This is a genomic window from Actinomadura kijaniata (genome assembly GCF_014138665.1).
GTDB lineage: Bacteria > Actinomycetota > Actinomycetes > Streptosporangiales > Streptosporangiaceae > Spirillospora > Spirillospora kijaniata.
The window spans coordinates 227,661-283,951 of record NZ_JACJIA010000001.1; the positions used below are offsets into that span (position 1 = coordinate 227,661).

52 protein-coding genes and 1 riboswitch (2 of these 53 cut by a window edge) are annotated in these 56,291 nt (G+C 73.3%); of the genes, 23 read left to right on the forward strand and 29 right to left on the reverse strand.

What is annotated here, in order from left to right; genetic code table 11:
- Positions 1-903, reverse strand: partial view of an ornithine--oxo-acid transaminase gene (rocD, locus tag HNR61_RS01055; protein ID WP_312897704.1) — the 5' portion only. 291 nt of this gene lie to the left of the window's left edge; only the first 903 of its 1,194 coding nucleotides appear in the window; the start codon lies at positions 901-903; its stop codon lies beyond the left edge, outside the window.
- A gap of 185 nt (positions 904-1,088) precedes the next feature.
- On the opposite strand from rocD, the gene HNR61_RS01060 reads away from it, so the two are divergent.
- Positions 1,089-1,568, forward strand: a complete 480-nt coding sequence (locus HNR61_RS01060) for an Lrp/AsnC family transcriptional regulator (protein WP_182841227.1) — start codon at positions 1,089-1,091, stop codon at positions 1,566-1,568.
- Positions 1,569-1,572: 4 nt separating this feature from the next.
- Here HNR61_RS01060 and HNR61_RS01065 read toward each other — a convergent pair whose 3' ends face one another.
- The gene (locus HNR61_RS01065) at positions 1,573-3,015 is read right to left on the reverse strand and encodes a protein kinase family protein (RefSeq protein ID WP_182841228.1); all 1,443 of its coding nucleotides are present in this window, start codon (positions 3,013-3,015) and stop codon (positions 1,573-1,575) included.
- Between the two features lie 93 nt (positions 3,016-3,108).
- Here HNR61_RS01065 and rraA point away from each other — a divergent pair, with 93 nt between their 5' ends.
- On the forward strand, positions 3,109-3,594 hold the full coding sequence (rraA, locus tag HNR61_RS01070; RefSeq protein ID WP_182841229.1) for a ribonuclease E activity regulator RraA: 486 nt from the start codon (positions 3,109-3,111) through the stop codon (positions 3,592-3,594).
- 137 nt (positions 3,595-3,731) lie between these two features.
- Here rraA and HNR61_RS01075 read toward each other — a convergent pair whose 3' ends face one another.
- From HNR61_RS01075 to HNR61_RS01095, 5 genes are all read right to left on the reverse strand, one after another.
- Positions 3,732-4,169, reverse strand: a complete 438-nt coding sequence (locus HNR61_RS01075; RefSeq protein WP_182841230.1) for an SRPBCC family protein — start codon at positions 4,167-4,169, stop codon at positions 3,732-3,734.
- A 39-nt stretch (positions 4,170-4,208) separates the two neighbouring features.
- A complete protein-coding gene (locus tag HNR61_RS01080; protein ID WP_246441909.1) occupies positions 4,209-5,594 on the reverse strand; it encodes a carotenoid oxygenase family protein in 1,386 nt (461 codons plus the stop codon).
- On the reverse strand, positions 5,591-6,916 hold the full coding sequence (locus HNR61_RS01085; protein ID WP_182841231.1) for an MFS transporter: 1,326 nt from the start codon (positions 6,914-6,916) through the stop codon (positions 5,591-5,593). The genes HNR61_RS01080 and HNR61_RS01085 overlap by 4 nt, the downstream gene beginning before the upstream one ends.
- Positions 6,917-7,015: 99 nt before the next feature.
- The gene (locus HNR61_RS01090) at positions 7,016-7,582 is read right to left on the reverse strand and encodes a TetR/AcrR family transcriptional regulator (protein WP_182841232.1); all 567 of its coding nucleotides are present in this window, start codon (positions 7,580-7,582) and stop codon (positions 7,016-7,018) included.
- A 62-nt stretch (positions 7,583-7,644) separates the two neighbouring features.
- The gene (locus tag HNR61_RS01095) at positions 7,645-8,046 is read right to left on the reverse strand and encodes a hypothetical protein (RefSeq protein WP_182841233.1); all 402 of its coding nucleotides are present in this window, start codon (positions 8,044-8,046) and stop codon (positions 7,645-7,647) included.
- A gap of 216 nt (positions 8,047-8,262) precedes the next feature.
- On the opposite strand from HNR61_RS01095, the gene HNR61_RS01100 reads away from it, so the two are divergent.
- A complete protein-coding gene (locus HNR61_RS01100; protein WP_182841234.1) occupies positions 8,263-10,323 on the forward strand; it encodes a M6 family metalloprotease domain-containing protein in 2,061 nt (686 codons plus the stop codon).
- A gap of 91 nt (positions 10,324-10,414) precedes the next feature.
- Here HNR61_RS01100 and HNR61_RS01105 read toward each other — a convergent pair whose 3' ends face one another.
- The 7 genes from HNR61_RS01105 to HNR61_RS01135 all read right to left on the reverse strand — a co-directional run bounded on the left by HNR61_RS01105 (position 10,415) and on the right by HNR61_RS01135 (position 23,421).
- The gene (locus tag HNR61_RS01105; RefSeq protein WP_182841235.1) at positions 10,415-11,602 is read right to left on the reverse strand and encodes a Cmx/CmrA family chloramphenicol efflux MFS transporter; all 1,188 of its coding nucleotides are present in this window, start codon (positions 11,600-11,602) and stop codon (positions 10,415-10,417) included.
- A gap of 3 nt (positions 11,603-11,605) precedes the next feature.
- Positions 11,606-12,784, reverse strand: a complete 1,179-nt coding sequence (locus HNR61_RS01110) for a Cmx/CmrA family chloramphenicol efflux MFS transporter (RefSeq protein WP_182841236.1) — start codon at positions 12,782-12,784, stop codon at positions 11,606-11,608.
- Between the two features lie 101 nt (positions 12,785-12,885).
- Complete coding sequence (locus HNR61_RS01115; RefSeq protein ID WP_182841237.1) at positions 12,886-13,458, reverse strand: TetR/AcrR family transcriptional regulator; 573 nt, start codon at positions 13,456-13,458, stop codon at positions 12,886-12,888.
- A gap of 46 nt (positions 13,459-13,504) precedes the next feature.
- Complete coding sequence (locus HNR61_RS01120) at positions 13,505-20,422, reverse strand: SAV_2336 N-terminal domain-related protein (RefSeq protein ID WP_182841238.1); 6,918 nt, start codon at positions 20,420-20,422, stop codon at positions 13,505-13,507.
- On the reverse strand, positions 20,412-21,380 hold the full coding sequence (locus HNR61_RS01125) for an AAA family ATPase (RefSeq protein WP_182841239.1): 969 nt from the start codon (positions 21,378-21,380) through the stop codon (positions 20,412-20,414). The genes HNR61_RS01120 and HNR61_RS01125 overlap by 11 nt, the downstream gene beginning before the upstream one ends.
- Positions 21,381-21,384: 4 nt before the next feature.
- Complete coding sequence (locus HNR61_RS01130; RefSeq protein WP_182841240.1) at positions 21,385-23,031, reverse strand: VMAP-C domain-containing protein; 1,647 nt, start codon at positions 23,029-23,031, stop codon at positions 21,385-21,387.
- 6 nt (positions 23,032-23,037) lie between these two features.
- Positions 23,038-23,421, reverse strand: a complete 384-nt coding sequence (locus tag HNR61_RS01135) for a CU044_2847 family protein (protein WP_182841241.1) — start codon at positions 23,419-23,421, stop codon at positions 23,038-23,040.
- A gap of 161 nt (positions 23,422-23,582) precedes the next feature.
- Here HNR61_RS01135 and HNR61_RS01140 point away from each other — a divergent pair, with 161 nt between their 5' ends.
- On the forward strand, positions 23,583-24,296 hold the full coding sequence (locus tag HNR61_RS01140) for a J domain-containing protein (protein WP_182841242.1): 714 nt from the start codon (positions 23,583-23,585) through the stop codon (positions 24,294-24,296).
- Between the two features lie 33 nt (positions 24,297-24,329).
- On the opposite strand, the gene HNR61_RS01145 is transcribed toward HNR61_RS01140, so the two are convergent.
- Positions 24,330-25,097, reverse strand: a complete 768-nt coding sequence (locus tag HNR61_RS01145; RefSeq protein WP_182842208.1) for a MerR family transcriptional regulator — start codon at positions 25,095-25,097, stop codon at positions 24,330-24,332.
- A gap of 75 nt (positions 25,098-25,172) precedes the next feature.
- Positions 25,173-25,664 (reverse strand): ribonuclease HI, encoded by a 492-nt coding sequence (gene rnhA, locus HNR61_RS01150; RefSeq protein ID WP_182841243.1) that lies wholly within the window; start codon positions 25,662-25,664, stop codon positions 25,173-25,175.
- Between the two features lie 405 nt (positions 25,665-26,069).
- Between rnhA and HNR61_RS49790 the strand changes: the two genes are divergently transcribed.
- From HNR61_RS49790 to HNR61_RS01165, 3 genes are all read left to right on the forward strand, one after another.
- Positions 26,070-26,996: a helix-turn-helix transcriptional regulator gene (locus HNR61_RS49790; RefSeq protein WP_182841244.1), complete on the forward strand. Its 927-nt coding sequence runs from the start codon at positions 26,070-26,072 to the stop codon at positions 26,994-26,996.
- Positions 26,997-27,190: 194 nt separating this feature from the next.
- A complete protein-coding gene (locus tag HNR61_RS01160) occupies positions 27,191-28,570 on the forward strand; it encodes a cytochrome ubiquinol oxidase subunit I (protein WP_182841245.1) in 1,380 nt (459 codons plus the stop codon).
- A gap of 3 nt (positions 28,571-28,573) precedes the next feature.
- Entirely contained in the window at positions 28,574-29,587 is a 1,014-nt protein-coding gene (locus HNR61_RS01165; RefSeq protein WP_312897705.1) for a cytochrome d ubiquinol oxidase subunit II, read from the forward strand.
- On the opposite strand, the gene HNR61_RS01170 is transcribed toward HNR61_RS01165, so the two are convergent.
- Positions 29,560-30,363: a maleylpyruvate isomerase family mycothiol-dependent enzyme gene (locus HNR61_RS01170; protein WP_182841246.1), complete on the reverse strand. Its 804-nt coding sequence runs from the start codon at positions 30,361-30,363 to the stop codon at positions 29,560-29,562. The genes HNR61_RS01165 and HNR61_RS01170 overlap by 28 nt on opposite strands.
- Positions 30,364-30,483: 120 nt before the next feature.
- On the opposite strand from HNR61_RS01170, the gene HNR61_RS01175 reads away from it, so the two are divergent.
- On the forward strand, positions 30,484-31,257 hold the full coding sequence (locus tag HNR61_RS01175; protein WP_182841247.1) for a DUF899 domain-containing protein: 774 nt from the start codon (positions 30,484-30,486) through the stop codon (positions 31,255-31,257).
- 3 nt (positions 31,258-31,260) lie between these two features.
- Here HNR61_RS01175 and HNR61_RS01180 read toward each other — a convergent pair whose 3' ends face one another.
- Positions 31,261-31,740 (reverse strand): MarR family winged helix-turn-helix transcriptional regulator, encoded by a 480-nt coding sequence (locus HNR61_RS01180; protein WP_182841248.1) that lies wholly within the window; start codon positions 31,738-31,740, stop codon positions 31,261-31,263.
- 110 nt (positions 31,741-31,850) lie between these two features.
- Here HNR61_RS01180 and HNR61_RS01185 point away from each other — a divergent pair, with 110 nt between their 5' ends.
- Both HNR61_RS01185 and HNR61_RS01190 read left to right on the forward strand, forming a co-directional pair.
- On the forward strand, positions 31,851-33,062 hold the full coding sequence (locus tag HNR61_RS01185) for an FAD-dependent oxidoreductase (protein WP_182841249.1): 1,212 nt from the start codon (positions 31,851-31,853) through the stop codon (positions 33,060-33,062).
- A gap of 244 nt (positions 33,063-33,306) precedes the next feature.
- Positions 33,307-34,467 (forward strand): polysaccharide deacetylase family protein, encoded by a 1,161-nt coding sequence (locus HNR61_RS01190; RefSeq protein WP_182841250.1) that lies wholly within the window; start codon positions 33,307-33,309, stop codon positions 34,465-34,467.
- A gap of 13 nt (positions 34,468-34,480) precedes the next feature.
- Here HNR61_RS01190 and HNR61_RS01195 read toward each other — a convergent pair whose 3' ends face one another.
- Positions 34,481-35,173: a DUF5710 domain-containing protein gene (locus tag HNR61_RS01195; protein WP_182841251.1), complete on the reverse strand. Its 693-nt coding sequence runs from the start codon at positions 35,171-35,173 to the stop codon at positions 34,481-34,483.
- 71 nt (positions 35,174-35,244) lie between these two features.
- Between HNR61_RS01195 and HNR61_RS01200 the strand changes: the two genes are divergently transcribed.
- The 3 genes from HNR61_RS01200 (at position 35,245) to HNR61_RS01210 (ending at position 37,243) form a co-directional block, all read left to right on the forward strand.
- Positions 35,245-35,655 (forward strand): VOC family protein, encoded by a 411-nt coding sequence (locus tag HNR61_RS01200; RefSeq protein WP_182841252.1) that lies wholly within the window; start codon positions 35,245-35,247, stop codon positions 35,653-35,655.
- 400 nt (positions 35,656-36,055) lie between these two features.
- Positions 36,056-36,391, forward strand: a complete 336-nt coding sequence (locus HNR61_RS01205; protein ID WP_182841253.1) for an STAS domain-containing protein — start codon at positions 36,056-36,058, stop codon at positions 36,389-36,391.
- 312 nt (positions 36,392-36,703) lie between these two features.
- On the forward strand, positions 36,704-37,243 hold the full coding sequence (locus HNR61_RS01210; RefSeq protein WP_182841254.1) for a DUF4232 domain-containing protein: 540 nt from the start codon (positions 36,704-36,706) through the stop codon (positions 37,241-37,243).
- Positions 37,244-37,255: 12 nt separating this feature from the next.
- Here HNR61_RS01210 and HNR61_RS01215 read toward each other — a convergent pair whose 3' ends face one another.
- A complete protein-coding gene (locus tag HNR61_RS01215; protein ID WP_312897706.1) occupies positions 37,256-38,008 on the reverse strand; it encodes an ABC transporter permease in 753 nt (250 codons plus the stop codon).
- The gene (locus HNR61_RS01220; protein ID WP_182841256.1) at positions 38,001-38,963 is read right to left on the reverse strand and encodes an ABC transporter ATP-binding protein; all 963 of its coding nucleotides are present in this window, start codon (positions 38,961-38,963) and stop codon (positions 38,001-38,003) included. The genes HNR61_RS01215 and HNR61_RS01220 overlap by 8 nt, the downstream gene beginning before the upstream one ends.
- Positions 38,964-39,061: 98 nt before the next feature.
- Here HNR61_RS01220 and HNR61_RS01225 point away from each other — a divergent pair, with 98 nt between their 5' ends.
- A complete protein-coding gene (locus HNR61_RS01225; protein ID WP_182841257.1) occupies positions 39,062-39,739 on the forward strand; it encodes a TetR/AcrR family transcriptional regulator in 678 nt (225 codons plus the stop codon).
- A gap of 315 nt (positions 39,740-40,054) precedes the next feature.
- Here HNR61_RS01225 and HNR61_RS01230 read toward each other — a convergent pair whose 3' ends face one another.
- The 5 genes from HNR61_RS01230 to HNR61_RS01250 form a co-directional block, all read right to left on the reverse strand.
- Entirely contained in the window at positions 40,055-41,785 is a 1,731-nt protein-coding gene (locus HNR61_RS01230; RefSeq protein WP_182841258.1) for a serine/threonine-protein kinase, read from the reverse strand.
- Complete coding sequence (locus HNR61_RS01235; RefSeq protein ID WP_182841259.1) at positions 41,782-42,348, reverse strand: sensor domain-containing protein; 567 nt, start codon at positions 42,346-42,348, stop codon at positions 41,782-41,784. The genes HNR61_RS01230 and HNR61_RS01235 overlap by 4 nt, the downstream gene beginning before the upstream one ends.
- A gap of 185 nt (positions 42,349-42,533) precedes the next feature.
- Positions 42,534-43,217, reverse strand: a complete 684-nt coding sequence (locus HNR61_RS01240) for a hypothetical protein (RefSeq protein ID WP_182841260.1) — start codon at positions 43,215-43,217, stop codon at positions 42,534-42,536.
- A gap of 98 nt (positions 43,218-43,315) precedes the next feature.
- Complete coding sequence (locus tag HNR61_RS01245; protein WP_182841261.1) at positions 43,316-43,957, reverse strand: hypothetical protein; 642 nt, start codon at positions 43,955-43,957, stop codon at positions 43,316-43,318.
- Between the two features lie 181 nt (positions 43,958-44,138).
- The gene (locus HNR61_RS01250; RefSeq protein ID WP_182841262.1) at positions 44,139-44,471 is read right to left on the reverse strand and encodes a YnfA family protein; all 333 of its coding nucleotides are present in this window, start codon (positions 44,469-44,471) and stop codon (positions 44,139-44,141) included.
- Between the two features lie 100 nt (positions 44,472-44,571).
- On the opposite strand from HNR61_RS01250, the gene HNR61_RS01255 reads away from it, so the two are divergent.
- The 8 genes from HNR61_RS01255 (at position 44,572) to HNR61_RS01285 (ending at position 53,609) form a co-directional block, all read left to right on the forward strand.
- Positions 44,572-45,513: a zinc-binding dehydrogenase gene (locus HNR61_RS01255; protein ID WP_182841263.1), complete on the forward strand. Its 942-nt coding sequence runs from the start codon at positions 44,572-44,574 to the stop codon at positions 45,511-45,513.
- Positions 45,514-45,584: 71 nt separating this feature from the next.
- Positions 45,585-46,595, forward strand: a complete 1,011-nt coding sequence (locus HNR61_RS01260; protein ID WP_182841264.1) for an SDR family oxidoreductase — start codon at positions 45,585-45,587, stop codon at positions 46,593-46,595.
- Positions 46,596-46,752: 157 nt separating this feature from the next.
- A complete protein-coding gene (locus HNR61_RS01265) occupies positions 46,753-48,549 on the forward strand; it encodes a thiamine pyrophosphate-requiring protein (protein ID WP_182841265.1) in 1,797 nt (598 codons plus the stop codon).
- Positions 48,546-49,652, forward strand: coding sequence for an enolase C-terminal domain-like protein (locus HNR61_RS01270; protein ID WP_182841266.1), 1,107 nt, complete (start codon positions 48,546-48,548; stop codon positions 49,650-49,652). The genes HNR61_RS01265 and HNR61_RS01270 overlap by 4 nt, the downstream gene beginning before the upstream one ends.
- A gap of 257 nt (positions 49,653-49,909) precedes the next feature.
- A riboswitch (cobalamin riboswitch) is annotated at positions 49,910-50,105 on the forward strand.
- 57 nt (positions 50,106-50,162) lie between these two features.
- On the forward strand, positions 50,163-51,146 hold the full coding sequence (locus HNR61_RS46590) for an ABC transporter substrate-binding protein (RefSeq protein ID WP_220508845.1): 984 nt from the start codon (positions 50,163-50,165) through the stop codon (positions 51,144-51,146).
- Positions 51,143-52,180, forward strand: coding sequence for a FecCD family ABC transporter permease (locus tag HNR61_RS46595; protein WP_312897707.1), 1,038 nt, complete (start codon positions 51,143-51,145; stop codon positions 52,178-52,180). Before HNR61_RS46590 ends, HNR61_RS46595 begins: the two co-directional genes overlap by 4 nt.
- Positions 52,177-52,953 (forward strand): ABC transporter ATP-binding protein, encoded by a 777-nt coding sequence (locus HNR61_RS01280; RefSeq protein WP_182841267.1) that lies wholly within the window; start codon positions 52,177-52,179, stop codon positions 52,951-52,953. The genes HNR61_RS46595 and HNR61_RS01280 overlap by 4 nt, the downstream gene beginning before the upstream one ends.
- Positions 52,950-53,609 (forward strand): (2Fe-2S)-binding protein, encoded by a 660-nt coding sequence (locus tag HNR61_RS01285; protein ID WP_182841268.1) that lies wholly within the window; start codon positions 52,950-52,952, stop codon positions 53,607-53,609. Before HNR61_RS01280 ends, HNR61_RS01285 begins: the two co-directional genes overlap by 4 nt.
- Here the strand turns inward: HNR61_RS01285 and HNR61_RS01290 are convergent.
- The 3 genes from HNR61_RS01290 to ybiA form a co-directional block, all read right to left on the reverse strand.
- Positions 53,558-54,109 (reverse strand): GNAT family N-acetyltransferase, encoded by a 552-nt coding sequence (locus HNR61_RS01290; RefSeq protein WP_182841269.1) that lies wholly within the window; start codon positions 54,107-54,109, stop codon positions 53,558-53,560. The genes HNR61_RS01285 and HNR61_RS01290 overlap by 52 nt on opposite strands.
- A gap of 80 nt (positions 54,110-54,189) precedes the next feature.
- Positions 54,190-55,356, reverse strand: a complete 1,167-nt coding sequence (locus HNR61_RS49795) for an alpha/beta hydrolase family protein (protein ID WP_182841270.1) — start codon at positions 55,354-55,356, stop codon at positions 54,190-54,192.
- A 47-nt stretch (positions 55,357-55,403) separates the two neighbouring features.
- Positions 55,404-55,928, reverse strand: a complete 525-nt coding sequence (gene ybiA / locus HNR61_RS01300; RefSeq protein ID WP_182841271.1) for a riboflavin biosynthesis intermediates N-glycosidase — start codon at positions 55,926-55,928, stop codon at positions 55,404-55,406.
- 172 nt (positions 55,929-56,100) lie between these two features.
- Between ybiA and HNR61_RS46600 the strand changes: the two genes are divergently transcribed.
- A protein-coding gene (locus tag HNR61_RS46600) for a glycohydrolase toxin TNT-related protein (protein WP_220508846.1) crosses the window boundary here: on the forward strand, positions 56,101-56,291 show its start. 2,242 nt of this gene lie beyond the right edge of the window; the window shows 191 of its 2,433 coding nt (coding positions 1-191); its start codon is at positions 56,101-56,103; its stop codon lies beyond the right edge, outside the window.

The following is a 56,291-nucleotide window of genomic DNA, read 5'->3' on the forward strand; positions in this document are numbered from 1 at the left end:
CGCGACGACCTCGCGCCCGATGGCGCAGGCCAGCGGGTTGCCGCCGAACGTGGAACCGTGCTGGCCGGGCTTGAAGACCCCGAGCACGTCGGTGTTCGCGACGACGGCGGAGACGGGCATCAGGCCGCCGCCGAGCGCCTTGCCGAGGATGTAGACGTCGGGCACGACGTCCTCGTGGTCGCAGGCGAACGTCGTCCCGGTGCGGCCGAGGCCCGCCTGGATCTCGTCGGCGAGCATCAGCGCCCCGCGCTCGGCGCACAGCTCCCGCACGGCCCGCAGGAACCCGCTGGGCGGCACGTTGACCCCGGCCTCACCCTGGATCGGCTCGACCAGGACGCCGACGGTGTCGTCGTCCATGGCGGCCTTGAGCGCCGCGACGTCCCCGTAGGGAACGGTCCGGAACCCCGGCGTGTACGGGCCGTAGGAGTCCTTGGCGTCCGGGTCGGTGGAGAACGACACGATCGTCGTCGTCCGGCCGTGGAAGTTGCCGTCGAAGGTGATGATGTTGGCCTGGCCGGCCGGGACGCCCTTGACCTCGTAACCCCACTTGCGCGCGGTCTTCAGGGCGGTCTCGACGGCCTCGGCGCCGCTGTTCATCGGCAGGACCATGTCCTTGCCGCACAGCTCGGCCAGCTCGGTCACGAACGGGCCGAACTGGTCGTGGTCGAACGCGCGGCTGACGAGGGTGACGCGGTCCAGCTGCCGCCGCGCGGCCTCCACGAGCCGCGGATTGCGGTGGCCGAAGTTGACGGCCGAGTAGGCGGCGAGCATGTCCAGGTAGCGGCGGCCCTCGACGTCGGTGACCCACGCGCCGTCCGCCTCGGCGATGACGATCGGCAGCGGATGGTAGTTGTGCGCGCTGTGGTCCTCGGACATGGCCCGTAGCTGGTCGGATCGTGTCACGACGCTCCTTCGCCCGGTTCGGTCCGGCCGGTCTGGCCGGGATCGCTGGACACACCGGTGGTGACCGGTGCCGAGGGGGGTGTGCGGACCGCGCCGACAGGGGGTGGGCGGCGGCCCTGAACTCAGCGTATGTTCGGGATCAACCGGCGACCAATGCGGAAAATCGACTTGGGGGGAGTTGTTTGTTGCGTCTTGACGAGTTGGACCGTCGAATCGTTGCGCACCTGCTGGAGGACGGCCGCGCCTCCTACGCGCAGATCGGCGATCGCGTCGGATTGTCGGCCCCGGCGGTGAAACGCCGGGTCGACCGGCTGCGCGCCGAGGGCGTGATCACGGGGTTCGCGGCGGTGGTGGAACCGGCGGCGCTGGGGTGGGGCGCGGAGGCGTTCATCGAGATCTTCTGCACCGGGGCGACGTCCCCCGACGAGATCTACTCCAGCATCCGCAACCACCCCGAGGTGGTCGCCGCCTACACGGTCAGCGGCGACGCCAGCGCCCTGGTGCACGTGCGCGTGCGCGACATCCAGCATCTGGAGCAGACCCTGGAGCGGCTGCGCCGCGAGGACAACATCACGGCGACCAAGACGGCGATCGTCCTGTCCCGCCTGATCGGCCGCCCCACCGACACCCCGGCCCGCCCGACGGAACCGGTGCGGACCCCCTGAACCGTCACATCACGAACGCGAACAGCAGGGCGCACAGGGCGACGATCCCGGCGACCGCGCCGCAGGCCAGCACGACCAGCATCTCGCGGTCGGTGCGCCGCATGCCGCCCGGCGGGGGAGCGGCGGGGCCCGGGGCGGGTGGGGGCGGGGGAGCCGGCTCCGGCGGGAGCATCACGGGCCGTCCGTCCGGAGGCGCGGCGGGCGGCCCGAAGCCCGGCCCGGCGGGGGCGGGCGGCGGCCCCACCGGCGCGGGCGGCGGCCCGGCCGGAACGTGCGGCGGTCCCATCGGCGCGGGCGGGTGCGGCGGCCCGGCGTCCAGCGGCGTGTCGGAGGGCGGGGCGACCCCGTCGCCCGGCGGCGGCCCCATCGGCGCGGGCAGGTGGGACGGTCCCGTGTCCAGCGGTGTGTCGGCGGCGGACGTCCCGCCCGCGCGGGCCGGGACGTCGGCGCGCGTCCCCGCGTGCGGCGTGTCGGCGTGTTCCGTGTCGAGGGCGGGTGGCTCCTCCGCGTGCGGCGTCTCCGGGCGTTCGGGGTGTTCGATGTCCTCGTGCTTCGCGTCCGTCTCCGCCGCGTCCGTGGACGTCTCCGCCGTGGGCGGCGGCTCGTCGGCGTGTTCGGGCTCGTCCGGCGGCGCGTCGGCGGCGGGCGCCTCGCCCTCCGGGACCGGAGGGGGCGGGTCGGGGTCGCCGGGGAACGTCGCGTGGGCCAGCAGCCGGTCGACGATCTCGGGGGTGAGCCAGTCCGGCTCGGGGGCTCCGGTCCCGTGCTCCAGCGACGCGATGATCTGCTCGGGGCGCGGGCGTTCGGCGGGGACGTCGGCCAGGCAGCGTTCCAGCAGGGACCGCACGTCGGGCGGGCACTCGGCCAGCCCGTCGCCCTCGTACTGCCGCCCGGTGGCCGCGTAGAAGACGACGCCGCCGAGCGCCAGGATGTCGGCGTCCACCGAACCGGCCGGGGCGACGCCGTAGCCGGTGACGCGCGGGCCGTCCGGCGCCAGCAGGACCGAGGAGGGCATGAGCCGCCCGTGGACGACGCCCGCCGCGTGGATGTCGCGCAGCGCCTCGGCGATCCCTCCCATCAGGATCCGCACCGCCCGCGCGGGCAGCGGCCCCGACTCCACGACCACCTGCGCCAGCGACGGCCCGGCCACGTACTCGGTCGCCACCCACGGCTGCGGCGCGTCGGCGTGGAAGTCCACGACCGGCGCGACCCGCCGTCCGCCGACCCGCCGCGCGGCGGCCATGTCCTTGCGGAACCGCTCCCGGAACACCGGGTCCCGCAGCGCCTCGGGCCGCACCACCCACACGGCCAGCCGCCGCCCGCTGTCGGTGGTGGCCAGGTACACCCACCCCCGGCCGCTGGCCTCCATCCGCGCGAGCACCCGGTACCCGCCGACCAGCAGCGGATCGCCGGGCGCGAGCGGCTGAAAGGGCGGACTGTTCATCATGGCGGCCTCCCGGGTGGTCAGCCGATTATCGCGCCTCCACCGGGCCCGGTGGCCAGTCGGCGGCCGCCCGCTACCCCTCAGTAGGATCCGGGCATGGACTTCGCGACCGCTGATCTGATCGACGACTTCGGGGACGAGCTGCGCAGCTGCGAGACGCAGTTCCGGCAGTACGGGGCGCGCACGCGGTTCGCCGGGCAGGTGGTCACCGTGCGCTGCGACCGCGACAACGGCCTGGTGAAGAAGCTGCTCAACAGCCCCGGCGAGGGCCGGGTGCTGGTCGTGGACGGCGGCGGGTCGCTGGCCTCGGCGCTGATGGGCGACATGATCGGCGCCGCGGCCGTCGCCAACGGCTGGTCCGGCGTGGTCATCAACGGCGCGGTCCGCGACGTCGTCGAGCTGGCCGGACTCGACCTCGGCGCCAAGGCCCTGGGGTCCAACCCGCGCAAGAGCGCCAAGGACGGCGCGGGCGAGGTGGACGTGCCGGTGGCGTTCGGCGGCGTGGAGTTCCGCCCCGGCGACTGGCTCTACAGCGACGAGGACGGCATCGTCGTCGCCGACCGCGACCTGCTCGGCGCCTAGGACCTGCTTCGAAGTGGGCCCGGCCGCGCGCGAGTGCGCTGCCTGACCTGCGGGCCCGACGCCGGAGGCCAGGGCTTTTGTAACACCGCTTGTACGCGGGAAGGCCCCGCCGGTGCGCGGCGGGGCGTTCGTATCGTTCAGCGGGTTTCGGCGGCCGTCTTCAGGTCGTTCAGCCAGGCGGTCAGGGAGGCGTCCAGCGCGGCCCGCGTCCCCTCGGGGTCGGCCTCGACCGGCGGGCCCGCCCACGACTCCTCGGTGACGACCCGCGTCCCGTCGCCCTCGGGCAGGAACGTCCACACGTGCTCGCCCTCGATGCCGTGCGCCGGGCCGCCCCACAGGACGCGGTGTCCGGGCTCCAGCGCCCGGACGGTCGAGGTGATGTCCAGGCCGTGGGTGAGCCAGGTGAACGTCGCCCCCTCGCGCAGCGGGCCGTTCAGCGCGGCCTCGTCGATCCCGGTGTTCCAGGCCGGCCAGGCGTCGACGGCGGTGTGCAGGTTCCAGACGGTCTCCGGCGGGGCCGCGACGACGATCTCGTGGCGGACGACGACGGGCGCGGTGCGGTCGATGTCGATCATGATGGGGTTCCTTCCGTGGGGGCGGGTCAGCGGCCGAGGTCAGCGGTCGAGGTCGGCGTCGGGGATCCAGGAGCCGTGGATCCCGGCGGGCACGCGGCGGGGCAGCTCGACGGCGGCCACCGGGTCGCGGCCCAGGTCACGCGCGTCGAGCACGAGGAGCTGGGAGGCGTCGCGGGCCAGGTCGCTGACGATCGTCAGCAGGTAGCCGTCGTCCTCGGCGGTCGCCCCGGCGGCCGGGACGAACACCGCCTCGCCCGGCATCCGGTCCGCGCCCATCGGCAGCAGCCGCCGCGTGCCGGTGGCGGTGTCGTACTTGACGACGGCGTGCTCGCGCAGGCCCGCGCCGGGGAACGCGATGGCGTACCCGTACCGGTCGGCCCGCCCGGTGTACTCGTCGTTGATCGACGGGAACTCGGTGATCAGCCCGTCGAGGGTCTCCTCGGCGGCCCGGCCGGTCGCGGGGTCGAGGACCCAGCGGTGCAGGACGGCCCCGGCGTTCGGGGTGGGGCCGTGGCCGGGCGAGCCGACCCACCACTTCCACGAGCCCTCCCACGCGGCGCGGTCGTAGCGCGGGCCCTCCACCACGATCCGGCCCGCCGCGTCGACGTGGGCGTTGGTGACGTGCAGCAGCGCGCCCGGCTCGACCTCGAACCAGGTCACCCTCGCCGGTCCGGTGCGCGGCATGACCCCGATGCGGGCCGGGTGGTCGTCGCTCCAGCGGTAGGGGATGCCGGACTGCTCGGCGTGGTCGAACACCACCGGCATGTCCAGCCACACCACGTGCTCGGTGGTGATCGCGAAGTCGTGCATCAGCGTCGGCCCGGCCCCGTCGACCACCTCGGCGCGGGTGATCTCCCCGGCGGCCGAGGCGACGTAGTAGGTGAGGTACGGCGGGAACGGCGAGTACCCGAAGAAGTGCAGCTCGCCGGTGACCGGGTCCTCCTTGGGGTGGGCGGTCATCGCGGTGGTGAGGCGGCCGCCGAAGTCGTAGGCGCCGACCGTGTCGAGCTCGGGCGTGACCTCGAACGGCAGGTTGGCCTCCTGGAGGGCCAGGATGCGGCCCGCGTGCTCGATGACGTGGGTGGCCGCGCCGCTGGCCGCGAGGTTCGGGACGCCGTCGGCCCCGATGTAGGGGACGCCGTCCAGGGCGGGCGTGCGGACCCAGCGGTTGCGGTACCACTCGGCGCGGCCGTTCCGCAGCCGCAGCCCGTGGATCATGCCCGCGCCCTTGAACCAGTGGGTGGGGACGTCGCCGGGCCTGGGGTTGTGGCCGTTGCGGAAGTAGCGGCCCGACAGCTCCGGCGGCAGCGTGCCGTGGACCGTCAGCGCGTGGGAGGTGGCCTCGTCGGGGACGGGCGCGAAGTGGTCGCTGATGTAGGGCTTGGTCATCGTGGTCTCCACGGGGGTGGCGGAACCGGCGGTCATGACGTGCTCCTCGTCGTGGTGAGGGTGAACAGGGAGGTCAGGGCGGCGATGGCCGCCGCGGTGAGGAACGCCGCGCGGTATCCGGCCGGGCCGGCGTGCCCGGCCGCGACGGCGGTGAGGGCGGCGAGGCCGACGGCCCCGCCGAGCTGCCGGGCGGTGTTGACCAGGCCCCCGGCCAGCCCGGAGTCGGCGGGCGCGACCCCGCGCGCCGACAGCCCGGTCAGGTGGACGAACGCGATGCCGATCCCGGCGCCGGCCAGCAGCGACGGGCCCAGCAGGTCGGCGGGGAACGTGCCGTCGGCGGGGGCGCGGGCGAGCCAGGCCAGCCCGGCGGCCAGGGCCGCCAGCGCCGCGACCAGCGAGGCCCGCACCGGCAGCCGGGGCGCGACGGCGGACGCCAGCGTGATCGCACCGGCCAGCGGGAGCTGGGTGAGCCCGGCCTCCAGCGGCCCGTGCCCGAGCACGTTCTGCTGGTAGAGCGGCAGGTAGTAGAACAGCCCGATCCACACCGCGCCCAGCAGCGCCATGGCGAGGTTCGCGGTGACCGGCCCGCGCCGCAGCAGCCGCGACGGCACCAGCGGGTCGCGGGCGGACCGGCCGAGGCGGCGCTGCCGGAGCGCGAACGCGCCCAGCAGCAGGACCCCGGCCAGGCCCGCGGCGGCGTTCCCCGCGGTCACCGCGTACACGAGCCCGACCAGGCCGCCGGTCGCGGACACCGCGCCGGTCCAGTCCACCGAGCCCCCGGCGGGCGGGTCGGCGGGCACCAGCGCCAGCGTGGCCGCCAGCGACGCCGCCGCCAGCGGGACCGTCACGTGGAACACCGCGGGCCAGCCCCACAGGTCGGTCAGCAGGCCGCCGAGCAGCACGCCCGCCGCGCCGCCCGCCCCCGACACCGCGCCCCACACGCCGAGGGCCCGGCCGCGTCCGGGGCCCGGCGGGAAGACCAGCAGGACCAGCCCGAGCGCGGCCGGGGCCAGCAGCGCCGCCCCGGCACCCTGCGCGGCCCGCGCCGCGACCAGCAGCGCCGCGTTCGGGGCCAGGCCCGCCGCCAGCGACGCCACCGCGAACAGCGTCATCCCGGCGGCGAACGTCCGCCGCCGCCCCAGCACGTCCGCCAGCCGCCCGCCGACCAGCAGCAGCGCGCCGAACGCCAGCACGTAGGCGTTGACCACCCAGGACAGCGCGGCGGGCGGCAGGTCCAGGCCCGCCGCGACCGACGGCAGCGCCACGTTCACGATCGAGGTGCTGAGCACCACCAGGAACTGCGCGGTGGCCAGCGCCGCCAGCACGGGGCCGCCGCGCGGGGGCCGGGGGACGGACATCGGGAGGACCTCCTATGAGTGGTTGATCACTCACTCTCGGGGCGAAAAAGGGGCGGCGTCGCAGGCGACGCCGCGTCGTCGGGGGCGGACCGGTGGGGGTCAGTAGTGGCGGATGCCCGCCAGCAGGGTCCGGGTCCAGGGCGCGTCGATCTCGACCGCGCCGATCGAGACGGTCGCGTTGCACAGGAAGCCGGTGGCGAAGAAGTGCTGGATCGGCGCGTCGTCCGCGCCCGACGCGGCCCGCACGTACTCCACCAGCCGCGCGTACATCCGCTGCACGGCCTCGCGGATCACCGGCTCGCCGCTGGCCGCGCAGGTCGCGTGCATCAGCACCATCAGCACCTCGCGGTCGGTGATGAGCCGCGCGTACGCCTCGCCCATCGCGTCCAGGACCGCCGCGGGCTCGGCGCTGGCGGCCTTGGCCACACCCTCGGCCAGGCACTCGCGGATCACCGCGCCGACGTGCTCGACGACCGCGACGAACAGCGCCTCCTTGTCGGGGAACAGGCGGTACACGTACGCCTGGGAGATCCCCGCGCTCTTGGCGACCTCGGTGGTGGTCGTCCCGTAGTAGCCGCGGGCCGCGAACGCGCTGATCGCGGTGCGCAGCACCGTGGCGCGCCGTTCCTCGGCGGTGGAGAGCCGTCTCGTGCGAACGTCCGTCATGTGAGTAATAAACCACTCACACTTGGATCCGTCAAGTCCCGGTGCCCGGCGGTCCGGGAGGGTCAGCCCCACCGGTCCATGCTGATCTTGACATCCCCCTCGGGGCGGAACCGGATCGCCGACCACCGCGCGTCCACCGACACCTGCCGGACCGGCCGCAGCCCGTACGGGACGAACGCGGGCCACAGGTTGTCGCGGGTGATGTCGGAGGCCCCGTCCTTCGGATAGGACACCCACAGCAGCCCGCCCGGCTCCACGGCCGCGATGGCGTCCCCCAGGTGGGTGTTCAGCTCCCGGTGGTCGGCGGCGAACAGGTGCACCGCTCCGGCCGGCGGCACGGAACACAGCTCCGCCCCATCCGGCAGCCCGCCCACCAGCGAGGTGTAGTCCTCGGGCGCGTTGATCGCCAGGATCGTGCAGCCGGGCTTGTAGCCGAGCTTCTCCGCGACGGTCTTGTTGCTCATGCGGGGGTTCCTACCCCTGTCCGGCCTGGTTGGGAACCAGAACGGGCGGATCGCCGCCCGGGCCGGGAGGAGCCGCCCGAACGCCCTGGTCGGCGGCCGGTCCGCCGCCCGTCTGTCGCCTCCTGCCAGACATTCGGCGCAGGATCGTCGATCTCGCCTATTGATCATGCGACCGGACATCTCTACGTTCGCGGCAACACCTCAGTCAGGGGAGACATGCGAATCACGAAGAGCTTCCTGGTGCCCGCGGCGGCGTTGCTGCTGGCGGGCCTGGCGGCCGGTCCGGCCGCCGCGGCGCCGAAGCCGCAGATACCCGACCCCACCCCCAACCCCTGGCAGATGCGGCACTGGCCGCAGACCCAGCCGTGGCAGCAGGGCCAGAAGGTCCGCAGTCTCGCCGCGCCCGGGAGGCCGAGGCCGGTGGACCCGCAGAACTACGAGCTGCCCGACACCATGACCTGGGACGACTACAAGCCGATCCCGGGCACCAGGTGGGCCGATCCGTCGGTGAAGGGATCGGTCCGCAACTTCAGGGGCGCGGTCATCCTGGTCGACTACCCGAACCAGCCGTTCGTGGTGACCCAGAAGAAGAACTCCACCGTGTTCGGCAACCCCTCCCTCGTCGGCGACGTGCCGAGGGAGAAGGTCGCGCAGTTCTACCAGGACTTCCTGAACAAGCCCCAGGCCCTCAACCACGGCCACACCCTCCACGAGTACTGGATGGAGGACTCCGCCGGGCGGTACGGCGTGGACCTGAAGGCGTTCGGGGCCTACCGGATGTCCGCCAAGGACCACGAGTACGGCATCGACACCTTCCAGGGCGGCACCGGCTGCCCGCAGGGCGACACCTGCGGCCGCGACATCCGCAAGGACGCCCGCGCCGCGTGGATCGCCGAGGTGGGCGAGGAGACCGCCAAGCAGTTCGACTTCGTGTTCATCCTGACGGCCGGGCAGGACGAGAGCTCCACCTGGCAGGAGTTCGGGATGATGAAGTGGAAGACCAAGGAGGAGGTCCCCGACGAGTGGGGCCCCGAGGACGACGCCAAGCTCCCGAACTGGGTGAAGACCCGGTACGTGGACTGGACGTCCTGGCAGGCGGGCTCCAGCCACTGGCCCAACGCCGTCCCCGGCAGCTCCACCCAGGCCGAGAGCTCCGGCATGGCGGTGTTCGCCCACGAGTTCAGCCACATCCTCGGCATTGGGGACAACTACAACAACCCGTTCGGCAACCCGCCGCGTCGCGCCTACTCCGGCCCGTGGGAGATGCTGAGCCGGGGCACCTTCAACGGCCCCGGCGGCCCGCACAGCCGGTGGATGATCCCGGCGACCGGCGGCGCGTCCATGGGCGCCCAGCACATGCTGCGCAACAAGCTCAAGCTCGGCATCGTCGACCCGAACCACGTCCTCCAGCTCGACAGGGAGATGCTGGCCTCGTCCGGCGTGGTCGTGGCGAAGGTGACGGCGCGCGCGGCCAACCCCGGCAAGAAGGGGCTGGCGGGCATCAACCTGAAGCTGACCGGCGGGGACAAGAACCCCAATTGCGACTGGCGGCAGGACCCGCTCTGTGACGGCGGCGGCTACGACAACTACACCGTCGAGGTCGTGGACCGGATGGGCTTCGACTCGTTCACCCCGGACTCGGGCGTGCTGCTCGCCAAGACCAAGGACAAGGACGACGCGCCGTTCATCTGGGTGAGGGACGCCAACCCGCAGGACATCGACAAGCCGGACTTCGTGTACCCCGACGGCACCGTCTCCAAGATGACGATCGGCGACTACCGCCAGCTGTCGGACGCGCTGTACCACGCGGGCGCGGACTCCGGCAGCCAGTACGAGTACGTCGACAAGGACAACCGCCTGCACTTCTACGTCCTGAACCTCAAGCGCGACCGCAAGGGCATCCTGTCGTACACGGTCGCGGTCCGTTCGCTGGACGGCTCCGGCCCGTACCGGCGGGGCGTGAAGGTGGGCTCCGGCGCCCAGCGCGCCGCGTCGCAGGGCTGGTCGAAGTGCGTGCTGACCCTGCGCAACACCGGCAAGGGCGGCACCGGCCACAACGCCTCCGACGTCTACCGCCTCAAGGCCACGGTCGCGGGCTCGGGCTGGAAGACCTGGCTCCCGCACGAGATCGCCACGGCGAAGGCCGGCGGTGAGACCCGCGTGGAGGTCTGGGCCAAGCGCTCGGCCGGGGCGGCCCGCACCGGCAAGGTGACGCTGCGCGCCACCTCCGAGAGCGACCCGACCAGGACCGACACCGGCACCTGCCGCGTCCGCTGACGCACCGGGCCGACCGGGCCGGGCCCCCTCGCGGGGCCCGGCCCTTCCCATGCGCGGGAACGCGCCGTCCGGCGGGTCCCCGCGCGGTGGCTCAGGCGGGGACGCGTACCGGCGCCGGCTCCGGGGACGCGGCGCCGCGCCGGTCCAGCAGCCGTCCCAGGGCCACCGTCCCCAGGGCGGCCGTCGCCATCGCCGCGCCCACCCAGGCGGTGGAGCGGTAGCCGAGGCCCGCGCCGATCACCAGGCCGCCCAGCCAGGGGGCCAGGGTGTTGCCGACGTTGAACGCCGAGGTCGCCGCCGAGCCCGCCAGCGTCCGCGCCTCGCCGACGTTCGCGTACAGGCGGACGCTGGTCGCCGGGTTCGTGGCCAGGCCGAACGCGCCCATGAGGAACACCAGCGGCACCACCGCCCACGCGTGCCCGGCCAGCAGCGCCACGCCCGCCGAGGTCACGATCACCCCGGTCATGCCGACCGTGAGCGTCGTGAACGGGCGCGCGTCCGCGACCCGGCCGCCCACGCCGATCCCGATGACCGAGCCGACGCCGAACAGCGCCAGCACGGCGGGCGTCCAGCCCTCCGGCAGCCCGGTCGTGTCGGTCAGCAGCGCGCCCAGGTAGGAGAACGTCGCCATCATCGAGCTGAACGACAGCGCCTGCGTCCCGTAGACCACCCACAGGCCCGGACGCGCCATGCTGCGCAGCTCCGCCCGCAGTCCCGGCGCCCCGGACGCGGGCCGCCCGCCCGGCAGCGTCGCCGCCACGCCCACGGCCGCGACCACCGACAGCGCCGCCACCGTCCAGAACGCCGCCCGCCAGCCCAGGGACTGGCCGAGGAACGTCCCGGCGGGGACCCCGGCGACCGTCGCGACGGTGATCCCGCCGATCACGATGGACATCGCCCGGCCGCGCGCGTTCGCCGGGACCAGGTCCGCCGCGGCGGCCATCGCGACGCCGAAGAACCCCGCGCACGCCGCCGCGCCCACCAGCCGCGACGCGAACAGCACCCCGTACCCGGGCGTCACCGCGCCCACCACGTGCGCCACGACGAACACGCCGAGGAACACCAGCAGCGACGTGCGGCGCGGCCACCGCAGCGTCGCCAGCGCCAGCACCGGCGCGCCCACCAGCATCCCGAGCGCGTACGCCGAGATCAGCAGCCCCGCGTCGGGCACCGAGACCCCGAGGTCGGCGGCCATGCCGGGGAGCAGCCCGGCGAGCATGAACTCCGAGGTGCCCTGCGCGAAGATCGCGAAGCCCAGCACGTAGATCGCCAACGGCATCGGTCAGACCCCCTCGGCCACGAGCGCCCGCGCGGGGGCGGGACGGCGTTCCAGGCCCGCCGCGACCAGCACCGTCGCCAGCGCCAGCACGCCGAGCCCGGCCCCGATCCACGCCACCGACGGGTAGCCCAGGCCCGCGCCGATCGCGAGCCCGCCCAGCCAGGGGGCGACGGTGATGCCGACGTTGAAGGAGGAGAAGTTGGTGGCGGCGGCCAGCGTGGGCGCGTTCCCGGCCAGGGTGAACACGCGGGTGTTGAGCGCGGGGTTGATGGCGAACCCGAACGCGCCCAGCAGGATCACCAGCGGCACCACCGCGAGGGCGGTCCCGGCGGTCAGCGCGATCGCCGCCGACAGCGCCACCAGCGCCCCGGTCCCGGTGAGCAGCGTCGCGAACGGCCGCCGGTCCGCCGTCCGCCCGCCGACCGTGATCCCGGCGAACGTCCCCAGCCCGTACCCGGCGAGCACCACCGGCACCCACCGCTCGGCGATCCCGGTCGTCTCGGTCAGCAGCGCGCCCAGGTAGGAGAAGGTGACGATCTGCGCGCCGGTGGTCAGCGCCGTCGCGCCGTAGGCGAGCCACAGCCGTCCCTTGGCCATGGCGCGCAGCTCGTCGCGCAGGTTCGGCAGCGTTCGCGAGCGGCCGCCCGGCACGGTCGCGAGCACACCGGCCATCGCCAGCAGCGACATCGCCGCCACGGCCCAGAACGCGGCCCGCCACCCGAAGTGCTGCCCGAGGAACGTCCCGGCGGGCAGCCCCACCACGGTCGCGACGGTGAGCCCGCCCGCCACCACGCTCATCGCCCGCCCGCGCCGGTCCTCCGGCACCAGCCCGAGCGCGGTGGTGGTGGCCACGGCCCAGAACCCCGCGTACACGAACGCCCCCACGATCCGCGTCCCGAACAGCACCGCGTAGCTGCTGGTCGACGCCGCCACGACATGCGTCACCACGAACACCGCGAGGAACGCCAGCAGCGCGTTGCGCCGGGGCCACCGCAGCGTCGCGACCGCCAGCGCCGGAGCCCCCACCAGCATCCCGAGCGCGAACGCCGAGATCAGCAGCCCGACATCGGGCACCGAGACCCCGAGGTCGGCGGCCATCCGGGGGAGCAGCCCGGCGAGCATCAGCTCCGAGGTCCCCTGCGCGAAGATCGACAACCCCAGCACGTACACGGCCAGCGGCATGGTCGACACCTCCCAGTTTTGAATCGATCAGTACAAAACAAGCCCGTGAAAAACGGCGACGCGCGGTGCGCGCCGCCGCCGCGCCGTCGCGGCGCGTCCGCCTACAGCGCGTTCATCGCCGAGTCCGCGATGCCCTCCAGCGCGTCCTTCCCGCCCCCGGCCCGCGCGGCCGTCCGCATCCCCGACACCGTCGAGATGACGAAGTGCGCCAGCGCCGTCGGATCCCTGTCCCCGCCGATCTCCCCGGCGCGCTGCGCGGCCGCGAAGACGTCCCGCAGGGCGACCAGCCGCCGCTCGTAGTCCCGGCGGAGCTCCTCGGCGATCGCGGGGTCGCGGGGCGCCAGCTCGATCATGGTGTTGACGACCAGGCAGCCGAGCCCGTCCTCGACCTCCTCCGCGATGATCCCGTCGAACATGCCCCGGATCGTCTCCCTGACCGGGGCCCCGCTCTCCAGCCTCTCGAAGAGCTGGGCGTTCTTGACGGAGATGTAGTGCCGCAGCGCCTTCTCGAACAGGTCGTGCTTGCTCTTGAAGGTGTTGTAGATGCTGCTGCGCCCGAGCCCGGTCGCCCGGCACAGGTCCTCGGTGGAGGTGGCCTCGTACCCGGCGGCCCAGAAGGCCCGCATCGCGGCCTCCACGGCCCGCTCCTCGTCGAACTTCCGCGGCCTCGCCATGATCCCGACGGTAGCACGTTTTGGACTGCTCGTTGCAATACGGTTCTCAGCCGTCCGCCCGCAGCCGGACGACCCGCTGCCCGTCATCGCGCGCCAGAACGGCCCGATCATTTCCCACAGGCGGTGTGACCTGCCACAACTCGGCCTCGGCCCCTCCGCTACCGGCCATGAACACGGCCGGTGCCCCGATCCGGTGCAACCGCTCCAAGCCGTACCCCAGCACGGTCCCGAACGGCGACGCCTCCCGCGCGACGACCAGGTGCAGCCGCGACCAGGTCTCCCGCCCGATCATGGGATCCAGCACGTCCAGCACGTCGGGCAGGAGCTGCTGGTCCGCGACGAACAGGTAGAAGTCGGGCCCGGACTGGTCGGGGATCTCCGGGGCGACGTGCTCGCTGTCGGGGATGGCGGGCATCCGGTCGTGCGCCCGCTGTCCGACGCTCATCACGAGGTCCCTGATCTCCTGCGGGGTGTGCGCGTAGGTGACACCGTCGCGCTCCGACAGCCGCCGCTCCGGGTCCAGGACGCCGACGAAGATCTCGTCGGCACCGGACGCCGCGACGACATCGGCGATGAACGCGTCCAGCAGGCGAGCGGTGCGGGAGCCGTGCGGGGCGACGACGACCAGGTGCGGATCGGTGTCGAAGTCCACGAGGACCGGCTCGCCGTTGCTCTCCCCGCTCCCGACCCGCAGGCGCGGCGCGGGGTCCGGCTCCGGTGGGGCGAGGGGGATCGCCCGCCGCCCGCCCCAGTCGAGCCGCTCGGCGAACTCGGCGGGACGCGGCCAGCGGACGATCTGGAAGAGGGCGCTCTCCCCGGTGATGTCGTGAAGGACGGCCTCCCGCTCTCCCGCGCCGATCCGCCAGGAGAGGGGCGCCTCCAGGGGGCCGTACGAATGCGGAGCCGACAGCAGCAGGAAAACGCCGAGCCGGCCGCTCGTGTCGACCGTCCGGTCGAGCAGCGCGCGAATCTCAAGGGGAGAGATGGAGGCGTCGGGAAGATGGACCGCGACGACCAGGTAGGGATCCGTCTCGCCGGTGGCCGCTCGCAGCTCTCCCCAGGAACCGTGCCCCGAGTCGCGCAACAGCGCCTCCCGCCGGTCGAACTCGGCCCGAACCGCTCTTGAGAACCGCCTCCACGCGCCGTCGCTCCAGTCGGGCTCGGCCAGGGCGATGTGCGGAGCGGGGGACGCCTGATCGCTCAACCGCGCCGGAATCCCGAGCTGGGCGAACACGATCTCCGAGGGGGAGAAGGCGACGGCCGCTCCCAGCAGGATCTTCCGCATCAGGTGACGGCGGGCCCTGCCCGGCCCGTTGACCTGTCCGTAGATCCGCTGGCCGCGATAGGGGGTGATCGGGACGCCGACCGCGTCCCCGGCGCGGTCGACGCCGAGCAGGGCGAGCGCGGGCTCTTCCAGGGCGCTGTCCCGGAGGTTCAGCTCCAGCATGTCGGGCACGTCGGCCTGCGCGTGCTCGTCCTCGGGGTTGAGCAGCCGGGGACGCCTGACGTGCTCGTTCATGCGCGCGGCGAGGTCGTCCAGCTCGTCGTCGGACGGCTGCGCCGGCCTCAGGTGGCGGAACGCGCCCGAGCCGTCGGGCCGCAGCAGGTACGCGCTCCGCTCGCCTTCGGGAAAGTCCGCGCGTCCCCGCCGCAGCGCTCGCTGGTTCACCCCGGCGGGCAGCGGGCTCGCGACGATCCGCCAGCGCAGCAGCCGGAGGAGCCGGTCCCACTCGGGGCGCCTGCTCACCGTCGCCACGCTGACGACCAGGCACACGCCCAGGTTCGCGCCGCGCTGGGCGACCCGCAGCAGCGTGTCGACCAGGTCGCGGCGTTCGCTCGGCAGATCCGCCGACAGGTCGACCACGACGAGAAGCAGGGGAGCCGAACGTCCACCGCGCTGTTCGCGGTACTCGGTCCACGACCCGGCTCCGGCCTCCCGCAGCAGTTGCGCCCGCTCCTCCAGCTCGGCAGTGATCCGACCGAGGAAATCCGGTAGCAGCACACCGGAGAAGTCGAGCAGCCCCTGAACCGACTCCTCCACGTGGGGGAATCTTGCCTGCCGGCCCAACGGGTGCTCGCCCAGGCCACCTACGAAGAGGATCTGGTCGTCGGGGGAACGGTGGAGGGCGAGCGCGAGCACCAGCGACGACACGACCTCCCGTCGGTCGGCATCGTCCCCGACGACGAGCCCGTGGGCCCGCTCGGCGAACGGGTCCAGCGCCACCGTTCTCCCGTCGAGCTCCACGCCGATGACCGGGCTCCCCGGAGCGACCCAGTTGTCGAGGAAGTCGTCACCGCTGCCGTGCCCGTTCAACACGGTCAGGGACGGCCCGGAGACCGACGGCGTCCGGGACGGGGCGTCGTGGGCGGCGAGCCGTTGGATCAGGGCGGTGGTCGCGGCCGGATCGTCACGCAGAGCACGGTAGAACCGAGGGGGCTCGTCAGCCGCTTTCAGCATTCCTCGCCCCGCGCCGTCCTGGTCGAGGTAGATCTGCCATCGCGCCGGGCTCAGCAGATCCCAGAGAAAACTGCTGAATTTCTGGAGGCCGATGACGAGGACCGCCCGCCTGTCGTCGGTGGTCCGCTCAAGCAGTTCAGTGAGATCCGGGCGGGCGGTGAACACCGTCACGGCATCGTCGACCACGACCAGCAGCCTCGATCCGGGGTCGGCGGACTCCTGCCACCTCCCCAGCGCTGCAGCCAGTGATGGGGTGCCCCATGCGAGATCGTCGGGCCGGATGACGTGCGGGAGATCCGACAATGGGAGCAGTTCCTCCGGTGGCGGGTCGCTCGCCCGGCGCGACTCCGTCACCAGGACGATGCCGAGTTCTTCCGGAGAGCGGTGGAGCGCCTGCCCGAGGACGAGATCCCGCAGCGTGGCACGCCGTCCGGGGGCGTCCCCGACGACCATCCCGTGCGCGTCGGAGGCCGGGCCGACCGCCGCTCCGGCGTCGTCCACCCCGACGGGAACGAACGGGCGGGCGTCGCTCCGCAACGCCGCCAGTCCTGCCCGAAATTCCACCTCGTTCGCAAAGAAATCGGGAGAGCCGGACACCGTCCGCAGCGTCGGCACCGCCTTCTGGGCGTCCAGGCCACGCCGGTTCATCTCCGCGATGAGCGGGGCGCAGTCGCTGGATGACACATGAGCCCGCTGGAAGTGCGTGAGCGTTCCGTCTGGGAGGCGCAGTTCGTCGTGGTACGGGACGTTGGCGTCCACCTTGATCGCCCAGGCCATCGCCGCCGCGAACTCGGGCGGTGGCTCCTCCTCGCTGGACAGGATCAGGTGAACGCCGTCCTCCGCGCCGGTCCGCGCGATCTGGAGCAGGAGTTCACGCAGGTCCGGGTCGGCGGCGAGCACGGTGGCGTCGTCCACCACGATGATCAGACGTGCGGAGGTGGCGCGGGAGAGAGCCGCACGCTGCTCCAGTTCGAAGGCGAGGACCGAGCGCAGCCGCTCGGCGCGGAACGGGTGGGCGGACAGGGTATAGGCCGCCTCGATGATGTGCGGCAGCCCTTCCAGACCGATGAAGGCGCGTTCGGACGTGTCGGCGAGTAGGAAACTGACCCCGCGCGGCGAGTGGGCGAGCGCGAGACCGAACAGGATTGTGCGCAGCATGTGCCGCCGCGCCGCCTGCGGTCCGCCGTGGACCGTCCCGCTGCCGGGGAAACCCGCCAACCTCACCTCCATGCCGAACTCACCTCTGCCGAGGAGCGGCTGTGAGAGCGATTCCGGCTCGTCGTCCGACCAGGAGAGTGGCGGGGACCCCGCCATGGTCAGGAGATCAGGGAAGCCGATCGTTCGGGCGGGTGCGGGCCAGGGGAGTTGCGGGACCCGGTCCCCGAGTCGGTTCATCTCCTCGACGAGCGGGAGGGCGGCGTCCAACGAGATCTCCGCGCGCCGGAAGTGTCCGAAATTACGGAATCCTCGCAGTGTGCCGTGGCCGTCGTCGCCCGTCTCGATCCGCCAGGCGAGTTCCCCGGCGACGGCGGGTGCGGCCTGTTCCGGGGACTCCTCCGAGCAGAGCACGAGGTGCATTCCGCGGGACGGCCCCTCGGCGGCGACCCGGCTCAGGGCCGCCTCCAGCAGAGGGCGTTCTCGAAGCAGCGGACCGACGCCGTCGATCACGATGATCAACGTGTCGTGCGGCGCCGTGGCGGCTGACCGGTGCTCCAACTCGTCGACGAAGGCGGTGGCGAGTTGATCCATGAGCGGCGAGTCGGGGCCGTCCGCGTGGACCGCCAACGCGACGTGCGGCAGGCTGCCCAGCCCGATGAACGCGCCGCCGACGGAGCAGTCGGCGAACACGAACCTCAGCGGGCCGGGCCGGTGGGTGAGCGCGAGCCCCAGCACGAAGGTGCGCAGCATCAGCAGGCGTCCGTCGCGCGAACCGCCGTGGATCGCTCCGCCGTGGGGACGCGGCCTGCCGAGGTCGAGGGGGAGCCGGACCGGCGACCCGTCTTCCGCCGTCCCCAGCGGCACCGCCCGCCCCCCGCCGCCATCCCGCTCCCACGACGCCGGGAACGGCGGGTCCAGCAGGTCGAGCAGGCGCGACGGCACGACGGCCGGGGGCTGCCGCGTGGAATCCGGTTCCACCACGGTGGGGGTGGCGTGCGCCTTCATCTGTGCGGTGAGCTCTGTCAGTTCCGATACGGAGGGCTGGCCCGCCACCCTGATCGGGAGGAGAGGGCCGTCGCCCATGGCCAGACAGGCGTGGCCGTTTCCGAGGACACCGGGAAGGTCCCGCTCGCCGAACAGACGTTCCGCAGTGGGAGGCGGGATCGGGCTCGCGGCGATTCTCCAGTGGAGCCGCTCGGTTATCCGCCCCCATGGTCCACGCCGGTCGATCGTGCCGGTGGAGAGGAGCAGGTGGACACCCAGCCGTGGGCCCTCCTCGACCGCGCGGGCGAGCACGAAGGACAGCCTGGCCGTCTCCGGTGCCGACGCGAGCGGAATGTCCAGCACGACGAGCAGCGCCGCCGCGCTCACACCCTCCGATCTCTGGAGGTCGTGCCACCACCGGGTCTCGCCAGCCAGCAGTGACGCCCGCAGGTCGAGCTCCGCCTCCAGCCAGGCGGCGAGACGGTCCAGGGTCGCTGGGCGGATGGCGATCCGGGAGCCGGACCGAACGAAATGCGGAAGGTCGACCGGGGCGCCAAGCGGTTGGAAGTCGAGGCCGCCGAGCGTGACACCGACCAGGTCGGGAGAGTAGGACGCGGCCAGCGCCAACACGATCGAGCGCACCAGGGCGCTCCGGGTCTCCGGCTCTCCGAACACCACGCCGTGTGAACCGACGCCCCCTGAAACGAAAGGATCGAAGACGAGCGGCCGTCCCTTGTGATCCAGTCCGATCACCGGCCGGCGCGGATTCCGTTCCCAGGCTCCGGGGAACGCGTCCGGCTCGGTGACCTTGTTCAACTCCAGCAGGTCCGGTGCGTCGGTGGCGGGGCGGGGTGGGGTGCGGCGGTCCAGGAACGTTTGGGCCTCGGGGCTCAGGAACGCGAACTTCCGGCCGTCGGCCGGGAGGAGGCGGTCGCCGTCCTCCGCTCCCAGCAACGCCGGGAACGTCTCGGTCGCCGTGCCCGCGCGGCGGGTGATCTCGGCGGAGATCGCGTTCAGGACGTTGCGGGTGTGCAGGGCCTCGGGGCGGGGGAGCGCGGCCAGCAGCGCCTCGCGGGCCCCGTCCACGAACTCATAGTGGTCGTCCGCCGGTCGCAGCAGGCCGCTGAGCAGCACCTCCGCAAGCTGGCTCGGGCCCGAGCGGCCCAGGACGCGGTGCTGGATCAGGCGGAGCACCGGCAGCGACGGGACCGCGACCGCCGCGTGGGCCGCCAGTTCCGCCGCGCCCGGGGACGCGGCGGCCAGGAAGCGGCGGACGCGTTCCTCCACGGGGAGGCGGTGTTCGCGGTGGACCGGGGCCGCCGGGGGCGCGGTCGGGAACGTCGCGCAGGCCACCGGCCGGGGCTCCGAGCCCGCCACCAGGTAGGCCCAGTCCGACAGCCAGCGCGGCGCGATCTCCAGCACCGGCACGGGCAGGTCCGGCGGCTCGTCGCCGTCGAACGGCGCGAACCGCAGGTCCGCGTTGGGCAGGCCCGGTCGCAGCAGGTGCGCCAGACCGGGGTTCGTGGGGGCGGCCGAGCGCCGCCACAGGCGCTCGGGGAGGGGGTTGAGGATCGCGGTCGGGCCCGTCGCGGCCCAGCGGCGGACCGCGGCCGGGGCCCGGCCGTCCCACCAGTGCGGGCCGGAGCAGTCCGACAGCACCAGCACCGCCTGGCGGCCGGTCGGGTCCAGCAGGGTCGCCGGGGCGCGCGGGGAACCGCCGGGCGTCGTGGAGACGTGGCCGGACCCGCGCAGGTACGTGACGCGGATGTCGTGGAACGCGCCCTGCCGAAGCAGCACCTCGGTCAGTTCGCGGGCCAGCGGGCGCCACAGCCTCATGGTCGGGCCGGTGTCCACGACCAGGGCCAGGCTCAGCCAGCGCTCCAGCGCCGGGGCCAGCACCGGGACCGGCACCGGCAGCCACCGGCGGGCGTGGGCGAGGCGGGTTTCGGCGATGTGCGCCGCCGTCGCCTCCTCGTCCAGCTCGCGCAGGCGGCGGGAGGGGACGCGGCGTTTCAGCGGCCGCAGCGCGCGCTGGACTCCGAGCGGGTCGGTCAGCATCGGCGCGGTCGGCACCAGGATCTCCCGGGCCGCGCCGCCCTCCCGCGCCGGCGACGGGGCGGGCGGGTGCAGGGCCCGGGGCCGCTCCGGCTCGCGCGGCCCGGGAACGGGATCCCGGCGCGGCGGCTCCGGACGGGTGCCCTCCGGCGGTCCGGGGGCCGGGGGAGCGGGGGCGGGCCCCAGTTCCGGGACGGGCTCCGGGGCCGGGGCGAGATGGTGGGCGAGCCAGAGCATCTCGCTCAGCTCGACCGCGTCCGGCGGCGGGCCGAGCGAGCCCAGCGCGTCGCGGAGACGGTCAATCGTCATCGGCGGTGCCGGTCAGGTACGGCATCAGCCGGTCGGCCAGGTCGTGGCGGTCGGCGGCGTCGGCGTGGCGGCACAGGTAGACGGCGTTGAGGAGCTGGTCGGTCGCCAGGGTGCCGTTCGCCGCGCGCGCCAGGAACCGCCGCACCAGGTCCTCGCTCCGGTCGGCCAGGTCGCCCAGGTGCTCGCGGACGATCGCGGCCAGCTCGCGTTCGTCGGACGGCTGGCGCAGCTCCAGCGTGACGCAGCGGCGCAGGAACGCGGGCGGGAACTCGCGTTCGCCGTTGCTGGTCATCACCACCAGGGGGAACGCCGCGCAGCGCACCCGCCCGCCGGTCACGGTGACGCGCGCGCCGCCGGTGTCGGCGGTCAGCACGTCGGCGGTCGGCTCGGCGAGCCGGGCCAGCTCCGGGATCTCGTACTCGCCCTTCTCGAAGATGGTGAGCAGGTCGTTGGGCAGGTCGATGTCGCTCTTGTCGATCTCGTCGACGAGCAGGACGCGGGGCCGTTCGTGCGGGAGCAGCGCGGTGCCGAGCGGGCCGAGGCGGATGTAGCGGCCGATGTCGTCGGTGTCGGTCTCCTTGCCCGCCGCGTACAGGCGGGTCAGCGGGTCGTACTGGTAGAGGCCGTCGCGCAGCGTGGCGCGGCTGGTGATCGGCCAGTGCAGGACGGGACCGAGGCGCAGTTCGTGGGCGACCGCGTAGGCGAGGGTGGACTTGCCGGTGCCGGGCGGGCCGGTCACCAGCAGCGGCCGCCGCAGGTAGAGGGCGGCGTTGACCTGCCGGACGGCGTCGTCGGACGGCCGGTAGGCGGTCGCCTGGTGCCGGTTGCCGGAGTCGCCCCCGGGGGCGGGCAGCGGCGGCCCGCCGTCGAACGCCCGCCACGGCGGGGGCGGCGGCAGCCGGTCGACGCCGTCGTGCGGTTCCCGGGCGTTCCCGGTGTAGATCAGCCAGTCGGACACCGGCTCACACCTCCATGGCGAGCGGGGGGTCGGGCAGCCGGGACGGGTCGTCCCACAGCAGGGTCAGCGCGTCGCCGCAGTGCGGCCCGCAGCCCAGCGCCTTGTGGCGCAGGGCCTCGCGGCGCAGTTCGTGGACCGCGCCGGGCAGGCCGCCGGGGTCGACGCCCGCGACGCGCCCGACCAGCGTGCGGCGCGTCCGGTGCCCGGAGCAGTCCGCGTGGTCGGCGTCGGCGCACCTGCCGCGCGGCCACAGCATCACCGGGACGGCCAGGTCGAGCGCGGCTTTCAGGTGCGCGCGGCCCGGCGACGACCCGTACACCAGCAGGCCCAGGTGGTCATGGGCCTCCAGCAGGTCGCGGAAGGCGCCCGGCGCGGGCGGGCGGCAGTCCACCTGGTAGGGGTTGCCGGGGTCGCGCAGCCGTTTCCAGCGCCGCCGCGCCTGGTCGCGCAGGAACGGCTCGGGCCGCAGCCGCGTCACGTCCCGCACGACCACCGGGTAGCCGCGCATCCGCAGCCGCCGGCCCCGGTTGAGGTACCAGTCCTCGAACGGCTTGCCCAGCCAGTGCGCCGGGACCGCGAACTCGATCATCCAGTCGAGGTCGGGCCGGTCGTCGACGACGGGGCCGATGGCCTCGACGCTCCGCTCGACCGCCTGCCGCACGTCCTTCTCGGCGGCGACCCGCACGGTGTCCCCGGAGGGGCCGGGCGCGCCGTCGATCCAGGTCTGCACGGTGACGTCGTGGCCGTGGGTCATGCGCTCCAGCCGCACGATGATCGAAGCGGGCTCGGCGCGGCCGGTGCGCTCCGGCGCGGGCAGGTGCCGTCGCCGCCATTCGGCCAGCCGCGGGACGCCCGGGGACGACGCCGCCAGGTAACGCGCGAGACGTTCCTCGTCGAACCCCTCGGCGATGTACCGGGCGGCGTCCCACGCCGACCGCAGCGGCCGGGTCGGCGGCAGGTCCAGCACGCGCGCGGCGGCGGCCGGGTCGGCGGGCAGCCCGGCCAGGGCCCGGCGCAGCTCGCGGCGGGCCGCCGCGTCCAGCCACGTCAGCGGCAGGTGGTCGTCGAGCTCCTCCCAGTACCGGCGCAGCGTCCCGATCGGCAGCATGCGGCCGACGGCGCCGCGCCTGCGCTCGTCGTCGGGATCGTCGGGGTCGACGTCGGTGAGCATCCCGACGACCCGGCCGCTGTAGGGGTCGTAGACCGCGCCGCCGCTGTAACCGGCCTCGATCCGGTCGCCGTGCCGGGCGCGGACCTGCCACCACTCCCGGTGCTGCACCATGTCGGCGGCGGTCCGCACGGTCGCGTACCGGATCTGCCGGTCGGAGCCGGGGAACCCGTAGACGCGCAGGTCGCTGTGCCACGTTCGCGGGTCGAGCAGCGCGTCGGGCGCGGCCATCTCCGCCGGGTCCGGCCCCATCTCGTGGGGAAGCTCCAGGACCGCCACGTCGCCGGGGTCGTTCTGCCGCGTCCAGTCGCCGCACCGGCGGACCCGGGCCGTCAGCGGCGGCAGATCGGCGAGGCCGACCCGGGCCTCCGCGCATCCCCGCACGACATGAGCGCACGTCAGCAGCTTGCCCGGGGCGACCAGGAACGCGGCCCCCCGGCTGGGACCGGCCTCGACCCAGGCGTGCCATTCCCCTCCGCCCATCCGCGGTCAGGCCCCGTTCCCGGCCTCATTCCCGGTGGCCCCGGCGCCGTTGCCGGTCTCGACCTCGACCTGCTGGACGGGCGCGCCCCAGGTGAGCTTCACCTTCATCTGCCCCTCCATGGAGGTCTTGGCGATGACGGCCCCGGCGGCGGCGTTGAACTTCACGCCGAACTCCAGCTCGATCTGGTCGGGCCGGTCCATCCCCTCGCGCAGCCCCAGCAACGCGGTCTGGGCGGCGGCGCGCACGCCCTGCATGGCGTCCTCGAGCCTGCCCTTGGCCTCGAACAGGACGTCGTCGATCCGGGAGACCCCCACGAACCCCGGCTCGTTCGCCGACAACTCGACGACGACCGGCCCCTGGTCGGTCTCCCAGCGCACCAGCTTGCCCACGCGACCCCCTCCCGTTCCGCAGCAATCTAACAAGATCGCCAACAACACGGGTGACAACGGTCGCGCTGGCCGTTCGCGGTCAGTCGCGGGACGGAGCGGGGCAATACCCTCGGGCGAGGGCGCGCGAGATCCGCACGCCCTCCCCGCGCTCGGAGACCGGGATGGACGACGCCCACCGCGAACTGGACGGCCATGACGCCTACGAACTGCTCGGCGTTCCCGACGACGCCGACGAGCGGGCGATCCGCCGGGCGTTCGCCCTCCGGGTCCGCGCCGTCCACCCCGACGCCAGCCCGGAGCCGGCGGCCCACACCGAGGCGGGCCGCCGCCTCCACCTGCTGAAGACCGCCCGCGACGTCCTGCTGCGGGACCGCGAGGCCTACGACCGGCAGCGCGCCGCCCGCCCCGCCGCCGGCGCGGCCGCCCCCCAGCCCTCGGGGACGTTCCGGCCCAGCAAGGGCGGGGGAGTGCTGCTGGTCGTGCTCGTCGGGTACCTGTTCGCGCTGGCGGCCTGCGTGTCGGCGGTCACCGCCCACGCGTGGAAGCGGGAGCCGCCGATCCCCCGGGGCCTCGTCGGGACGTGGGAGGGCAGGCTGGAGGACGCGGGCGCCGCGACCGGCGACCGGGTCCGCTTCACGTTCAAGGCCGGTGAGGGCCACGGCACCGTCGTCTACCTGGACGCCGGCTGCACCAGCACCCTGACCCCGCGCGACGGGGACGACTCCTACGTGGAGTTCCGCGAGGTCGTCAACGCGCCCGCCCGCGGCTGCCGGGGCGACACCGTCGGGATCACCATCGGGGCCGACTCCCTGGGGGTGACGTTCGGCCCCGAAGACCCCAGGGCGAACGCGACCCTGGGCCGCGCCGCCCCGTGACCGCGCCGCCCCGTGACCGCGCGGAACGCCGGGTCAGGAGCCCGCGCGGTCGGCGTTCGCCAGGATCGCGTCGCGGAGCCAGGCCGACAGGCCCGCCGCCGCGCGGTCGATCGTCCCGGTGAAGCGCTCGTCGGTCACGTACAGCTCCGCCAGACCCCGGTGGATCTCGTAGGTGCAGTCGTAGAACCAGGTCGAGATGTGCCGGCGGTGCTCCTCGGCCAGGTCCATCGCGGCCGGGTCGCCCGGCGCGACGCCGGACCGCATGGCGTCGACCATCCGCCCGGTCAGCTCGGCGGCCTCGTCCTTGAAACGCATCCAGTCCCGCTTGGTGTAGGAGGAGACGCGGCGCTGCGACTCGGCCCAGCCGTCGCCGCCGCCCCAGCGCTGTTCGGCCTCCTCGGCGTAACGGGACGGGTCGTCGTCGCCGAAGACCTCGAATCTCTCCTCCGGCGTGAGGGCGATGCCCATGAGGTGTGCCTCCATGGTGTGTTCCAGTGCGGTGACCATCCGCTGGAGCCGTGCGATCCGTTCGGTCAGCAGCGCGTGCTGGTGCCGGAACAGCGCCAGGGTGTCGCCACCCCGGGCGTCGAGGATGGTCCTGATCTCGTCGAGGCCGAAGCCGAGCTCCCGGTAGCCGAGGATCTGCTGCAACCGCTCCAGGTCGGCGTCGTCGTACCGGCGGTAGCCGGTGCCGGTGCGCTCGCTGGGCTCCAGCAGCCCGATCTCGTCGTAGTGGTGCAGGGTCCGGATGGTGACACCGGTCATCCGCGCCACCGTTCCCACCGAGTAGCCCTTCGTCATCGTCCTCACGACTGGAACGTATTTCCTCACGTCACGTGAGGGTCAACCCGCTTTCCCGGGCCGGGGCCGCCGTGCTTAGAGGCCGTGCTTCAGGCGGCCCTCGGTGGCCAGGGCGTCGGCGCGTTCGTTGCCGGGGTCCCCGGCGTGGCCCTTCACCCAGAACCACTCCACGCGGTGCCGCCGCGTCGCCTCGTCCAGGCGCCGCCACAGGTCGTCGTTCTTGACGGGCTTGCGGTCGGCGGTCCGCCAGCCGTTGCGCTTCCAGGAGCGCATCCACTGGGTGATGCCCTGCCGCACGTAGGTGGAGTCGGTGTGGACCTGCACGAACGAGGGCCGCGTCAGGTGCTCCAGCGCCCGGATGGCGGCCATGAGCTCCATCCGGTTGTTGGTGGTGTCGGACTCCCCGCCGCACAGTTCCTTGACGTGCTCCCCGTACCGCAGCACGGCGCCCCAGCCTCCGGGCCCGGGATTGGGGCTGCATCCGCCGTCGGTGTGCACGACGACCGGCGTGACCGACGCCGGGACCGACGCCGCCGGTGGTTCGTCGACCTCGAACAACCCGTTCATTGACCCTCCCGCCTCGCCCGGCACCGACACCCCCAGTGTGCCGAACGCCGGGACCGCGACGGGCGAGGATCTCCCCACCGGCGCGCCCCTCCCCGCGCTGCCGGGGAGACGGCCTCGCGGGCTGTGTTTTCAACCCGCGAGGCCCCGAGTAGGTGCTGGACCCAGGCTTTCGCTACCCATGCCCCAGCGGATCACGGCGGACGCGGAGGTGCCATTCGCGTGCGTTCCCTGGACAAGCCGATGCGTTCGGTGTCTACAGTGGTGGCACGGTCGCGGCTCGTGACCGGAGGGCGCGGTTCCCGGAACCGGGGGCCGCCGGCAGGCCGGGCGGGTGGTGTGGCACGCGCAACGGGCGGAACGCCCGACGTCCGTCGACACGACTTCCGTAGCGGGGACCCCGAGGTCGTGCACGACCATCTGAGATCCGTCCACGTCGAACACTCGCTCCTTTTCGCCGGGGAGGTCGACGGGTTCGAGTGCCGCTCCACGATGGTCGAGGAGGACCGGTTCGGCGTGGGCCTGCTGTGGCACTCGGCGGCCCGGAGGATCGTCGTCGAGCCCTACCCCCTGCTGACGGTGCTGCACTGCCTCGACGGGATGGTGGCCATGGCGCCGTGGCGGGGCGGCGCGGAGGTCGTCATCCGGCCCGGGCAGTCGCTGCTGTGCGGCCGGGACTCGCGCTCCGCGGTGCGCTGGAAGGACTGCACCCTGGGGGCGGTGGTGCTGTCCCCGGCGGCGATCGTGGCGGAGGTCGGCGCGCTCGCCGGAATCGGCCTCGACGACCTGCTGATGGGGACGGCGCGCCCGGTGTCGGCGGTCCGCGAACGCCACTGGGGCTCGGTGGTCCGGCACGTGAGCGACGGCTTCCTGCGCAATCCCGAGATCCGCGACAGCGAGCTGAGCCGCACCGCGATGTTCCACCTGCTGGCGCTGACGTTCGTGGACACGTTCCCGGTGCCCGGGCGCGAGCGGTTCGCCGAACACGGGCAGGGGCCGCTGGTGGTGCGGCGGGCGGTGGAGTTCATCGAGGAGCACGCCGGGGACGACATCACCCTGGTCCAGATCGCGACCGCGGCCGGGGTCGGGGTGCGGGCGTTGCAGCAGGGGATGCGGCGCCACCGCGACACCACGCCGCTGGCGTACCTGCGCGAGGTGCGGATGGGGCACGCGCACCGCGCGCTGTTGCGGGCCGTCGCCGACGACGGGAGCACGGTCGCGGGGATCGCGACGCGCTGGGGCTTCCCCCACGCCGGCCGCTTCTCCGCGCTCTACCGGGAACGTTACGGGGCGTCGCCGGGCGACGCCCGGCGCGAGGAGCCGCCGTCCCCCTGAACGACCGGCCGCCGGTGGCACGCAGGGACCCTCCCCGCGGGCGGTCCGCTGCGCCGCGTACCATCAGGTTGATTACCGAGAGTGGTCAATCATGACGGCAGGTGACCGCCGCTGACCGGAACGCGGTCGTCCGCGTCGGGGGTACGCGACCGTTCCGGCCGGAGCATCGGAGCCGGACCGTCGGAGGGGGACACATGGACGCGCGCTGGGCGACGGCGGCCCTGGCGGCCGAGGTCACCGATGTCGACCTCGGGGCCGCGCGGATGCAGATGGCGCTGTCGCTGGGCTGGCACATCGTGCTGGCCTGCCTGGGCGTCGGCATGCCGCTGATCACGCTGCTGGCGGAGTGGCGCGGGCACCGCACCGGCGACGTGCACTACCGGCTGCTGGCGCGGCGGTGGGCGCGGGCCATGGGCGTGCTGTTCGCGGTCGGGGCCGTCTCGGGGACGATCCTGTCCTTTGAGATGGGGCTGCTGTGGCCGGGCCTGATGGGGACGTACGGGGAGGTCATCGGGCTGCCGTTCGCGATGGAGGGCATCGCGTTCTTCATCGAGGCGATCTTTCTGGGGATCTACCTGTACGCCTGGGACCGGCTGCCGCCCGTCCAGCACATGCTGGCCGGGGTCCCGATCGTGCTGGCGGGCGTGGCCAGCGCCTTCTTCGTCGTGACCGCCAACGCCTGGATGCAGGTCCCCACCGGCTTCGCCACCCGGGACGGCAGGGTCGTCGCCGTCGACCCGTGGGCGGCGATGTTCAACCCGGCGACGCCGCCGCAGACCGTCCACATGATCCTGGCGGCGTTCATGGTCGCCGGGTTCGCGACCGCGAGCGTGTACGCGGTGGCGTGGCTGCGCGGGCGGCGCGACCGCTACCACCGGCTGGGGTTCCTGCTGCCGTTCACCGTCGCCGCCGTGATCACGCCCGTGCAGATCGGCGTGGGGGACTGGGCCGCGCACTTCGTCGCCGAGAACCAGCCGGTCAAGCTCGCCGCGATGGAAGGAGTCTTCCGCACCGGACGCGGCGTTCCGATGCACATCGGCGGCATCGCCGTGGACGGCGAGATGCGCTACGCCCTGGAGATCCCCCACGGCCTGTCGCTGCTGGCCCACTTCGATCCGAACGCCGAGGTCAAGGGCCTGGACCAGGTGCCGCCCGCCGACCGGCCGCCGGTGAACGTCGTGCACTGGGCGTTCCAGGTCATGGTCGGGATGGGGTTCGCGCTGCTGGGACTGGTGGTGTGGCTGGCCGTGTACCGGTGGCGGCGCGGAGACCTGCCGCGCACCCCGTGGTTCTGGCGGGCGTCGGCGCTGTCGGGGCTGGCGGCGGTGCTGGCGCTGGAGGCCGGGTGGGTCGTCACCGAGGTCGGGCGGCAGCCGTGGATCGTGTTCGGCGTGCTGCGCACCCGCGACGCCGTCAACCCCGCGCCCGGCCTGGTCTGGGGGTTCGTGCTGGTCAGCGCCGTGTACGCGGTGCTGACGGTCGCGACCGTGTACGTACTGCGCCGGATGGTGCGCGACAAGCCCGTTCCCGTCGCGCCGCAGGAGAGCGACGTGACCGAGTCCAAGGTGGTGTGACCGGTGGCCCTGCACGACGTCACGATGGCGGTGCTGTGGATCGGGCTGACCGCGTACGTGCTGTTCGGCGGCGCGGACTTCGGCGGCGGCATCTGGGACCTGCTCGCCGGGAACGCCGAACGCGGCCGTCCCCAGCGCGACCTGGTCGAGCACTCCATCGGCCCGGTCTGGGAGACCAACCACGTCTGGCTGATCTTCGTGATCGTGCTGACCTGGACGGGCGTGCCGTCGGTGTTCGCCGCCCTGTCCTCCACGCTCTACATCCCGCTGACCCTGGTCGCGCTGGGGATCATCGCGCGGGGGTCGGCGTTCGCGTTCCGGAAGGTCAGCACGGGGCTGTGGCGGCGCCGGCTGTTCGGGGCGGTGTTCGCGTTCTCGTCGCTGGTGACGCCGTTCTTCCTGGGGACGGTCGCGGGCGCGCTCGCGTCCGGCCGGGTGCCGCCGGGCATCGCCGCCGGGAACCTGCTCACGAGCTGGCTGAACCCGACGTCCCTGGTCAGCGGGGCCCTGGCGGTCGGCGTGTCGGCCTACCTGGCGGCGGTGTACCTGACCCGCGACGCCGAACGCGCCGGGTCCCCCGAGCTGGTGGCGCGGTTCCGCACCCGCGCGCTGGCCACCGGCGGGGTCGTCGGGGCGCTGTCGGTGCTGGGCCTGTGGGTGCTCGCCTTCGACGCCCCGGACCTGTTCCGGGAGCTGACGCGCGGGTCGGCGCTGCCGCTGCTGGTCCTGTCGGTGGGGATGGGGATCGCCTCGCTGGTGCTGCTGTGGCTGCGCAGGTTCCGTTCCGTGCGGGTGACGGCGGCGCTGGCGGTCACCGGGCTGCTGTGGGGGTGGGGCCTCGGCCGGTACCCGCGCCTGCTGCCCGGCGTGGACATCGACGACGCGGCGGCCACCGACGCGGTGCTGGGCGCGTCGCTGGCCGCGCTCGCGGTGGGGGCGGTGCTGCTGCTGCCGTCGCTGTGGTGGCTGTACGCGACGTTCCAGCGTGATCACACGGGTGGCGCCAGCGCGAAGTAGCGCTCCAGCGCGGCCGGGTCCCCGCGGACCTCCAACCGCTCCGCCGGGATCCGGCCCCACAGGAACAGCGCCAGGTCCGACGCGCTCCCGACGACCTCCACGTCCCGGTCGCCGTCCCCGCCGTCGTCCCGGCCGAGCCGCACCTCGTCTCCGTCGAACCGCACCGTCCACGCCTCGGGCCCGTCGCTCCGTCGGAACCGGTACGTCTCGCCCTCCCCGGCCGGGGCCTTCCGCCATTCCCGCCGCGCCGGCACCATGACCTCGAACGTCTGCGGCACCATGTCGGCCGCCGGCTCGCCGTCGAGGGGACGGGCGGCGCCGACGGCGTTCTCCGCGTCCCACCGGTGCACGGCCGCCTCGATGGTCTGCATGCGCCGCCAGAACCCGACGCTCTGCTCCCGCGACCACGTCCACACGCGCACGTCGGGGGCGGTGCCCGCGAGCAGCTCCGCCAGCCCCGCCGCGCCCTCGGCGAACCAGTCGACCACCTCGGCGAGCAGCGGGCCGTGGTTGGGGGTGTCGCGGGGGTCGGGCCAGTGCGCGTGGTCCTCGGGCAGGCCGAACAGGGCCGTGTCGGTGAGCTCGGGTGGCGTGTCCCGCCGGTCCCGGATGATCGCGGCGACCCGCCGGTGCACCCATCCGAGATGGACGACCAGGTCGGACACGGTCCACTCGGGACAGGACGGGACCAGCGGCGCGTCCCCCCTCCCGGCCAGGGGCCGCACGGCGGCCTCGAACGCTTCCACTTCGCGGCGGAAATGAGCGGCGTGGTCCATGCCCCCACTGTGTCATCCGCCTCCTGACAGCGTGCAAGGTAAATCGTTCAGACTGTGCCGATGAGTTCGGGCGCGCGTTCCGGTCTCCATCCGGAGAGCGTTCCGACGTCTGGAGGTCCCATGTCCCTGCCCGACATCGTTTCCCGGGAGGAGTGGGTCCGGGCGCGCAAGGAGCTCCTCGCCAAGGAGAAGGAGTTCACCCGGGCCCGCGACGCGCTCAACGCCGAGCGCCGCCGCCTCCCCATGGTGAGGATCGACAAGGAGTACGTCTTCGAGGGGCCGCGCGGCAAGGCGACGCTGCTCGACCTGTTCGAGGGCCGCAGGCAGCTGTACGTCTACCACGCCATGTGGGATCCGGAGTGGGAACGCGCCTGCCGTAGCTGCTCGTCCACGCTCGCCGAGGTCTCCGTCGGGCTCCTGCGGCACCTGCACGAGCGGGCCACCACCTACGCGGTGGTCTCCCGCGCCCCGTTCGGCAGGATCGAGCCGTTCCGGGAGGAGATGGGCTGGCCGTTCCCCTGGTACTCCTCGTTCGGCGGCGACTTCAACGTCGACTTCCACGTGACGCTGGACGAGTCGGTCGCGCCGATCGAGTACAACTACCGGACCCGGGAGGAGTTCGCCGCGGCGGGCCAGGACTGGTTCACCGACCAGCCCATGGAGCTGCACGGCGCGAGCTGCTTCCTGCGCGACGGCGACACCGTGTACCACACGTACTCGGCCTACGCGCGGGGCACCGAGGCGGTCGGCGGCTCCTACTACCACCTGGACCTGACCGCGCTCGGCCGCCAGGAGCCCTGGGAGGAGCCGGAGGGCCGCGCCTCCGGCGGCATGCAGGCGGGCCAGCGCCTGCCCTACCCCGACGAGTACGACGACGAGTTCGCCGGACGCTGACCGTCAGCGTTCCGGGGCGTCGGGGGCGCCGTTCTGGAGCAGGCGCGTGGCGTCGCGCTGGCGGGCGGCGGCCTCGGTGAGGAAGTCCACGATCGCGGCCAGTTCGGCGTCGCTGTACCGGGTGACCAGCTCGTTCAGCGACGCCACGTAGTGGTCGAAGAGCGGGGCGAGATCGGCCATCCGGTCGGGGACGCCCTCGACGAGCACGCTGCGCTTGTCGGCCGGGTTGGGCGTGCGCCGCGCGAAGCCCTTGCGCTCCAGCCGGTCGACCAGCCCGGTCACCGACGCGGGCGCGAGGCCCGCGTGGGCCGCCAGCTGGCGGGCGGTCAGCGGGCCGAAGCGTTCCAGCAGGTCCAGCGCCTTCTCCTCGGTCGCGGTGAGGCCCTGGCGGGCGGCCAGCGCGGTGTGGAACATCACCGCGGCGGCGCTCAGCTCCCGGCCGGCGGTCATCAGCCGCGCGATCAGCTCTTCCCGATCGGTCATGCGGCCAGCCTATCTATTTAGTTCGAGCGAACGAAACGCTTGACGGGGGCGTGCGGTCCCCATATGTTTCGTTCGTCCGAACGAAGTACTTTTCACCGGGAGGTTTCCCGATGCGCGTTCTGATCATCGGCGGCGGGGTCGCCGGCACCGTCGCCGCGCTGGCCGCCCAGCGGGCGGGGCTGGAGCCCGAGCTGTTCGAGGCCTACGACCACAGCGCCGGGCTCGACCACGGCGTGTTCCTGACCGTGGCGGTCAACGGCCTGGACGCGCTGCGCGCCGTGGACGCCCACCACGTGGCGCTGGACGCGGGCTTCCCGACCGGCCGGATCCGGTTCCAGAGCGGCACCGGCAAGCACCTGGGCTCGATGGAGATCGGGCCGGTGCTGGACGACGGCACCGTCACCCACACCCTGCGCCGCTCCGACCTGTACGGCGGCCTGTACGACCTGGTGGTCAAGCGCGGCATCCCCGTCCACCACGGCAAGCGCCTCACCGGCGCGGAGAGGCTGCCCGGCGGCGGAGTCCGGGCCCGGTTCGCCGACGGCGCCACCGCCGACGGCGCCGTCCTGGTCGGGGCGGACGGCGTGCACTCGGTCACCCGCGGCCTCATCGACGCCGCCGCCCCCCGCCCCCGCTACAGCGGCCTCGGCAACACCGGCGGCTTCGCCCCCGCGGCCGGCCTCGACCTCGACGCCGCACCCGGGGACTACGTGATGATCTGGGGCCGCGACTGCTTCTTCGGCTACACCATCGCCCCCGACGGGCAGGTCTGGTGGTTCGCCAACCCGCCCGCGCGGCACGAGCCGTCCCGCGAGGAGCTGCGCCGCCTCACCGGCCGGGAGATCAGGGACGGGCTCGCCGCGCGGCTGGCCCCCGACCGCGCGCCCGGCGCGCGGATCGTCGCGGCCACCGCCGGCGAGGTCGGCATGACCAACCTGTACGACCTGCCGACCGTCCCGACCTGGCACGACGGTTCCATGGTGGTGATCGGCGACGCGGCCCACGCGGTCTCGCCCGCCTCCGGCCAGGGCGCCTCGCTGGCGGCCGAGGACGCGGTGGTCCTCGCGCGGTGCCTGCGCGACCTGCCCACCGTCCCGGCCGCCCTGGAACGCTACGAGGCCCTGCGCCGCCCCCGCGTCGAGCGGATCGTGAAGTGGGGCGCGCGGATGAACAACACCAAGAAGCAGGGGGCCGTCGGGCGGACGCTGCGCGACCTGGCCCTGCCGGTCATCCTCCGCAGGGCCGACGGCCCCGACGCGATGGCGAAGATGGCCTGGATGTACCACCACCACATCGACTGGCACGCCAACGCCGCCTCCTGACACCCGGCTCGACCGGTCCGGTCAAAGCCTGTCCGGACCGCGGTTATCCTGGCTGGCGCCCATCGCCCGCGAGCGTGCCGCCCCGAGAGTGCCAAGGAGCCTCCGCCCGGCGGCCCCGGGCGGCTCTCCGGTCCCGCGGCCTCCAGCCGCCACCGGCGAGCGAACCGACCTCCCGGCCCTCCACGCCCCTCCCACCCCCGCCCCCAGCGCGTGCCGAGGCCCGGACCCGCACAGGGGGACGAGCATGAGAACCAAGCCCTTCGCCGCGCTCGCGACGGCGGCGCTGGCCGCCGCCGCGCTGACCGCCTGCCAGACCGCCGACGGCCGCACCACCGGGACCGGGACCACCGCCGGACGCGGCCCGGCCGGCGACCCCGGGCCGCGCAGGCTCCAGCCCGGCGAGAAACCGCCGCAGTTCGTGGTGTTCTCCTGGGACGGGGCCGGGGCGGGCGACGACCGGCAGTTCCCGCGCTTCCTGGAGCTGGCCCGCAAGCACCGGGCGACGATGACGTTCTTCCTGAGCGGCCTGTACATGCTGCCCGAGTCCAAGCGGACGCTGTACAGGCCGCCGCACCGCGCGCCCGGCTCCTCGGCGATCCCGTTCCTGTCCGACAACGGCGTCCGCGCCACGATCCGGCTGGTCGACCGCGCCCACCGTGACGGCCACGAGATCGGCACCCACTTCAACGGCCACTTCTGCGGCCCCGGCGGCGTCGGGTCCTGGACGGTCGCGGACTGGCGCAGCGAGATCGCCCAGGCGGGCTCGTTCGTGCGGAACTGGAAGGCCAACACCGGCTTCACCGACCTGCCGGACCTGTCGTTCGACTACGACCGGGAGCTGGCCGGCGGCCGGACCCCGTGCCTGGAGGGCCGGCCCAACCTGCTGCGCGCCGCCGCCAAGCTCGGCTGGAAGTACGACGCCAGCTCGCCGGGCGGCCTCCAGGTGTGGCCGGGAAAGACGCGCGGCGTATGGAACCTGCCGTTGCAGTCCCTGCCGTACCCGGGCAAACGGTTCGGGGTGCTGTCGATGGACTACAACATCATGGCCAACCAGCCCGGCAACGTGCGGGCGAACCCCGCCCTCCAGGCCCGCTACCAGCGCGAGGCCACCAACGCCTACATGGCGGGCTTCGCCCGTGCCTACAACGGCAACCGCGCCCCGCTGTTCATCGGCAACCACTTCGAGCAGTGGAACAACGGCATCTACATGAACGCCGTCGCCGACGCCCTGGAGCGGATGGCGGCCAGGTCGGACGTGAGGCTGGTGTCGTTCAAGCAACTGGTGGAGTGGCTGGACGCCCAGGACCCGGCGGTGCTGGCGAAGCTGCGCACGCTGGGCGTCGGCGCGGCCCCGGCGGGCGGTTGGAAGGCGTTCACGTCCCCCCGGTCGCAGGCGGCCCCGTGACGCGGCCCCCGCGTCAGCCGAGGTGACGGCGCGCCTCGCGGGCCCGCTCCCCGGCGTCCGGCGGGGGACGCAGCCGGACGCCCGCGTCGGTGAGCATGCTCAGGTCCAGCTCCCACACGACCGCCGACCGCCGACTCCACAGCTCGAACGCCGCCTCCACGTGCAGCCGCGCGTCCGCCTCCGACAGCCCCGTCAACTCGCACAGGTGCGCGAACGCCTCCCCGCCCCGGCCGCTGACCTCGGCGAACCCCAGGTGCGTGGCCAGATGGCAGTCGCTGCACACGCACACCAGCCGCCGCAGCGCCTGCACCCGCGCCGCCGGGTCGTAGGCCCACCGCTCGTGCGCCTCCAGCCGGCGGCGGGTGGCGCGGTCCTCGCCGCGACCGCAGATCTCGCAGCGCCGCCCCGCCCGCCCGGTGATCATCCGGCGGAGGCGTTCCCAGTCGCGCTCGTCCACGCAGGACCGCACGTTCGTGAACCAGCAGCTCGCCGGGACCAGGTCCACGAACAGCCCGGACCCGAACGACCGGTCCTCGCCCGGCAGCAGCCCGGGCACCTCCGGCAGCGGCAGCCACGGCTCCAGCCCCGCCATCCCGGCGCGCGGCGCGTACCACCGGCGCGCGGCCGGATCCCACCGCGCCCCGGCCGCCTTCGCCGCGTCCTTCTGCGAGTAGGGGACATCGAGCCAGACGCGCGCGGAGACCATGCGCCCCATTCCACCAGCGCTGTCAACGCGGCGTTTCCCGCTCCCCGCCCGCGTGCCGCTACGCTCGCGCGATGCACATCGATCTTGTGACGATCGTCGTGGCGGACTACGACCCCGCCATCGCGTTCTTCACGGAGGTCCTCGGCTTCGAGCTCGCCGAGGACGTCCCCTCCCTCACCAACGACGGCCGCCCGAAGCGCTGGGTCGTGGTCCGGCCCCCGGGCGGCGGCACCGGGCTGCTGCTCGCCAAGGCCGACGGCGAGCGCCAGCGGGCCGCGGTCGGCGACCAGGCGGCGGGCCGCGTCGGCTTCTTCCTGCGCGTGGACGACTTCGACAAGTCCTACGCCCGCATGCGGGAGCACGGCGTCACGTTCGTCACCGAGCCCCGCGAGGAGCCCTACGGGCGCCTGGCGGTGTTCCTGGACATCGCGGGCAACCGCTGGGACCTGCTCGGCCCCCACCCCGACCACGCGCGGGGATAGCACCGCCACCACCTCGGGGCGCGCGACGGCCCGGCCCGTGACGCGCGCCACCGGCCAGATCTCCGGGAACCCGCGCCCGGTTCCCCCGCACCGGGCGCGTACGCCCCGGCCCCACGTCCTGCGGGTTCGGCCGCACGACGGGCGATGCGTCGTGTCAACGGGGGTCAGGTAGGTGTGTCCTGCCGACACGCTGACAGAAACGCACCTAACGCCTAAAATCGTCACTGTGACGTCAACCTGTCATCGGTGACGTCGGCGACTCGTCTCGCCGCCCGGCTCTCGGCGGCATCCTCCGCGTCGGCACGCGGGGTGCGGAAGGGCATCGGGCCCCGGAACGACCACCCGCCGCACGACCTGCGCCCGGGTGCCTCCCCCCGCACGAACCCCGAAGGGGACGACCATGACGTCATTCGACGTGACCGACCGTCCGTGGCATGAGCACCTCGTCCTGACGGTGACCGGCGAGGTGGACCTGGACACCGCCCCGGCCCTGCGCACGGCCCTGCACGGCGCCATCGCCGCCGCCCCCGCCGGGATCATCGTGGACGTGGGCGGGCTGACGTTCATCGACGCCAGCGGCCTGAACGCCCTGGCGGTCGCCGCGAACCGGAGCGCGCACCTGCCGGGCCGCCTGAAGCTGGCCGCCCCGCCGCCGAGGCTGGACGCGCTGCTGAAGGTGACGGGCCTGAGCGACCACCTCCCGGTCCACCCGACCTACCCGCTGCGCCCGGTCTGATCACTCGCACCGGGAACCGCCGACCGGACCGCGCCCACGCCCCGCGGCGATCAGCCTCCCGCCCCTCGGACGCGCCGCACGACATAGGCGCGAGCCTCGTGCAGCCACAGGTAGAGGACGACGGGCCGCCGCATCGTCTCGACGTCACCGCCCACGCCGAGAGCCCGGGAAGACGGGGTCTCTGGCAGGCCGTGCAGCCGGCTTCTCGATGTCGGGATCCACGCGCCATGTCATGATCGGAACGGCAGCGTCCCGCTTCCTGCGGGTCGGTGGTACGTTCGGCGTTCTGCCGGGGGATTTCGGGGGAGAGCGATGCGCGGGGCGTTGGCGGCACTCGTCGTTCTGCTGCCGTTGGCGGCCGCCTGCGAGGACGGCGGCACCGGCTCCGCCCGGCCGCCGGTCCCGGAGACCCGGCCGCAGCCCACCTGCCCGCCGTCGGGCGTGGAGGTCCGCAAGGGGACGGGCGACGCCGCGATGGGCCTGCGCACCCTCAACATCGACCTCGTCAACTGCGGCAACGTTCCGATCACCCTGAACGGCCACCCGCGCGTCACCCTGCTGGACGCCGCCGGGAAGCCGGTGCCCGCGACGGTCCGGAAGGGGTCGGGCGGCGTGTCGACCGTGGAGGCGTTCGACAAGCCGCCCACCGCGCTCACCGTGAGGCCCGGCGGCACGGCCACGGCGAGCCTCCTGTGGCGGAACCTCGTCACCGACGGCACGCGGCCCGCCGTCACCGCGCCCTCGGTGACCGTGGTCCCGAAACCGGGGATGCCCGCCGTGCGGGTGGACGGCATGGCCGTGGACCTCGGCACCACCACCAAGGTCGGCGTCAGTCCCTGGCGCCTCCCCTGACCGGACCGCCCCTCACTCGCGCCGCACCAGCGCCCGCAGGCTGATCGCCACGCCGACCGCGCACCAGCAGAGCAGCACGACGAGATCGCGGCCACCGGCCTGGTAGACCTCGGACGCCAGCCCGGCCCGCAGCAGGTCCGCCCCCGGCCGCACGGGCAGCACGTCGTGCAGCGCGCGGAACCAGTCGGGCAGCTGGGCCGCCGGGAAGGTGACCGGCGAGAAGAGCAGGACGAAGAACACCAGCACCTGGCTGACCAGCTGGGCCAGCACGGGCCGGAGCACCACGGCGACCGCGTACCCGACGGCCGTGGCGGTGACCGTCACCAGCAGCGCGGCGCCGACCAGCAGCGGCCAGCGGAACGACAGCTCCAGGTCGTAGCGCAGCCACCCCACGAGCACCGCGACCCCCACCGCGGGCACGCAGACCACGACCCACACCGTCAGGTCGGCGAGGAAGAGCAGCGGGCGCGCCACCGGCAGCGCGCGCATGTAGGTGAAGGTGCCGTCGAGCCTCGCCCGCGCCACCCCCTGCGGCACGATGGCCAGGCCGACGGTCAGCAGCAGCACGGTCGGCGCCCCCGTCGCCAGGAACATCGCCGTCGGGGGATCGATGGAGGGGATGAGCAGGCCGAAGCCGATGACGATGCCGACCGCCAGCAGCGCCTGCACCACCACGATGAGCGGCAGCAGCCCGCCGATCTGCGCCAGCTGCCACGACAGCAGCGTCCGGTAGGCCGCCCACGGGCCGAGGGAGGGGTCAGACACCGCCGACCACCTCATCGACCTCGGGCCTCGGGCCCGCGGTCGCGGCGAGGTAGGCGTCCTCCAGCGTGGCCGGGGCGAGCGCGTACCCGTCGAGACCTCCCCGCTCCCGGTGCATCGCCGCCCAGGAGACCGCGGCCGCCGCGGCGTCCGGGGGGATGGTGAGCAGGACGCGCCGACCCGAACGGACGCGGCGCCGCACCGGGACGGGCACCGCATCGGACGGATCCGGGCCGTCCGGCGCGAGGTGCAGCTCCAGGCGCAGGCCGTCGTCACCGCGCAACCGGGCCGGCGTGCCGGCCGCCACCACCCGCCCGGTGTCGAGCACGACCAGCTCGTCGACTACCCGTTCCGCCTCCACCACGTTGTGGGTCACCAGCAGGACGCCCGAACCCTGGTCGGCGACCCGGCGCACCGCCGCCCACAGCGCCCGGCGGCGCACGGCGTCGACGTCGTTGCTCGGCTCGTCGAGGATCACCAGCGGCGCGCCGCCCACGACGGCCATCGCGAACCCGACGAGCCGCCGCACGCCTCCGGACAGGCCACGCCCCTCGGGCAGCGCGCGCCGTTCCGCCCACGCCTCGATGTCGAGGTCCGCCACCAGCCGCCGCGCCGCCTCGCGGGCCCGCGCCGCGTCCAGCCCGCGCAGCCGGGCGGCCACCCTGATGGCCGCCGTCGGGGTGAGCCCGTCGATCGGCACATGGGCCTGCGGCTGCAACGCCACCATGCGGCGGGCCGCGGCCGGACGCGCCACCGCGTCGACCCCGGCGACGGTGATGCGCCCGGCGTCGGGACGCAGCAGCCCGACCACCTGCGAGACGAGCGTGGTCTTGCCCGCGCCGTTGTGACCCAGCAGGCCGACCACCTCCCCGGACCGCACGCGCAGTGACACCTCGTCGTTCGCGACGACGGCGCCGAACCGCCGCGTGAGCCGGCTGACCTCCAGCACAGCAGTCATCCGCACCTCCTGAAATACAACCTGTATCCGGATACTACATGCATCCAGAAACAACCTGTATCCCAATACCGGCCGCATGTGCCCCTTAGAATCGGGTCGTGGACGATCACCCGGCCGGACCGCCCTCGCGCGGCGAACGCCAGCAGCAGACGCGCGCCGCGCTCGTCGTCGCCGCCCGCGACGTGTTCGCCCGCGACGGCTACCACGGGGCCAGCCTCGGCGAGATCGCGCGCATCGCCGGGTACACCCGGGGCGCCGTCTACTCGAACTTCGCCGGCAAGGCCGAGCTCTTCCTCGCGGTGATGGACGCCAACCTCCACTACGTCGGCCAGCGGACCTGGGACCCCTTCGACCCGGTGACCACCGGCACCGACACCGGGGTCACCGAGGTGATCCGCGGCATCGCCCTGGCCACGCTGGAGTTCATCGCGGTCGCCGCCCGCGACGACCGGCTCAGCGAGGCACTGGCCGGCCGCGTCCAGGTGCTCCTGGACCTCTACACGCGCATCGCCGCCGAGGCACGCGTGGACGACGAGCCCCTGGCCGCCGCCGAGGTGGGCGCCCTGCTCGCGGCCCTCGACCAGGGCGTGACGCTCCTGGGACTGTCCGGCATCGCGACCATCGACCAGCGGATGATGCGCATCGGCCTGCGCCGCCTGATCGACCCCGCCCGCGCGGCGACCCAGCCCCCCACCGACGAACCAGGCGGCCCAGCCGCCCTACACGACCAGGAAATCCACCACCGAATAGCCACCGCCCACCAGAACCCCGACTAACAACACCCGTTGTCCGGACGGAGGGATGCGCGCGGGAAGGGCCAGTGCAGACGCGCCAGGCCCGTCGGTCCTCACCCTGCGGCCCCCTCATCCGAACGCGCTTCTGCGCAAGCGGCCACGCGGGCGGCGACGGAGAGCCGATGGACTCCGTGGCACCAGGGATGTCCGGGTCCGGCAGGGCCCTGCTGCCAGGCTTCACCGGCGACGGACTCAGGGCGGCACACCACGACGAGCGCCGGACGCCCGGCGGGTCAGCCCAGGGGGCGATCAGGGGCTGTCGCCGTGGCCGGTGTGGCTGACCGCGAGGAGCTCACGTCACTCGAGGACGGTGACGGTGGGCAGCGCCCCTTGCAGGGCGGCTCCTACGGATTCAGGTGAGATCGCCTTGCCGTCTCGCTCGACCAGAGTGAAGCGAGGTGGGTGATAGGGGGAGAGCAAGTACCGGCCGGGCCGGAGACTTCGAGAGCTTGGGACGGTGAAGGTGCGGTAGTCGGTCCACCGGCTCAGGAAGCCGCACACCTCCCTGTTGTAGGGCTGTGCTTCTCCGGTCACCTTCCTCGTCGTGGTCACAACGAGGTTCTTGTCGGACGGCGGGAGCGCGGTGCTCTTTTTCGGAGCAGGGTAGAAAGCGGCCTGTCCCTGGTCTTTGGAGCCGCTGGGGCCCTTCGCTCCGCCGATGTAGTAGTTGTAGCCCCCATTGGCGTCTGGCCGGTTGTGCTTCTCTCCGAAGCACTGACGTGAGCCGCCCGGTAGGTACTTCACTCCCTGGAGTGTCTTGGCCTGGAACCTGATCGTCATCTGGACCTTGATCCCGGCACGAACGCGAGCAGGTGTGACCGCGATGTCGAGGTGGATGTAGGGCGTCTCGGAAGCGGGCATGTTGGGCTGGCCGAGGAGTACACCGGGTTGAGTGAACGACGCCCGGACCGAACTGCGGGCTTCGCCACCGACTTCCGGAGAGGACGGCAGGAGCAGCGCGATCGCGACTACGGCGGCCGTTCCCGCGCCTGCGACCCCAACGGCCCCCTTGGCTCCGCCGACCTTGGCCAGAACACCTTTGCCTGCGGCTGCTCCTGCCTTTCCGCCTTCAAGGGCGGCCACCCCCTGGCCTGTCGACGCCGCTCCCGAACCGACTGCGGACGATCCCGGAGTGAGGACAGAAGCGCCGAGCATCACCGCAGGCGCGGCAGTGCCCAGCGCGGCTGCGATCGCACCGAGGACGATAAGACCGCGCCGTTCCCATTCGGGGCCGTAGGTTCGAACTGCGATCGCTTCCAGCTTCGCGACGAAGTCGTTCGCGTCCCAGAGTCGTTCGCCGGGGTCTTTGGCCATCCCGCACGCCACGAGAAGACGCAGTTGCTCAGGGATGCGGTCGAGTGGGACAGGAGCGGTCGTGTGTTGCTCGCGCAGTCCTTCGAGAGTGATGCTCTGGTAGGGCTTCTGCCCGGTGACGCACTCAACGAAGACACATGTGGCCGCGTAAACGTCGGTAGCCGGCGTCGCCGGATGACCCGTCCACTGTTCGGGAGCCATGTAGGCGGGGGTGCCGACCACTCCGCCCTGGCCGCTGAGAACGGCGATGCCAAAGTCGATCAACTTGCTCTGTCCGTCGTCCTGGACCAGCACGTTGCCCGGTTTGTAGTCGCGATGGATGATGCCGACGGCGTGCGCCGCTGCAAGGCCGAGCAGGGAGCCTTTGAGGATGCTCAACGAGGCTTCGGGAGTGAGAGGGGCACCGTGATCGTCCAACACCCTGCGCAGTGAACGGCCGGGGACCGCCTCCATCACGATCGCCGCGCCGGCGGATGTGGTGAAGTAGCCCAGTAGGCGAGCCACGTGTGGATTGGACACACGTTCCAGCAACGCGGCTTCGTTTCGGAACGCGTCGAGTACCCGGGGATCGCCCATCAGCGCGGGTGACAGGTACTTGATCGCGACGTGTTGTCCAGTGCCTTCGTGGCGGGCCAGCATCACCTGGCCTTGGCCGCCTGCGCCCAACTCCTTGAGTTCGGCGTAGCCAGGGAGGCGCCACTCTGCCCGCCTCATCCGAGCTTCTGAAGCTGCTTCTTCAGTACTTCGGTCGCGCGTCTGCTGGTGGGGTCGCCGGATTCCTTGGGCTCTGTTCGCTCATAATAGATCGAAGATACGAGCAGATTGCCGTACGAAGCATAGTCGTACATCAAGTGAAGGATGTTGTACTTGCTTGTGGTCGACGGATACTGTTGCCTTTCGGTCCCTCTGGCGTGCATCCAGTTCCCGACGCTGTCGGTATCGAACTTCCAGGTGTCTTTGTGGGAGAAGAGAGTGAAGTTCTCCCGTATCCTCTTGGCGGCGACGTTCCGCTTGGGTGGGCAGGATTTGGCCTTGTCCTGTAGAGCGGCGTAGGCCTTCTTCGCTTCGTCTGGACTCCCGTAGAGGGCAATCGTTTGGACGTAAGCGATCTCGCCTTTTCCTCTTGTCGCGTTGTTGAACTGGCGAGTGACCGTCTTTGGTGATCCAGGGAGCTTCGCTCCTGACAGGGAGCACATGGGGGCCCGGCCGTCTTTGGTCACATCAGCCACGGCCCGAATCTCGCGGACTTTCGGGCCGATCTCCTTCGGTGAGAGCAAACGCTGCTCCACCTGTTCTGCCGAGTAACTCGGCTGTGGAGCGGGCGTGGGCGCGGGTACGGCGGAGGTGGCTTGAGGCCGGGACGGCTTCTTCTCATCCTTGCCGCTGCATCCGGTGAGAGCCAGGGCGGAGGTGAGCAGCGCGAGAGCCAGCTTCCGGCCAGTCGGCCCACTTGCGAGGGAGGTCATTGCCGGGTATTGGCCTGAATTTCGTCCACGACGAGCGGGGTCACCGCCGAGTCCATCGACAGGTCTTCGAGCGTGCCCGTGGCGGATTCGCATCCGGCGCCATCGCAGGTCCAAGTGACTTCCCATATGATCTTCGCGGTGATCTGATAGGCGCCACCGGGCTGGCCGGCGGAAGAGCGCTTGTACGTGTAGCCGCACGACCTGCCGTCCTTGCTGCCTCCGTCATCGCACTTGAGTGATGTTTCGCCGAGTTCCCACACGACTGACTTCGGGGTCGCCGTGGCCTGCACGACCTGGGTGCCCGCTCTGACCGGTTCGGAACGCACCGTGACGAAATTGTCGACCCAGAGCCCCGTTCTCACCCGGACATAGGTCTTCTTGTCGGGGGACGTGTGTACAACCGGCCTGGGAAGGGCGGTCAATGTGCGGGCCCACTCGGCCAGCATGCCGGTGTCCGGCTCGGGGGGCGGTTGGTCACCGTCACCTCCGCCGAGGCCCAGGCCTTGATCGTCCGTCGGGAGGGTCGGGATCTCGCCCCCTCCTCCGCCGTTGTTTCCGTTTCCGCTGCCGCCTCCACCGCCGGAACCGCCACCACTCCCGACGCTGCAATCGAATTTTCCGCCGGGGAGTTTGCGGCAGGGAGCGGCGTCGGCGGGGATGGCGGCGAGAAGAGTTGCCACCAAGCCCATGGTCACCGGCAGGGCGGTTCGGGTGAGGTGGCGTCGTGCTGGGGGTCGGGAGGTCGTAGTGGGGGTGGGGGTGTGCGGCGCGGTGGGGGTCAGCATTTCTTGTCCCGGATGGTGTCGGAGACTTTCCAGGTGCCGTTGTCGTAGCGGACGGCCGTTCGGTGGAGGTGAGCCTCGCCGGGGCCGCCCTCCACTCGCTGGCCGGTCCTGGCGTTGAAGCGGTACGCGGCCAGGGTGCGCATGCAGTCGACTACGTAGACCGTCAGGCCGTCCTTGGCTCGGGCGTAGATCTTGGCGTTCGAGATGTTCGTGAAGCGCCAGATCTGGCCCTGGGCCTTCATGCGTTCGACGTCCTTGGTGACGTGGGTCAGGAGTGGGTCCGTCGCCACCGTGGACAGTTCGGTGGGGTCATTGCGTTCGTAGACGCGTTTGTAGGCCTGCTGGTACTCGCGGTACCGGGTCAGAACGGCCTGGTCGACCTGGGCCGTGGGCAGTGCGGACGGGTGTGACGGGTCGGCGGCCGGGTTGGCGGTGCCGGCCGGGGTGGCGGGGGCTCCGTGGTCGGCGGCGTCGCGGGGGCGGAACGTGCCCGGGTTCGCGTCGGTCCCGCCGCAGGCGGCCGTCGTCGCCAGGAGGGCGCCGGTCAGGAGGAGGGCCGTCGCGCGGAGTGTCCTCGTCGTGGCAGGGCGGGGCGCGGGGTGTGGGGGGTGTACCGACCGGGCGCGCATTGCCATCCCTGACTCGTTCGGCCGACAGCGTGGCGGAGTACGCGCGAAAGCTTACAGAGGTGGATGATGCGGGAAAAGAGATTCGTTGCGGAAAGGTTCCGTCTGGCAGGGGACGGGTGGTGTCGGCGGTTTGCCAGGGCTGGGGACGGAACGCGGGCAGGTGCGGTGTCGTTGCTGGTTGCTGGCGTTATGAACGTGGGGCGTACATGATGACCGCGACTCCGACGAGGCAGAACGCCGTGCCGACGAGGTCCCAGCGGTCGGGGCGGTAGCCGTCCAGCGCCATGCCCCACGCCAGGGAGCCCGCCACGAACACCCCGCCGTAGGCGGCCAGGATGCGGCCGAAGTGCGCGTCGGGCTGGAGGGTGGCGACGAAGCCGTAGAGGCCGAGGGCGAGGATCCCGGCGCCGATCCACCCGGCGCCCCGGTGCTCGCGGACGCCCTGCCAGACCAGCCAGGCGCCGCCGATCTCGGCGAGCGCGGCCAGGGCGAACAGCAGCAGGGAACGCGCGACGGTCATGGGCGATCACGTTAGCCGCCGCCGGGGGACGCGGTTGACCTTAAGAACGGTTGAGGTTGCATGCTGGTCGCGTTGCCGATCAATGAGAAGAGGGCGTGGCATGCGTGCGGTGTGGTTGACGAAGTTCGGCGGGCCCGAGGTGCTGGTCGCCAGGGAGACGCCGGAGCCCGAGGCCGGGCCCGGGCAGGTGCTGGTGGACGTGGCGTTCGCGAACATCACGTTCGTGGAGACGCAGTTCCGGTCCGGGAAGCCGGGGCCGTTCAAGGGGGAGCCTCCGTTGATCCCGGGGAACGGTGTCGGGGGCGTCGTCGCCGCGGTGGGCGAGGGCGTCGATCCGGGGCTGGTCGGGCGGCGGGTCGTGACCGGGACCGGCGGGTCCGGCGGGTACGCCGAGCGGGTCGCGGTGGACGCCGCGGGGCTGTTCGAGGTGCCGGAGGGGCTGGCGCTCGACACGGCCGTGGCGGTGCTGGCGGACGGGCGGACCGCGACGTGGCTGTTCGACGGCCTCGGGGTCAAGGAGGGCGAACGCGTCCTGGTCGAGGCGGCGGCCGGGGGTGTCGGGTCGTTGCTGGTGCAGATCGCCAGGAACGCCGGGGCCGTCGTGGTCGCGGCCGTCGGCGGGGAGCGCAAGGCCGGGGTCGCCCGGGAGCTGGGGGCCGACGTCGTCGTGGACTACCGGCGGCCGGGGTGGGCCGACGAGGCCGGGGACGTGGACGTGGTGTTCGACGGGGTCGGCGGCGAGATCGGGCGGGCGGCGTTCGGGACGCTGCGGCCGGCCGGGCGGATGGTCAGCTACGGGCTGGCCAGCGGGGAGTGGGCCGGGATCTCCGAGGAGCGGGCCGCGGAGCGCGGCGTCGAGCTGGTCCAGCCCGCGGCCACGCCCGAACTGATGCGGGAGGCGACCGAACGGGTCCTCGCCGACGCCGCGCGGGGCCGGGTGCGGCCGCTGGTCGGGCAGCGGTTCCCCCTGGAGCGGGCCGCCGACGCGCACGCGGCCATCGAGTCGCGGGCGACGGTGGGCAAGACGCTGCTGGAGGTCTGACCCGCGGGCCGGAGGTTTTCCCCGGCGGTCAGCGGCAACACCACCACCGCACCGCTGGAGGAGGGACCGTGATGGCGGACGGCAGGGTCGTGGTGGTGACCGGGGCCAGCGGCGGGATCGGACGGGCCGCGGCGCGGGAGTTCGCGCGGCGCGGGTACCGGGTCGGGCTGCTGGCCCGCGGGGAGGCCGGGCTGAAGGCCGCCGCCGAGGACGTCGCGGCGGCCGGGGGCCGGGCGCTGGCGGTGCCGGTGGACGTGGCCGACTTCGCGGCCCTGCGGGAGGCCGGGGCGCGGATCGAACGGGAGCTCGGGCCCGTCGACGTGTGGGTGAACACCGCGTTCAGCACCGTGTTCGGGGAGTTCATGGACATCGAGCCGGAGGAGTTCCGGCGGGTCACCGAGGTGACCTACCTCGGGTTCGTGCACGGGACGCGGGTCGCGCTGGAGCTGATGGCGGAGCGGGACCGGGGCGTCATCGTGCAGACGGGGTCGGCGCTGGCCAAGCGGGGGATCCCGTTGCAGTCGGCCTACTGCGGGGCCAAGCACGCGATCCAGGGATTCCACGAGTCGGTGCGGGTCGAGCTGCTGCACCGGGGGAGCGGCGTCCGGACGACCATGGTCCAGCTTCCCGCGGTGAACACGCCGCAGTTCACGTGGGGCAAGGCGCGCATGCCGCGGCGGGCGCGGCCGGTGTCGCCGATCTACCAGCCGGAGGTCGCCGCCGGGGCGCTGGTGTACGCGGCCGAGCACCCCCGACGGCGGGAGTACTGGGTCGGCGGGAGCACGGTGGCGACGCTGGTGGGGCAGCGGCTCGCGCCCGCGCTGCTGGACCGGTACCTGGCCCGGACCGGCTACGGGTCGCAGCAGGGCGACGAGCCCGCCGACCCCGGCCAGCCGGTGAACCTGTGGCGGCCCGTGGACGGCGAGGGCGGCCCGGACTTCGGGGCGCACGGGCGGTTCGACGAGAGGGCGCACCCGCGCAGCGTCCAGTGGTGGGCGTCGCGGCACCGGTGGGCGTTGACGGCGGGCGGTCTCGCGGCGGCCGCCGGATGGGTGGTGGGGGCGCGACGACGGGCAGGATGATCAGCGCCGTCGGCGGACCGCGGCTCGTGCCGTCGATCGCGGTCCCCTTTCGGTGTTCGCGGGGCTGAATGGTCCCGGAGCTGGTGGGTAGGCGGGGTGGACGGGCACCGCCGGACACGCAGCGCGCATGCGACGAACACGGAAAGGGGTGTTGACGATGAGCGCCACGGTCGCCGACCACCTGCTGGAACGGTTGCGCGAGTGGGGGGTCGAGACGGTATTCGGCTACCCGGGGGACGGGATCAACGGTCTCCTCGCCGCCTGGGGCAGGGCCGGGGACCGGCCGCGGTTCGTGCAGGCGCGGCACGAGGAGATGAGCGCGTTCGAGGCCGTCGGGTACGCCAAGTTCACCGGGAGGGTGGGCGTGTGCGCGGCGACGTCCGGGCCCGGGGCGATCCACCTGCTGAACGGCCTCTACGACGCCAAGCTCGACCACGTCCCGGTCGTCGCGATCGTGGGCCAGACCGACCGCAGCGCGATGGGCGGCTCCTACCAGCAGGAGGTGGACCTGCTGTCGCTGTTCAAGGACGTCGCCAGTGAATACGTGCAGATGGTGACCGTTCCCGAGCAGCTGCCGAACGTCCTGGACCGCGCGATCCGGATCGCGGTCGCGCGGCGGGCCCCCACCGCCGTGATCATCCCGGCGGACGTGCAGGAGCTGGAGTACAGCCCGCCCGGCCACGCGTTCAAGATGGTGCCCTCGTCGAGGCCGGGGACGGAGCGGCCGCGGATCGCGCCGGACGGGGAGGCGGTGCGGCGGGCGGCGGAGGTCCTCAACGCCGGGCGGCGCGTCGCGATGCTGGTGGGGACGGGGGCGCGCGGCGCGCGGGCCGAGGTGGAGCGGGTCGCGGACCTGCTGGGCGCGGGCGTCGCCAAGGCGCTGCTCGGCAAGGACGCGCTGCCCGACGACCTGCCGTGGGTGACCGGGTCGATCGGGCTGCTGGGCACCCGGCCGAGCTACGAGCTGATGCGCGACTGCGACACGCTGCTGACGGTCGGGTCGAGCTTCCCGTACACGCAGTTCCTGCCCGAACTCGACCAGGCGCGGGGCGTGCAGGTCGACATCGACCCGACGATGATCGGGATGCGGTACCCCTACGAGGTCAACCTCGTCGGGGACGCGGCGGCGACGCTGCGGGCGCTGATCCCGCTGCTGGAACGCAAGACCGACCGGGAGTGGCGGGAGACCGTCGAGTCCAACGTCGAACGGTGGTGGGAGACCATGCGCCGGGAGGCCCTGGTGGATGCCGACCCGGTCAACCCGATGCTGCTGTTCCACGAGCTGTCGGCCCGGCTGCCCGAACGGGCGATCGTCACGGCCGACTCGGGGTCGGCCGCGAACTGGTACGCGCGCAACCTCAGGTTCCGCGCCGACACGCGGGGGTCGCTGTCGGGCACGCTGGCGACGATGGGGCCGGGCATCCCGTACGGGATCGGCGCGAAGGCCGGGCTGCCGGACCGGCCGGTGATCGTGTTCGAGGGCGACGGGGCCATGCAGATGAACGGGCTGGCCGAGCTGCTCACCGTCCGGCGCCACTGGCAGGAGTGGGAGGACCCGCGGTTCGTGGTGGCGGTCCTGCACAACAACGACCTCAACCAGGTCACCTGGGAGATGCGGGCGATGCAGGGGGCGCCGAAGTTCCCGCAGTCGCAGACGCTGCCGGACATGGACTACGCGGCGTTCGCCTCGGCGATCGGACTGGAGGGGATCGTGGTGGACAAGCCGGACCAGGTGGGGCCCGCCTGGGACCGGGCGCTGGCCGCCGACCGGCCGGTGCTGCTGGACGTGCACTGCGATCCGGACGTCCCGCCGATCCCACCGCATGCGACGTTCGACCAGGTGAAGGGCGCGGCGCAGGCGTTGCTGAAGGGCGACGAGGACCGCTGGGGCGTGCTCCGGGAGGGCATCCGGACCAAGGCCCAGGAGTTCCTGCCGCACCGGGGGAAGAAGTGAGCGCTGCCGGTGACCCGCTGGTGGGGTCGGTTCAGGCGGCGGCGTACACCGTGCCGACCGACCGGCCCGAGGGGGACGGGACGCTGGAGTGGGACGCCACGGACGTGGTGGTCGTGCGGGCCGAGGCCGAGGGGACGGTCGGCCTCGGCTGGGCCTACGGGGGGTCCGCCTGCGCGGCGGTCGTGGCCACGAAGCTCGCGGACGTGGTGCGCGGGCTGCCCGCGCTGGACGTGGCGGGCGCGTGGCAGGCGATGGTGCGCGCGATGCGCGACGACGCGCGGCAGGGCATCGCCGGGTGCGCGATCTCGGCGGTGGACGTGGCGCTGTGGGACCTGAAGGCGCGGCTGCTGGAGGTGCCGCTGCACCGGCTGCTCGGCGGGGTGCGCGAGAGCGTCCCGGTGTACGGCAGCGGCGGGTTCACGACCGATGACGACCGGCGGCTCGTCGCGCAGGTCGAGGAGTGGGTCGGCGCGCTCGGCATCCCCCGCGTGAAGATCAGGGTCGGGGAGGGCTGGGGGACGGCCGTCGACCGGGACCTGGAGCGCATGCGGCTGGTGCGGGAGGTCGCCGGGGACGAGGTCGACCTGTACATGGACGCGAACGGCGCCTACTCGCGCAAGCAGGCCGTCCGGGTGGCGCGCGCGGCGTGGGATCTGGACGTCGGATGGTTCGAGGAGCCGGTGTCGTCGGACGACCTGGAGGGGCTGCGGGTCGTGCGGGACGCGGTGGACGCGGACGTGACGGCCGGGGAGCACGGGTACGACCTGGCGTACTTCCAGCGGATGTGCGAGGTCGTGGACTGCCTCCAGGCGGACGCGTCGCGGTGCGGCGGGATCAGCGAGTGGCAGCGGGTCGCGGCGGTCGCGGCGGCCCGCGGGCTGGAGGTGTCGGGGCACTGCGCGCCGCACCTGCACGCGGTGGTGGGCGCGGCGACGCCGAACCTGCGGCACCTGGAGTGGTTCCACGACCACGTGCGGGTCGAGTCGCTGTTCTTCGACGGCGTGCTGGAGCCGGAGGGCGGGGAGGTGCGGCCCCGCGGGGACGCGATGGGGCACGGGCTGACGTTCCGGGAGGCCGACGCCGAGCGCTACCGGGTGCGGTGAGGACGCGGCGGCCTCCGGCGCCCCGGCGCGCGCCGATGACCGCGGAACGCGACGGGTCACCGCTATCTCCGGTGGGATGGCGGACTCGGAGGCGACGCGGTTCATGGGCGCGACGGCGCGGGAGGCCGCCGGCCGGGCCGGGCGGCGGGCGTCCCTGTCCCGCGGCCGTGTCCACTTCCGGAACCGCCGGGGGCGGGATCGGTGGGGTTCGGGTGCGTGTGCGCGCCCGGTCGGTGCGATGATGGCGCAGGAACGAATCGATCGCGGCCGACGCTCGTGTCGGCCGTGAAGCGGGCGACGGCGGAACGAGGAAGCCGGTGGAAATCCGGCGCGGTCCCGCCACTGTGATCGGCGAGCGGATCCCGAACGCGCCACCGCCCCCGTCGGGGGGTGGGAAGGCCGGGACGAGCGACGACCCGAGAGCCAGGAGACTCACGCCGTCGCCACCTCGACGAGTCCGGGGCGGATCTCCCCGGGGAGGAGTGTGGAACGGCTGTGTCTGCTGTGCGGATGCCGGGGCGTCGCGCCCTGGCCGCGCTGGTCGCCCTGATCGCGCTGGGAACGAGCGCCGGGTGCGGGGGCGGCGGCCCGGCGCGGAGCGACACCGGGAGGACCGCGGCCGGGTTCCCCGTGCGGATCGACAACTGCGGCGTCACCACGACCTACCGGCGGCCGCCGACGCGCGCGGTGACGTTGAACCAGCACACCACCGAGATCATGCTCGCGCTCGGGCTGGAGCGGTCGATGGTCGGCACCGCCTACCTCGACGACCGGATCCTGCCCGAGTACCGGGGCGCCTACGGGCGGATCAAGGTGCTGGCCCGGGAGTACCCCTCCTACGAGACGCTGCTGGCGGCCGAGCCGGACTTCGTCTACGGCGGGTTCACCAGCGCGTTCGCCGACAAGGACGGGCGCGGGCGCGGGACGCTGGCCAAGGCCGGGATCGACAGCCACCTGAGCGTCGAGTCCTGCCCGAAGGGGCCGGTGACCGTCGAGACCGTGGACACCGAGATCCGCGCCATCGCCCAGATCTTCGGGGTGCGCGACCGCGGCGAGCAGGTCGTCGCGCGGATGCGCACGACGCTGGAGGGCGTGCGCAAGCGCGTCGCGGGGGTGCGCCCGCCCAAGGTGTTCGTCTACGACAGCGGCGACAAGACCGCCTTCACCGCCGGGGGCGGGGGCGTCGGCAGCGACCTGATCCGGCGGGCCGGGGGCGCCAACGTCTTCGGCGACCTGCCCAAGGCGTTCGGGGACGTGTCGTTCGAGCAGGTCGCCGAGCGGGCCCCCGACGTGGTCGTCATCTACGACTACGGGAGGACGGGCGTCGAGGAGAAGAAGCGGTTCCTGCTGGGGAACCCGGCGCTGAAGGACGTTCCGGCGATCCGGGACCGGCGGTTCGCGGTGCTGCCGCTGTCGTCGACCGTGCTGGGCGTCCGGGTGCCGGGGGCGGTGGAGTCGCTGGCCCGCCAGCTGCACCCCGAACGCTTCCGGTGACCGGCGCGGCGACGCGGCGGGCGCCGTACCCGCTGGTCCTGGCCGGTCTGGCGGCGCTCGTCGTGGCGGTGGGAACGCTGGGCGTCGCGGTCGGGTCGGTCCGGATCCCGGTGGGCGACGTGTGGGGCGTCCTGCTGCACCGGCTGCACCCGGCGCTCGCCGAGCCGACCTGGCCCGTGGTGCGCGAGACGATCGTGCTGGACGTGCGGCTGCCGCGCGTGCTGATGAGCGCCGTCGTCGGGGCGGGGCTGGCGGTGTGCGGGATGGCGTTGCAGGCGCTGGTGCGCAACCCGCTGGCCGACCCGATGCTGCTGGGGATCTCCTCGGGCGCGACGGTCGGGGCCGTGCTGGTGGTGACCGCGCACGTGACGGTGCTGGGGGCGTTCTCGCTGCCGTCGGCGGCGTTCCTCGGGGCGCTGGCCGCGCTGATGCTGGTGTACTTCCTGGCGCGCGTCGGCGGGCGGATGACGACGGTGCGCCTGGTGCTGTCGGGGGTGGCGACGGCGGAGGTGCTGTCGGCGGTGACCGGGTACCTGGTGGTCACCTCCGACGACCCGCACGCGGCCGAGTCGGCGCTGCGGTGGATGCTGGGCGGGCTGGCCGGGACCACCTGGGGGATGGTCGCGGTCCCGGCGGTCGCGGTGCTGGCCGGGACGGTCGCGCTGGCCGGGACGGCGCGGTGGCTGAACCTGCTGCTGGCGGGCGAGGAGGCCGCCACCGCGCTGGGACTGGACGTGCACCGGTTCCGGACCGTGATGTTCGTGCTGGTCGCGCTGGTGGTCGGGACGATGGTGGCGGTGAGCGGCGCCATCGGCTTCGTCGGGCTGATCATGCCGCATGTGGTGCGGCTGCTGGTGGGCGCCGACCACCGGCGGGCGCTGCCGGTGGCCGCGCTGCTGGGGGCCGCGTTCCTGATCGTCGCCGACCTGGTGGCGCGGACGGTGATCGCCCCGGAGGAGGTGCCGGTGGGGATCCTGACGGCGCTGGTCGGCGGGCCGTTCTTCCTGTGGCTGATGCGGAGGCGGACGGCGTGAGCGCGGACGCGGGGACGCTGCGGGTCGAGGACGTCTCGGTGGCCGCCGGGGGGCAGACGCTGGTGGACGGGGTGACGCTGGAGGCCGCCGCCGGGGAGGTCGTCGGGCTGGTCGGGCCGAACGGGGCGGGCAAGACGACGCTGCTGCGCACGCTGTACCGGTCGGTGCGGCCGTCGTCGGGGCGGGTGCTGCTGGACGGCGAGGACGTCCGGCGGATGCCCGGCAGGCGGCTGGCGCGGCGGCTGGCGGTGGTGGCGCAGGAGAACCCGGGCGAGTTCGCGCTCACCGTCTACGAGGTCGCGGCGATGGGGCGGACGCCGTACAAGCGGGCGTTCCAGGGCGACGACGCCGGGGACCGGGCCGCGGTGACCGAGGCGCTGGCGGAGATGGGGGTCACGGAGCTGGCGGCGGCGCCGTTCGACCGGCTGTCGGGCGGGGAGCGGCAGCGGGTGCTGATCGCGCGGGCGCTGGCGCAGCGGACCGGGACGCTGGTGCTGGACGAGCCGACGAACCACCTGGACCCGCGGCACCAGCTCGACGCGTTGCGGCTGGTGCGGCGGCGGGGCGTGACGGCGGTGGCGGCGCTGCACGACCTGAACCTGGCGGCGGCGTTCTGCGACCGGATCTGCGTGCTGGACCGGGGACGGCTGGTGGCGTCGGGGGCGCCGGGCGAGGTGCTGACGGCCGGGCTGCTGGCCGAGGTGTACGGGGTGGAGGCGGAGGTGGCCGAGCATCCGCGCCTGGGGACCGTGCAGGTGACCCTCCTGCCATGAGCGTCCCGGCGGAAGCGGCCCTGGCGGACGTCGCGGGGCTCGGGGGTTTCTTCGCGGTGACGGTCGGCGGGGACGGCGCGGGCTGGCACCCGGTGGGGGAGTCGTACGCGCGCGGGCTGGCGGACCTGGTGGCGGAGCGGCACGCCCGGTACGGGGCGGAGGAACGGGTCGCGGCGTCGATCGCGCAGCTGGGTCACGCGGCGCGGCTGTGGTCGCCGGTGCTGGCGTGCGCGCTCGCCCACGGGATCGTCCTGGACCTGGCGGGCCTGGAACGCGCCGACGACGGGCCGCGGCTGCGCCTGCCGGTCGCCCGGGGACGGCCCGTCGGGGAACGCCTGGTGGAGGACCTGTACGAGCTGGTGGTGGTGCGGCACCTGGAGGCGCTGGCGGCGGGGCTGCGGGTGAAGGTCGCTTCCGGCCTGCTGCACGGGAACGCGGCGTCGGCGTTGGCGGAGGCGGGGCGCGCGTTGGCGCGGGCCCGCCCGTGGCTGCGCGCCGACGCGGCGCGGCTGGTGGGCGGGCTGCTGGAGACGGGGCGGCTGGCGGGCGCCGGGCGGCTGACGGGGCCCGGCCTGGGGTTCCGGCGGCGGAGCTGCTGCCTGTACTACCGGGCGCCCGGCGGCGAGAAGTGCGGCGACTGCGGCCTGGCCAGATAGACCAGCAGCCCGGGGACGGCGCGGTGGCGGGTCATCGCCAGCTTGCGCATGACCCGTTCGGACGCCCTGTTGGCCGGGGCGCAGCGGGCCACCACCAGGGCGATCCTGACGCGCGTGAACGCCTCGTCCAGGACCGCCCCGGCCGCCTCGGGGGCGGTGCCCCGGCCCCAGGCGTCGGCGACCGCCCACCAGCCGATCTCCAGGGCCGGGTCGTCGATGCCGGGCAGGGCGTCGTCCAGCCAGCTCAGGGAGACCACGCCCAGGAACGTCGCGTCGGCGGCGTCCAGGACCGCGCGCCAGCCGAAGCCGTGCCGGGACCAGTGGTCGAGGGCGCGGCGGTGGCGTTCGGCGGCGTGGGCGCGGGTCCAGGGGCGCTGGCCGGGATGGCGCGCGACCCGCGGGTCGCCGGTCATCGCGGCGAGGTCGGCGGCGAAGTCGTCCCGCCAGGCGGGCAGGAGCAGCCGTTCGGTGCGCAACGGGAGCGTGGCCACGTCGTTCACCCGACCGAGGCTAACCGCGTCCGGGGCCCGCTTCCGGGGATTGCGTCAGCAGACCCCGCGACGGTGGCCCCGCGCGGACCTCACAGCCTGGCGGTCTTCCGCAGGAACGTGTCCAGCGCCGCCTCGTAGCCCCGCGGGTCCACGTTCCAGCCGTCGGTGTGGTCGGACTTCATCGACACGTGCGTGACCAGACCGCGGGGGGCCCTGCGGGCGAACTCCTCGGACGGGGCGTTGTCCACCATCTCGTCCTCGGTCACGGTGTACATCAGGACCGGGACCTTCAGGCGCGCGGCGTACCGGCGCTGGTCGAAGTCCTTCAGGTCGATGCCGGTCCGCAACTGGAGGATCTGCTTGGCGGCCCACGTGACCGGGGAGGGCAGGCCGCGGTCGGCGCCCTGCTTGTCGAGGGTGGCGCCCCAGTCCATCACCGGCGAGTCCAGCACGACGCCCTGGACGCCCTCGGGGACGGCGCGCAGGGTGCGCATCACCATCGCGCCGCCCATCGACCAGCCGTACAGGATCACGCTCGTCGCGCCCCGCGAACGCGCGTAGGCGATGGCGGAGGCCACCTCGTTCCACTCGGTGTGGCCCAGGTTGTTGCGGCCGTCGGGGCTGGCGGGGGCGCCGGTGTCGTTGCGGTAGGCGATCGACAGCATCGGCAGGCCGGTGCGCCGCACGGCCCGCATCGCGCGGAACGTCTCGGCGCGGTCGGCGTTGTGGCCGTGGACGGCGATCACCCAGGGGCGGTTCAGGCCCGCGCCGGGCAGCAGCCAGGCGGGCATCGGGCCGAGCTTGGAGGGGTAGGTGACCTGCTCGAACTCCAGGCCGAGGGCCGTCCTGGGGTCGCCCGCGTAGACCCAGTGGTCGATCACGGCACGCGCCCCCTTGACCGGGGTGCCCTGGACGGCCCGGTCGATCCTCCGGGTGACGGTGGTGGCGGTCGCCGCGGTGACCGGGCCCAGGATCGCCCGGCCGCCGGACCACTCCAGGCCCCACACGCCCGGACGGAGGGTGCCGGGGTCGCGGGGGAGGGTGACGGTGCCGTTCCCGGCGTCCAGGATCGTCAGGTCGTACTCGCGGCCGTGCTCCACCTCGGTCGCCACACCCGAGAAGTACCAGCCGACGCCCGCGACCGCCGCGACCGCCAGGAGGGCCAGCGCGACGACCGCCGCGACCAGCCGGCGGGCCAGGCGCCGGCGGCGCGGGGACGGTGCGGGGGCGGTGGGGGCGTCGGTTTCGGTGGCCACGGGACCTGACGTTATTCGAGGCGGGGGCGGGGCGGGTAATCGAGGGGTTATCCGGCCAGCTCGGCGCGGGCGTCCATGAGGGCGAAGCCCAGCAGGTTCAGGCCGCGCCACTGGGACGGCTGCTGCGCGCGGGGGTCGTCCTCGGCCAGGCCGATCCCCCAGACCCGGTCCACCGGGCTGGCCTCCACCAGGATCCTGCCGTCGGTGGCCACGAGGTATTCGCGCAGGTCGTCGTGGGCGGAGAACTTGGCGACGTTGCCCCGCACGACGATGTCGTAGCGGTGCTCCTCCCAGGTCCGCTCGTCGAAGCCCCTGATCTTGCGGCCGAACGCCTTGGCCCGGGCCGGGTCCGGCTTGGCGAGGATGTCGGTCAGGACGTCCTCGTCGCCGAACAGCCGCGCCTTCTCGGCCATCATGTAGTGCTCGGCCGTGGCGTAGCGGACACCGTCGACGGTGAACGGGGAGGGCCACCACTGGCTCAGGCAGCCCTTGCGCTGCTTGCCACCCCAGAACAGGACGAACTTGGGCAGCGTGCCGCGCTTCTCCAGCGTGATCAGGTCTTCGGTGCGCATGCCTACGAGCCTGGCGAACGTTGTGCTGGTTTGGCAAAGGTATTGGTCGGTGTCATCTGTCGTGCTCTTTGGAGATGTTTTGGTGGCTCTGCGGGTTCGAGTGGTCGCGTTTCGGGTGGATCGATAGCCTTCGGGGCGTTGCGGACGGTCCAAAAGGGGGCGACTCTCGGTGGTGGCGGAGCACAACGGGCTCGTCGAGGAGCTGGAGAGACGGATCGCGCGTCTCGTGCGTTCCGCCGCGCCCCCGGAGTGGACGCGCGCCGACCTGCACTGCCGGGCGAACGTCGCCACCCGCGAGGCGTCGCTGAGCGCGCACCTCGGGGAGTCGCGGATCGCGGTCGTGGAGAGCGTCCCGGAGGAGCT

Coding starts and splice junctions, on each gene's coding strand:
- HNR61_RS01065 (WP_182841228.1), bottom strand. CDS start 3,015: ATGATGAACAGTCCGCCCTTTCAGCCGCTCGCGCCCGGCGATCCGCTG.
- rraA (WP_182841229.1), top strand. CDS start 3,109: ATGGACTTCGCGACCGCTGATCTGATCGACGACTTCGGGGACGAGCTG.
- HNR61_RS01075 (WP_182841230.1), bottom strand. CDS start 4,169: ATGATCGACATCGACCGCACCGCGCCCGTCGTCGTCCGCCACGAGATC.
- HNR61_RS01080 (WP_246441909.1), bottom strand. CDS start 5,594: ATGACCGCCGGTTCCGCCACCCCCGTGGAGACCACGATGACCAAGCCC.
- HNR61_RS01085 (WP_182841231.1), bottom strand. CDS start 6,916: ATGTCCGTCCCCCGGCCCCCGCGCGGCGGCCCCGTGCTGGCGGCGCTG.
- HNR61_RS01090 (WP_182841232.1), bottom strand. CDS start 7,582: ATGACGGACGTTCGCACGAGACGGCTCTCCACCGCCGAGGAACGGCGC.
- HNR61_RS01095 (WP_182841233.1), bottom strand. CDS start 8,046: ATGAGCAACAAGACCGTCGCGGAGAAGCTCGGCTACAAGCCCGGCTGC.
- HNR61_RS01100 (WP_182841234.1), top strand. CDS start 8,263: ATGCGAATCACGAAGAGCTTCCTGGTGCCCGCGGCGGCGTTGCTGCTG.
- HNR61_RS01105 (WP_182841235.1), bottom strand. CDS start 11,602: ATGCCGTTGGCGATCTACGTGCTGGGCTTCGCGATCTTCGCGCAGGGC.
- HNR61_RS01110 (WP_182841236.1), bottom strand. CDS start 12,784: ATGCCGCTGGCCGTGTACGTGCTGGGGTTGTCGATCTTCGCGCAGGGG.
- HNR61_RS01115 (WP_182841237.1), bottom strand. CDS start 13,458: ATGGCGAGGCCGCGGAAGTTCGACGAGGAGCGGGCCGTGGAGGCCGCG.
- HNR61_RS01120 (WP_182841238.1), bottom strand. CDS start 20,422: ATGACGATTGACCGTCTCCGCGACGCGCTGGGCTCGCTCGGCCCGCCG.
- HNR61_RS01130 (WP_182841240.1), bottom strand. CDS start 23,031: ATGGGCGGAGGGGAATGGCACGCCTGGGTCGAGGCCGGTCCCAGCCGG.
- HNR61_RS01140 (WP_182841242.1), top strand. CDS start 23,583: ATGGACGACGCCCACCGCGAACTGGACGGCCATGACGCCTACGAACTG.
- HNR61_RS01145 (WP_182842208.1), bottom strand. CDS start 25,097: ATGACGAAGGGCTACTCGGTGGGAACGGTGGCGCGGATGACCGGTGTC.
- rnhA (WP_182841243.1), bottom strand. CDS start 25,664: ATGAACGGGTTGTTCGAGGTCGACGAACCACCGGCGGCGTCGGTCCCG.
- HNR61_RS01160 (WP_182841245.1), top strand. CDS start 27,191: ATGGACGCGCGCTGGGCGACGGCGGCCCTGGCGGCCGAGGTCACCGAT.
- HNR61_RS01170 (WP_182841246.1), bottom strand. CDS start 30,363: ATGGACCACGCCGCTCATTTCCGCCGCGAAGTGGAAGCGTTCGAGGCC.
- HNR61_RS01175 (WP_182841247.1), top strand. CDS start 30,484: ATGTCCCTGCCCGACATCGTTTCCCGGGAGGAGTGGGTCCGGGCGCGC.
- HNR61_RS01180 (WP_182841248.1), bottom strand. CDS start 31,740: ATGACCGATCGGGAAGAGCTGATCGCGCGGCTGATGACCGCCGGCCGG.
- HNR61_RS01185 (WP_182841249.1), top strand. CDS start 31,851: ATGCGCGTTCTGATCATCGGCGGCGGGGTCGCCGGCACCGTCGCCGCG.
- HNR61_RS01190 (WP_182841250.1), top strand. CDS start 33,307: ATGAGAACCAAGCCCTTCGCCGCGCTCGCGACGGCGGCGCTGGCCGCC.
- HNR61_RS01195 (WP_182841251.1), bottom strand. CDS start 35,173: ATGGTCTCCGCGCGCGTCTGGCTCGATGTCCCCTACTCGCAGAAGGAC.
- HNR61_RS01200 (WP_182841252.1), top strand. CDS start 35,245: ATGCACATCGATCTTGTGACGATCGTCGTGGCGGACTACGACCCCGCC.
- HNR61_RS01205 (WP_182841253.1), top strand. CDS start 36,056: ATGACGTCATTCGACGTGACCGACCGTCCGTGGCATGAGCACCTCGTC.
- HNR61_RS01210 (WP_182841254.1), top strand. CDS start 36,704: ATGCGCGGGGCGTTGGCGGCACTCGTCGTTCTGCTGCCGTTGGCGGCC.
- HNR61_RS01220 (WP_182841256.1), bottom strand. CDS start 38,963: ATGACTGCTGTGCTGGAGGTCAGCCGGCTCACGCGGCGGTTCGGCGCC.
- HNR61_RS01230 (WP_182841258.1), bottom strand. CDS start 41,785: ATGAGGCGGGCAGAGTGGCGCCTCCCTGGCTACGCCGAACTCAAGGAG.
- HNR61_RS01245 (WP_182841261.1), bottom strand. CDS start 43,957: ATGGCAATGCGCGCCCGGTCGGTACACCCCCCACACCCCGCGCCCCGC.
- HNR61_RS01250 (WP_182841262.1), bottom strand. CDS start 44,471: ATGACCGTCGCGCGTTCCCTGCTGCTGTTCGCCCTGGCCGCGCTCGCC.
- HNR61_RS01255 (WP_182841263.1), top strand. CDS start 44,572: ATGCGTGCGGTGTGGTTGACGAAGTTCGGCGGGCCCGAGGTGCTGGTC.
- HNR61_RS01260 (WP_182841264.1), top strand. CDS start 45,585: ATGGCGGACGGCAGGGTCGTGGTGGTGACCGGGGCCAGCGGCGGGATC.
- HNR61_RS01265 (WP_182841265.1), top strand. CDS start 46,753: ATGAGCGCCACGGTCGCCGACCACCTGCTGGAACGGTTGCGCGAGTGG.
- HNR61_RS46590 (WP_220508845.1), top strand. CDS start 50,163: ATGCCGGGGCGTCGCGCCCTGGCCGCGCTGGTCGCCCTGATCGCGCTG.
- HNR61_RS01285 (WP_182841268.1), top strand. CDS start 52,950: ATGAGCGTCCCGGCGGAAGCGGCCCTGGCGGACGTCGCGGGGCTCGGG.
- ybiA (WP_182841271.1), bottom strand. CDS start 55,928: ATGCGCACCGAAGACCTGATCACGCTGGAGAAGCGCGGCACGCTGCCC.